At 47.6% G+C, this 57,671-nt stretch carries 53 protein-coding genes and 1 riboswitch (2 of these 54 only partly in view); of the genes, 12 read left to right on the top strand and 41 right to left on the bottom strand.

Features of this window, described 5'->3' with window-relative positions:
* From MKY66_RS02690 to MKY66_RS02680, 3 genes are all read right to left on the bottom strand, one after another.
* Positions 1-790, bottom strand: the 5' portion of a protein-coding gene (locus MKY66_RS02690) for an NAD(P)H-hydrate dehydratase (protein WP_076216066.1). The gene continues 890 nt to the left of window position 1, outside the view; only the first 790 of its 1,680 coding nucleotides appear in the window; it begins with the start codon at positions 788-790; its stop codon lies off the left edge, out of view.
* A 203-nt stretch (positions 791-993) separates the two neighbouring features.
* A complete protein-coding gene (locus tag MKY66_RS02685) occupies positions 994-1,626 on the bottom strand; it encodes an NAD(P)H-binding protein (RefSeq protein WP_047840318.1) in 633 nt (210 codons plus the stop codon).
* Between the two features lie 319 nt (positions 1,627-1,945).
* A complete protein-coding gene (locus MKY66_RS02680) occupies positions 1,946-2,374 on the bottom strand; it encodes a GNAT family N-acetyltransferase (protein WP_076215899.1) in 429 nt (142 codons plus the stop codon).
* A 111-nt stretch (positions 2,375-2,485) separates the two neighbouring features.
* On the opposite strand from MKY66_RS02680, the gene MKY66_RS02675 reads away from it, so the two are divergent.
* Positions 2,486-3,373: a hypothetical protein gene (locus MKY66_RS02675; RefSeq protein ID WP_076215902.1), complete on the top strand. Its 888-nt coding sequence runs from the start codon at positions 2,486-2,488 to the stop codon at positions 3,371-3,373.
* A gap of 595 nt (positions 3,374-3,968) precedes the next feature.
* Here the strand turns inward: MKY66_RS02675 and MKY66_RS02670 are convergent.
* Positions 3,969-6,680 (bottom strand): S-layer homology domain-containing protein, encoded by a 2,712-nt coding sequence (locus MKY66_RS02670; protein ID WP_076215905.1) that lies wholly within the window; start codon positions 6,678-6,680, stop codon positions 3,969-3,971.
* Between the two features lie 364 nt (positions 6,681-7,044).
* On the opposite strand from MKY66_RS02670, the gene MKY66_RS02665 reads away from it, so the two are divergent.
* The gene (locus tag MKY66_RS02665) at positions 7,045-9,366 is read left to right on the top strand and encodes a helix-turn-helix domain-containing protein (protein WP_076215907.1); all 2,322 of its coding nucleotides are present in this window, start codon (positions 7,045-7,047) and stop codon (positions 9,364-9,366) included.
* Positions 9,367-9,640: 274 nt separating this feature from the next.
* Positions 9,641-11,218, top strand: coding sequence for an extracellular solute-binding protein (locus tag MKY66_RS02660; RefSeq protein ID WP_143760389.1), 1,578 nt, complete (start codon positions 9,641-9,643; stop codon positions 11,216-11,218).
* 98 nt (positions 11,219-11,316) lie between these two features.
* On the opposite strand, the gene MKY66_RS02655 is transcribed toward MKY66_RS02660, so the two are convergent.
* From MKY66_RS02655 to MKY66_RS02620, 8 genes are all read right to left on the bottom strand, one after another.
* Complete coding sequence (locus MKY66_RS02655) at positions 11,317-11,556, bottom strand: YezD family protein (RefSeq protein ID WP_036607453.1); 240 nt, start codon at positions 11,554-11,556, stop codon at positions 11,317-11,319.
* A gap of 156 nt (positions 11,557-11,712) precedes the next feature.
* Positions 11,713-12,534, bottom strand: a complete 822-nt coding sequence (gene cysW, locus MKY66_RS02650) for a sulfate ABC transporter permease subunit CysW (protein ID WP_076215912.1) — start codon at positions 12,532-12,534, stop codon at positions 11,713-11,715.
* A gap of 67 nt (positions 12,535-12,601) precedes the next feature.
* The gene (gene cysT / locus MKY66_RS02645; RefSeq protein ID WP_017690928.1) at positions 12,602-13,438 is read right to left on the bottom strand and encodes a sulfate ABC transporter permease subunit CysT; all 837 of its coding nucleotides are present in this window, start codon (positions 13,436-13,438) and stop codon (positions 12,602-12,604) included.
* Positions 13,439-13,525: 87 nt separating this feature from the next.
* Positions 13,526-14,605 (bottom strand): sulfate ABC transporter substrate-binding protein, encoded by a 1,080-nt coding sequence (locus tag MKY66_RS02640; RefSeq protein ID WP_076216069.1) that lies wholly within the window; start codon positions 14,603-14,605, stop codon positions 13,526-13,528.
* 432 nt (positions 14,606-15,037) lie between these two features.
* The gene (locus tag MKY66_RS02635; RefSeq protein ID WP_218639210.1) at positions 15,038-16,783 is read right to left on the bottom strand and encodes a rhamnogalacturonan lyase; all 1,746 of its coding nucleotides are present in this window, start codon (positions 16,781-16,783) and stop codon (positions 15,038-15,040) included.
* Positions 16,784-17,158: 375 nt separating this feature from the next.
* A complete protein-coding gene (locus tag MKY66_RS02630; RefSeq protein ID WP_339806806.1) occupies positions 17,159-18,355 on the bottom strand; it encodes a transcriptional regulator in 1,197 nt (398 codons plus the stop codon).
* Positions 18,356-18,762: 407 nt separating this feature from the next.
* Positions 18,763-19,818, bottom strand: coding sequence for a lactonase family protein (locus MKY66_RS02625; RefSeq protein ID WP_076215915.1), 1,056 nt, complete (start codon positions 19,816-19,818; stop codon positions 18,763-18,765).
* A 28-nt stretch (positions 19,819-19,846) separates the two neighbouring features.
* Entirely contained in the window at positions 19,847-19,972 is a 126-nt protein-coding gene (locus tag MKY66_RS02620) for a hypothetical protein (RefSeq protein ID WP_256704328.1), read from the bottom strand.
* Positions 19,973-20,058: 86 nt separating this feature from the next.
* Between MKY66_RS02620 and MKY66_RS02615 the strand changes: the two genes are divergently transcribed.
* Positions 20,059-20,919, top strand: coding sequence for an AraC family transcriptional regulator (locus MKY66_RS02615; RefSeq protein WP_179088576.1), 861 nt, complete (start codon positions 20,059-20,061; stop codon positions 20,917-20,919).
* 144 nt (positions 20,920-21,063) lie between these two features.
* Positions 21,064-21,747 carry an S-layer homology domain-containing protein gene (locus MKY66_RS02610; protein ID WP_076215920.1) on the top strand — a complete coding sequence of 228 codons (684 nt, stop codon included), beginning with the start codon at positions 21,064-21,066 and terminating at the stop codon, positions 21,745-21,747.
* 126 nt (positions 21,748-21,873) lie between these two features.
* Here MKY66_RS02610 and MKY66_RS02605 read toward each other — a convergent pair whose 3' ends face one another.
* The 3 genes from MKY66_RS02605 to MKY66_RS02595 form a co-directional block, all read right to left on the bottom strand.
* Positions 21,874-22,500, bottom strand: coding sequence for a nitroreductase family protein (locus MKY66_RS02605; protein WP_076215923.1), 627 nt, complete (start codon positions 22,498-22,500; stop codon positions 21,874-21,876).
* A gap of 67 nt (positions 22,501-22,567) precedes the next feature.
* Complete coding sequence (locus MKY66_RS02600; protein ID WP_256704329.1) at positions 22,568-22,699, bottom strand: hypothetical protein; 132 nt, start codon at positions 22,697-22,699, stop codon at positions 22,568-22,570.
* A 65-nt stretch (positions 22,700-22,764) separates the two neighbouring features.
* The gene (locus MKY66_RS02595; protein ID WP_076215926.1) at positions 22,765-23,229 is read right to left on the bottom strand and encodes an Rrf2 family transcriptional regulator; all 465 of its coding nucleotides are present in this window, start codon (positions 23,227-23,229) and stop codon (positions 22,765-22,767) included.
* A gap of 430 nt (positions 23,230-23,659) precedes the next feature.
* On the opposite strand from MKY66_RS02595, the gene MKY66_RS02590 reads away from it, so the two are divergent.
* On the top strand, positions 23,660-24,391 hold the full coding sequence (locus MKY66_RS02590; protein WP_076215928.1) for an MBL fold metallo-hydrolase: 732 nt from the start codon (positions 23,660-23,662) through the stop codon (positions 24,389-24,391).
* Positions 24,388-24,960, top strand: coding sequence for a TetR-like C-terminal domain-containing protein (locus MKY66_RS02585; RefSeq protein WP_076215931.1), 573 nt, complete (start codon positions 24,388-24,390; stop codon positions 24,958-24,960). Before MKY66_RS02590 ends, MKY66_RS02585 begins: the two co-directional genes overlap by 4 nt.
* 502 nt (positions 24,961-25,462) lie before the next feature.
* Here the strand turns inward: MKY66_RS02585 and MKY66_RS02580 are convergent.
* Genes MKY66_RS02580 through MKY66_RS02570 form a run of 3 tightly spaced genes read right to left on the bottom strand, consistent with a single transcriptional unit; the run spans position 25,463 to position 27,336 of the window.
* The gene (locus MKY66_RS02580; protein WP_076215933.1) at positions 25,463-26,593 is read right to left on the bottom strand and encodes a hypothetical protein; all 1,131 of its coding nucleotides are present in this window, start codon (positions 26,591-26,593) and stop codon (positions 25,463-25,465) included.
* Positions 26,594-26,647: 54 nt separating this feature from the next.
* Positions 26,648-27,124, bottom strand: a complete 477-nt coding sequence (locus MKY66_RS02575; RefSeq protein WP_076215936.1) for a hypothetical protein — start codon at positions 27,122-27,124, stop codon at positions 26,648-26,650.
* 59 nt (positions 27,125-27,183) lie between these two features.
* The gene (locus MKY66_RS02570; RefSeq protein ID WP_179088577.1) at positions 27,184-27,336 is read right to left on the bottom strand and encodes a hypothetical protein; all 153 of its coding nucleotides are present in this window, start codon (positions 27,334-27,336) and stop codon (positions 27,184-27,186) included.
* Positions 27,337-27,553: 217 nt separating this feature from the next.
* On the opposite strand from MKY66_RS02570, the gene MKY66_RS02565 reads away from it, so the two are divergent.
* Positions 27,554-28,039 (top strand): cytochrome c biogenesis protein CcdC, encoded by a 486-nt coding sequence (locus MKY66_RS02565; RefSeq protein ID WP_179088578.1) that lies wholly within the window; start codon positions 27,554-27,556, stop codon positions 28,037-28,039.
* A 121-nt stretch (positions 28,040-28,160) separates the two neighbouring features.
* Here the strand turns inward: MKY66_RS02565 and MKY66_RS02560 are convergent, their stop codons facing one another.
* Positions 28,161-29,174, bottom strand: coding sequence for an NADP-dependent oxidoreductase (locus tag MKY66_RS02560; RefSeq protein ID WP_076215938.1), 1,014 nt, complete (start codon positions 29,172-29,174; stop codon positions 28,161-28,163).
* A gap of 174 nt (positions 29,175-29,348) precedes the next feature.
* Complete coding sequence (gene map, locus MKY66_RS02555; RefSeq protein ID WP_076215941.1) at positions 29,349-30,095, bottom strand: type I methionyl aminopeptidase; 747 nt, start codon at positions 30,093-30,095, stop codon at positions 29,349-29,351.
* Between the two features lie 207 nt (positions 30,096-30,302).
* On the opposite strand from map, the gene MKY66_RS02550 reads away from it, so the two are divergent.
* The gene (locus MKY66_RS02550; protein ID WP_076215943.1) at positions 30,303-30,512 is read left to right on the top strand and encodes a hypothetical protein; all 210 of its coding nucleotides are present in this window, start codon (positions 30,303-30,305) and stop codon (positions 30,510-30,512) included.
* 215 nt (positions 30,513-30,727) lie between these two features.
* Here the strand turns inward: MKY66_RS02550 and MKY66_RS02545 are convergent, their stop codons facing one another.
* Both MKY66_RS02545 and MKY66_RS02540 read right to left on the bottom strand, forming a co-directional pair.
* A complete protein-coding gene (locus MKY66_RS02545; RefSeq protein ID WP_339806797.1) occupies positions 30,728-31,579 on the bottom strand; it encodes a protein kinase in 852 nt (283 codons plus the stop codon).
* Between the two features lie 105 nt (positions 31,580-31,684).
* Positions 31,685-32,368: a hypothetical protein gene (locus MKY66_RS02540; RefSeq protein WP_083657350.1), complete on the bottom strand. Its 684-nt coding sequence runs from the start codon at positions 32,366-32,368 to the stop codon at positions 31,685-31,687.
* 548 nt (positions 32,369-32,916) lie between these two features.
* Here MKY66_RS02540 and MKY66_RS02535 point away from each other — a divergent pair.
* A complete protein-coding gene (locus MKY66_RS02535) occupies positions 32,917-33,870 on the top strand; it encodes an L-lactate dehydrogenase (protein ID WP_076215946.1) in 954 nt (317 codons plus the stop codon).
* A 137-nt stretch (positions 33,871-34,007) separates the two neighbouring features.
* Here MKY66_RS02535 and MKY66_RS02530 read toward each other — a convergent pair whose 3' ends face one another.
* The gene (locus MKY66_RS02530) at positions 34,008-36,716 is read right to left on the bottom strand and encodes a PAS domain S-box protein (RefSeq protein WP_076215947.1); all 2,709 of its coding nucleotides are present in this window, start codon (positions 36,714-36,716) and stop codon (positions 34,008-34,010) included.
* Between the two features lie 541 nt (positions 36,717-37,257).
* Here MKY66_RS02530 and MKY66_RS02525 point away from each other — a divergent pair.
* Positions 37,258-37,818 (top strand): DapH/DapD/GlmU-related protein, encoded by a 561-nt coding sequence (locus tag MKY66_RS02525; RefSeq protein WP_076215950.1) that lies wholly within the window; start codon positions 37,258-37,260, stop codon positions 37,816-37,818.
* A 93-nt stretch (positions 37,819-37,911) separates the two neighbouring features.
* On the opposite strand, the gene MKY66_RS02520 is transcribed toward MKY66_RS02525, so the two are convergent.
* The 5 genes from MKY66_RS02520 to MKY66_RS02500 all read right to left on the bottom strand — a co-directional run bounded on the left by MKY66_RS02520 (position 37,912) and on the right by MKY66_RS02500 (position 42,600).
* Positions 37,912-38,646, bottom strand: coding sequence for an ABC transporter permease (locus tag MKY66_RS02520; RefSeq protein ID WP_076215953.1), 735 nt, complete (start codon positions 38,644-38,646; stop codon positions 37,912-37,914).
* 1 nt (position 38,647) lies between these two features.
* Positions 38,648-39,364 carry an ABC transporter permease gene (locus MKY66_RS02515; protein WP_036672187.1) on the bottom strand — a complete coding sequence of 239 codons (717 nt, stop codon included), beginning with the start codon at positions 39,362-39,364 and terminating at the stop codon, positions 38,648-38,650.
* Positions 39,361-40,275: an ABC transporter ATP-binding protein gene (locus MKY66_RS02510; protein WP_036672188.1), complete on the bottom strand. Its 915-nt coding sequence runs from the start codon at positions 40,273-40,275 to the stop codon at positions 39,361-39,363. Before MKY66_RS02510 ends, MKY66_RS02515 begins: the two co-directional genes overlap by 4 nt.
* A gap of 85 nt (positions 40,276-40,360) precedes the next feature.
* Positions 40,361-41,872 (bottom strand): HAMP domain-containing sensor histidine kinase, encoded by a 1,512-nt coding sequence (locus MKY66_RS02505; protein ID WP_237177645.1) that lies wholly within the window; start codon positions 41,870-41,872, stop codon positions 40,361-40,363.
* 44 nt (positions 41,873-41,916) lie between these two features.
* Positions 41,917-42,600, bottom strand: coding sequence for a response regulator transcription factor (locus tag MKY66_RS02500; protein ID WP_076215958.1), 684 nt, complete (start codon positions 42,598-42,600; stop codon positions 41,917-41,919).
* 228 nt (positions 42,601-42,828) lie between these two features.
* On the opposite strand from MKY66_RS02500, the gene MKY66_RS02495 reads away from it, so the two are divergent.
* Complete coding sequence (locus tag MKY66_RS02495; RefSeq protein ID WP_076215960.1) at positions 42,829-44,589, top strand: alpha-glycosidase; 1,761 nt, start codon at positions 42,829-42,831, stop codon at positions 44,587-44,589.
* A gap of 182 nt (positions 44,590-44,771) precedes the next feature.
* On the opposite strand, the gene sdaAA is transcribed toward MKY66_RS02495, so the two are convergent.
* The 13 genes from sdaAA to MKY66_RS02430 all read right to left on the bottom strand — a co-directional run.
* Positions 44,772-45,749 carry an L-serine ammonia-lyase, iron-sulfur-dependent, subunit alpha gene (gene sdaAA, locus MKY66_RS02490; RefSeq protein WP_076215963.1) on the bottom strand — a complete coding sequence of 326 codons (978 nt, stop codon included), beginning with the start codon at positions 45,747-45,749 and terminating at the stop codon, positions 44,772-44,774.
* On the bottom strand, positions 45,739-46,428 hold the full coding sequence (gene sdaAB, locus MKY66_RS02485) for an L-serine ammonia-lyase, iron-sulfur-dependent subunit beta (RefSeq protein ID WP_076215966.1): 690 nt from the start codon (positions 46,426-46,428) through the stop codon (positions 45,739-45,741). Before sdaAB ends, sdaAA begins: the two co-directional genes overlap by 11 nt.
* Before the next feature lie 278 nt (positions 46,429-46,706).
* A riboswitch (glycine riboswitch) is annotated at positions 46,707-46,831 on the bottom strand.
* 134 nt (positions 46,832-46,965) lie between these two features.
* On the bottom strand, positions 46,966-47,310 hold the full coding sequence (locus tag MKY66_RS02480; protein ID WP_339806792.1) for a hypothetical protein: 345 nt from the start codon (positions 47,308-47,310) through the stop codon (positions 46,966-46,968).
* 203 nt (positions 47,311-47,513) lie between these two features.
* Complete coding sequence (locus MKY66_RS02475) at positions 47,514-47,888, bottom strand: hypothetical protein (protein WP_076215969.1); 375 nt, start codon at positions 47,886-47,888, stop codon at positions 47,514-47,516.
* Positions 47,889-48,067: 179 nt separating this feature from the next.
* A complete protein-coding gene (locus tag MKY66_RS02470; RefSeq protein WP_339806790.1) occupies positions 48,068-49,231 on the bottom strand; it encodes a hypothetical protein in 1,164 nt (387 codons plus the stop codon).
* Positions 49,167-50,657 carry a HAMP domain-containing sensor histidine kinase gene (locus tag MKY66_RS02465; RefSeq protein ID WP_076215974.1) on the bottom strand — a complete coding sequence of 497 codons (1,491 nt, stop codon included), beginning with the start codon at positions 50,655-50,657 and terminating at the stop codon, positions 49,167-49,169. Before MKY66_RS02465 ends, MKY66_RS02470 begins: the two co-directional genes overlap by 65 nt.
* The gene (locus MKY66_RS02460; protein ID WP_076215977.1) at positions 50,654-51,364 is read right to left on the bottom strand and encodes a response regulator transcription factor; all 711 of its coding nucleotides are present in this window, start codon (positions 51,362-51,364) and stop codon (positions 50,654-50,656) included. The genes MKY66_RS02465 and MKY66_RS02460 overlap by 4 nt, the downstream gene beginning before the upstream one ends.
* 192 nt (positions 51,365-51,556) lie before the next feature.
* Positions 51,557-52,549 (bottom strand): phosphotransferase, encoded by a 993-nt coding sequence (locus MKY66_RS02455; RefSeq protein WP_076216085.1) that lies wholly within the window; start codon positions 52,547-52,549, stop codon positions 51,557-51,559.
* A 219-nt stretch (positions 52,550-52,768) separates the two neighbouring features.
* Positions 52,769-53,524 (bottom strand): phosphate ABC transporter ATP-binding protein PstB, encoded by a 756-nt coding sequence (gene pstB / locus MKY66_RS02450; protein WP_036616781.1) that lies wholly within the window; start codon positions 53,522-53,524, stop codon positions 52,769-52,771.
* A 12-nt stretch (positions 53,525-53,536) separates the two neighbouring features.
* A complete protein-coding gene (gene pstA, locus MKY66_RS02445) occupies positions 53,537-54,424 on the bottom strand; it encodes a phosphate ABC transporter permease PstA (RefSeq protein WP_026081329.1) in 888 nt (295 codons plus the stop codon).
* 2 nt (positions 54,425-54,426) lie between these two features.
* Positions 54,427-55,335: a phosphate ABC transporter permease subunit PstC gene (pstC, locus tag MKY66_RS02440; RefSeq protein WP_100528178.1), complete on the bottom strand. Its 909-nt coding sequence runs from the start codon at positions 55,333-55,335 to the stop codon at positions 54,427-54,429.
* Between the two features lie 142 nt (positions 55,336-55,477).
* Positions 55,478-56,404: a phosphate ABC transporter substrate-binding protein PstS family protein gene (locus MKY66_RS02435; protein ID WP_036673206.1), complete on the bottom strand. Its 927-nt coding sequence runs from the start codon at positions 56,402-56,404 to the stop codon at positions 55,478-55,480.
* Between the two features lie 566 nt (positions 56,405-56,970).
* Positions 56,971-57,671, bottom strand: partial view of an arsenic transporter gene (locus MKY66_RS02430; RefSeq protein WP_076215979.1) — the 3' portion only. It continues 592 nt past the right edge of the window; 701 of the gene's 1,293 nt are visible here — the last part of the coding sequence; its start codon lies beyond the right edge, outside the window; the stop codon is at positions 56,971-56,973.

Here is a 57,671-nt window from a genome sequence, read left to right as displayed (position 1 = left end):
CTGGCGCAAGCCGCGCGGGAATGCCGATGGCGCGCACCACAATGCGCCCCGCGGCAGAAGCGCCCGGGTACTGCACCAGCCCGCGCTTAAGCAGCGCGAGGCATACGGTCACCCGGGCTTGAATGCAGGGCTCGTACACCTCTCCGGTGTCGGCGTCCAGCCCGCTCGGCACATCGGCGGACACGACCGGCTTGCCGCTGTCGTTCGCCGCCTCGATCAGCGCCGCGTAAGCTCCACGCGGCGCCCCCCGCGAGCCGGTGCCCAGCAGCGCATCCACGATGCCTGTGCACCGTCTGAAGTCCACGGCTTCGCGCCCGTGGACAAGAGCAGGGATGCCAAGCTTCGCGGCGGCATCCCGTTGCACTGCGGCTTCGCCCCGCAGTGCATCAGGGGCATCGGCGTAGACCAATGTCACGCCAAGCCCAGCTTCAACCAAATGGCGCGCGGCCACCAGCCCATCGCCGCCATTATTGCCCTTGCCGATCAGCATGTACCACTGCTGATCTCCCGGGCGCTCCATCACCAGCGCCGGATCGGCGATGATGTCGCCACCATAACCTTGCCGATCGCCGGGCCCGGTGTGTGCCCGCCTCGCATCGGTCTTGCTGCTATAGCCAAGCTGCCCTGAATCCTCAAGCCGACCTTCTGCCTGCCCTTCCCGGCACAGCTTGATCACTTCCTCGGCTATGGCGCGGCCTGCATTCTCCATTAGACTTGCTGCCGGAATACCGAGCTGATGAATGGTATACTCGTCCACAGCTCTCATCTGTTCAGCGGTTACGACAAACAACATTCATCCCTCCCCGTGACAAGCTCATCTCATACTTAAAAGTAGCAACTTTGCACCTAAACTCTGCATCTTATAAGTGTATCGCTATCTTTCCTCTTACCTCATCCAGTTACCACGATCCACTCGATACATCATCGAAAACTCTATCGATCCCGTGTACGAGACCTTCAGATTAAATCATCCATTCCAAAGCCTGTTTACACTTAATAACCTACCGTAAACCGTGCTTGGATAAACTGCGGATCGTCCAGTTCGTCCACCAAAGCCGCTGCAAAATCGCCAACGGAAATCGAGCTTTCCCCGATATCATCCGTAATCACACGGTTCATGCCAACCCGGAACTGGCCTGTCCGACGTCCTGTTGTGATTGTCGCAGCAGGGCTCATGTAGGTCCAGTGAATACCTGATGCTTCAATCAGGTCATAGGCTTCTGCATGTGCTTTTGCCAGTGGTTTGACTTCTTCCGGGAATCCCGGCGTATCCATCAGCATATCACCGGATTCGGTTAGCAAACTTCCCGCTCCACCAACTACAACCAGACGTCCTGCTTTTGCCCGGCGCACACCCTCGATCAACGAACGTGTCACTTCCAGCATCTCTTCTTCTCCACCAAACTTCGGTCCATATGCACTCACAACCACTTCTTGACCCGCTGCAAAATCAGCCACCTGATCCGGGTTAAGCAGATCTCCCTGTTCTACACGCAAACGCTCATGAACCATCTCAACCTTCGAAGGGTCACGCACCACCGCTGTCACTTCATGCCCACGATCCATCAGCTCCCACAGTATTGTCTTGCCAATCGCTCCGGTTGCTCCAAAAATGGCAACTTTCATATTCAATCCCTCTTTTCTGTAGATATCATCTCATCAACTTACCGTTATTTTAATACTTAATCCTATTGTTATATACCTTAAACGGCTCACGCCATCTTAAACCGGATGTGAACAACTTGTAAACCTATCTCTTACAGCTTATATGTAGAAAAATAATCTTTACTTCAACTAGCGGAAGAAGCACCGACACTCTTAAGTATCCCCTCTCTCCGCCAGCACTCAACATGAATCATGAAAAAAGCCGCTAAATGCGGCTATACTAAGATAATTTCATACGACATAAGTCTATTCTTATCTTAAAATTTCAGTTTTCGTTCCGCTAGGTAGTCGGCCCTTCTTCTCCCTGCCTCCACCACATACCCTCCGATTTTGGGCTGGTGTATTCAAATCCAAATTGAGCATACAGCCGATCAGCAGGAACATCCGCCAGCAGACTGACCAAACCACGGGCAGGTACTGCTTCACGCAGATAATTCATAATCTCGCTCATGATCAGTCTTCCATACCCCATTCCCTGAACATCCGGATGTACAGCAATATCGACGACCTGAAAGAAACAACCCCCATCTCCAATCACTCGCCCCATTCCTACCAGCACATCTTCTTCACGCACACATACGGCAAACAGGCTATTCGGTAGTCCAATCTCCGCCCCTTCCCTGCTCATCGGGCTAAGGCCGGCAATCTGCCGTAAGGCAAGATACTCCACTGCTGCGGGTGGTGTGTGTTCAATACTCACATGATCCATGAATTGTGCCCCTTTCTGCTTGAATTCATCTACTTCCTGTGTAATAGTGAGAGAAAGCTTACGTGAAGCGTGTTGCATGATACGTGAAGTTGGTGCAAAGGAGGAACAAGTGTGTTTCAACGTTGGATTGAAGATCTAACATCGCGCCCAGGCGCTGTGGCTGTGCTGTTTGGAGTCATGGCTTTGCTTCTGGGGATATACATATGGTCTGCCACTGAAGTTCGCCGCAGCCACGAAAGGCGAATGCAAAGGATACGAGATACATTATACATAAGTACAGCCCTCTTGGGACAACTTACCATCCAGGAAAATCGGAATTATGAACGATCGGAACACGAACATAACGATCTGATAACAGCCATGTTAGCCTGCAAAGCTGCATCTTACCTGTCCCCTCAGCTACAGGACCAGATCCGTGACTGTATTAAGGATCATGACCCTGCCAGACTCGGACTGATGCACAGAGCACTGGAACGGGAATGCACCGTATTATCGGATGAACTCAGCCAGGATACACATGCAGATCATTGGGGCACAGCGGTCTGGACCATCCTTCGGCCCATAGCCGAACCAGCCGCACTGGCGGCCACAGGGTTTCTGGTTACAGATCTGGTATTTCGTCAGCGGATGTTGGACGTCCATGTAGACTCATGGGACAGCATCTTGCCATGGATTCGCGCGATTTCCCTAATGATCACCATAATATATGGTTATCTGCTCTGGGCCAGCCCACGCCGGGATAGGCCACGTACATTAACCAAAATGCTCTCCTTGCTGATCGCGTTATGTTCCTTGCTCCATCTGATTGGACCTGTTGCTGCTCCCTATGCACTGGGATTACAGCTGATTATATTCACTTCGGGTTTCGGGTTGACTGGAACGCGCTCTCGCAGTGACCGCCCCTACGCAGGACATACGGATCTGGAACCAACGAAGCAAGTCTCTACGGAGATGGAAGGAAATACACGTCGTACATCTGGTACCAGCACCGACGAATAACCTACGATTCAGCCGCTTCCGCATGATTAAACTTAGATACCCACCTCGATGATACAAGACTCGGCCTTCTCACGACTGCATTTTCACCGATCAGGTCGTGTCTCCTTACTCGGCATGTTATACGATGATGGATGTCAGTGTCCCAAAATCGCTCGATAAAACGTTCCAACACGCCGTACTTTTCGATATAACGTGTCTCAGATTCGTTAACGCTCAATCCCTGCTCATGCTCTGTTCCAAGCGCGACTGAGAGGACACCCCCGTGTCCCTCTCGTACAAAGCGAAAATTTTCATTGGTAGAGGAAAATAGGAGAATCGCCTTTGCGACATCCTGATCGCTAGCTCGTACATTCAGTATTTAGTGCTTGCCTACTCCGGACACGTTCAGATACACTTCGGCTTTCAGGACGTGTTGAACATATCCCCTATATCCAACGTATCTGTACGCAAAAAGGGCTGAAACTACATTGTAGCTTCAGTCCTTTTCTATAGTACTAATTTTGTCTTGCGAAGAATGATCGGAAAGTTATTCTGTCATCGAAGTGGTATGTGTAACATTTATTAGTTCACTTTGTATCATGCATCATTACTTCAGTTATTTGGCTACAACATGTGCAATGACGCGGCCCTTTTCGTACGTGACAGTCACGTCATAACCATCTGCCGTTACACTGTCGAATTCACCTGTAATTCCATTAGCCGTGATTAACGTAATATCTTTGGAACCTTCAATCTTATGCTTGGACAAGTCGAGTTTGAGACTTCCTCCATCAATATAGAGCTTTCTGCCGACATTCAGCTGACTGTTGTTATCAGTCACTACCAATTCCAACGTACCGTTATCCATGGTAAAGTTTCTATTTAAGTTGAGTGCGCCGTCGACATCAACGACAACTGTTCCATTTTCTACATACAGATCACCTGTACCAAAAGCAGTTGCAGATTCAGCTACCAGCGTTCCTGCTTGCAGCAATGTTCCGCCTGTGTAGCTATTTTTCCCTGTCAATGTAAGGGTTCCTGTTCCTTTTTTCGTAAGCATTCCACTACCGGTAATATCATTTCTCCACCAATCTTCTGCATTGAAGCGCCCTTTGGAAGCGTCCATATCCACAGTTACATTGTTCAAGAATGCACCGTATCCATCCGCAGCCGTGACCAGATCAATTCTACCCCAGCCCTTGGATTCATCCAGTACAGGATATCCAGAGTCAATGGATGTTGTATACAACACTTGTCTGCGTTGCTCATCTGTTAAATACGGTTGACGTGTTTCCAACAGGACTTCAGCTCCTTGCGGTACAACTGGAGCCAAACCTTTGGTTCCGGTTTGTGGTAGACCGTAAGTCATCTTTTCTCTATAGAAGGCTTTATTGGCATCATGATCTTCCCATTTGTGTTCATCATAAGCACTCTTGAACGTGTAATCCTCAGTTACGGTGTGTGCATACTCATACAGACTCATATTTTTTTCCTTGGCTGCAGCTCCAAATACTTCTCCGGCATTCTCATAACCTTTCTCTAACACATCTTTGTTCTCAGTCTTATTAAGTGCATATGCAGCCATGGCTGTGGATTGTATTCTTCCTCCTATAACATCAAGCGGTGAGTGCATCCCCGTTACGACTCGATTCTCTCCCAACTGAGCTGCTCTCGTTAACAATTCAGCGAATCGTTCCGGTGTAGCGTATGCCAAAGGAAATACGGATAAATAAGCTGCACTGGTATGTCCGCTCGGAAATCCGCCATCTTTTCCTCTTCCATCCTCAGCGATTCGTTTGACATAACTTAAGGCAGGAATAAGCTTAACGTTTGTTTCGTATTGCTGGTAGTGTTTTTCTCCTGTTGATTTGGTGCCACCTGAAGCCAAAGGTACTTCTTTTTTCTCACCTTCGCCCATGGTTTCCCATACAGGCAGTCCTTTGCTGTCAACAACTTCTTTCACTTCTCCATTGGAATTCATTCTCCACGGTCTTGGGGAAGAGTAGAAATATTTAGAGGGATTAGATGAGGCAGGAATTTTGAATCGAACCAGATCAACCAAATTAACCAAGTCTGAAAGCTCCGTTTTTTCATCCCAATCTCCAATACCTTGGCTTTCATCTTCCACTGTTTCTTCGGTCAATACCACATTCATCTCGTCCACCGTTCGTTCAACGTTTGTCTTTGGCTTGATGATATCTACATACGTGTTAGCTAACGGACCAAAGCCCTCCATCACGCTATAGATCTTATCTCTTTGGTCATCATAGTAGGCTGCCAAAGCCTCTTCACCCGTGCGGTTTTGCGTGACCTTTTCGACATATTTGATATTGGCTTCCCAAGTCGCTTTGTTTCGGATCTCTTCATTTGCATATGTTTTCTGATCAGCGACGGCTACGGTTGGGTCATTTTTAAATCCGTCATAATAAGGGGACGGTCCATCTCCATACTTTGCATTTTTTCCGTCAGCTCCAATTTTGGTTGCCGCTGTTCCATCTCTCCAATCCGCTTGGTTCATGGACCATACTTGATCAAAACCGTCCAAAATATCAATAAACGGATTGGTTTCCGCAATATTTTTCAAGGTGTCGTCTCCAGCATTGGCTCCGTGCTTCACAGCGGACAACCGAGCTTCATCTGCTGGGGGATTAACATTCAGTACGGTTGCCGTTCCTTTTGGCTTAGCTGGTTTGGCAGCTGTAGTAGCATCTGTTTCCACAGCCTTAACGAGCGCAGACACGGCTTCGGCACGAGTAATGGAATTAAGCGGTTTGAAGCTTCCATCTGCATAACCAGCAATAATTTTCGCTGCTGCCGCTCCACCTACAGCTCCCTTGCTCCAAGCTGCAATAGACGATGAATCGCTAAATACATTCGCTGCTGTTTCATTCAATTCCAAATTCAAAATGCCAGCGATCACTTTAGCTGCTTCTTGACGGGTGATCGGATCTTGCGGCTTCATGGTTCCATCGGTGTATCCATCTATATATCCATTCGCATTTGCAATAGAAATGGCTTCATAATACCATGCACTCTCAGACACATCGTTAAAGGTAATTTTAGCTTGTCCGGAATATCCAAAAGCACCGTTTACCAAATTCATAAATTCTGCTCTGGTAATATACGTGTTCGGTTTGAATGAATGATCCAGGTAACCTCGAATTAATCCTTCATCACCCCATGCTTGAATATTCGCTTCCGCCCAGTGTCCCTTAATATCAGAGAACTGAATCTTCTGATCGGCTGCAAAACTCTTCTCTGCAAATGTCGGACCTACCATAGACAACATTAGAAGTAGTGCCAGTGACTTTTTAAGTGGTTTTCTCATGGCTTACTAATACACGCTCCCCTAATCGTAAAATCATTTTTTACTTCTGCGTCAGCATATGAGGAAGAAAGTCTCTATCCAGATGTCTGATCTGCCGTTACTGTAGCATTAGGGAGCGTTTCGCATCTATAGAACAAATTCCGTTTTATATCAAAATCGTACGTTCCGATGATTTCTGCCCTCAAAAAATAGAGGAGATACTACTTCCGTTAATTATGATATCCTTTTATGTAAACGCTTTATTAAATTAGTGTAAAATGTGGAGATGGAGTTTGTTAAATTTCGATCAACATGATTTCTAGTCCTCAGCCTGCTATATAATGATGAAGTTGTTTAGACACGAGAAAACGAAGGGGGAAAAAGAATGCATAAGCCATTTCAGTCTGTGAGATCCAAGATGGTTCTTTCCTACCTTGCTGTCGTTCTTGTCATTGCGCTTCTTTTCGGCTCCATTCTATACCTCTTTTTCTCCCATCAATACAGCAAAGAGATTCGAATCAATAATCAACTTTCGCTGAAAAGTACTGTCAATTATATTGAAAGCTCTGTGATCCAGAAGGTGAATCAGGTCTATCTGTCTCTGGCACTCGGTAACGCTGCTAGTATCGATTTAGATAGCTTAAAAGGAAACCATAGCAAAATCCTGGACATCGAACAGTCCCTTAAAAATATGGTGCAAAATTATTCCGATCTCATTGAAGCTATTCATGTGTACGATACGAAGAACCACTTCATCGTCTCATCTGTATATGGGCTATTGCTCTATGAGGACACGCCTTCGAGTGTGGATCATACGACGGATTGGATTGCTGCGATGAAAGAGACTCCAGAAAGCTCCTTATGGATGAAAACTCGCATGGTGCCTCAGGATGCTTATATCGAATCACGGGAACAGGGAAACATGAGTCCTCTAATTTCCTATGTCCATAGTTACCCGTTTCAATCAACAGGACAAGACAGTAAGGCCATGATTGCGATTGATATCAAAGAATCAGCGATCAGTCAGATCATTAAAAATATGCTCCCTGCTGACTATGCGAATACATTAATCATCGATCAGGACGGAACCGTCATATCTGCCGCGGACAAAACGTTGATAGGCAGCTCCACGGAGGAGAATCTAACGCAGTCGCTCCTCACCTTTCATTCTTCAGATGAGAGCTTCACGCCTGTATTTAACTATGACTCTCATGTCGTTACCCAAGATCAATTTAAAGGAAATGCATGGCGGATTTACACAACCACACCTAATGAAAGCTTCTATTATAAACTGGATAGCTTGAAGGAGATTTCGGTTCTTCTTGGCTTGTTGGCTGTCGCCGTTGGGATCGTGATGTCGTCCATCTTTACCAGGGCCAACTATAGTCCTCTTAAGCGAATCATGAATAACATCAAGAGCCGGATGGATAGCCCAACCAGCTTAAAGCAGGACGAATATCGGTTTATCGATACAACGTTTAACAGTCTGTCCAATAAAGTTGATAGTCTTGAAGAAACCTTACAGGCCAATCACAGAATGATTAAGCATAGTATCATGCTTAATATGTTAAATAATCGATTTACACCCGAGGAACTTACGGAACAGCTCCAGTCTGTTCACATTTCAATGGCTTACTCTCGCTTCCGTTGCATCGTCATTGACCCCGTCAATGAGAAGTGGAAGGATCTGCAGCCACGTCAGTTGCAGCATACGTTGTATACGATGATCCAGCAACTGGAGATCGCAGAAATGGATGGAACTCAACTGCTGGCAGAGGAATTGCAGGATCACAAAATAGCAGTAATCATCTGTACCAACCAACCCGAAGAACCGCTCTCTGAACACATTGTTGACTTTATTCACGCTGAGGCGAGCAGCAGATTCGGTCTGGAATTTGTACTATCATTAGGCGGATGGGTAGAGCACTTCACAAAGATTCACACAAGCTATCATCAGGCGAATACCCTGATTCGATACAGTTACTTCTTCCCCGAGCAATCTGCCATTCAGGATCTTGATCTCCTGAACAGGGAAGCCAGCAGCTTGGAAATTCCGGAGTCATACCTCGTCAACTTTGAAAAGAAATTGCAGACTCGGGATGTGCAAGGTACGGTTGAGGCCATTCAGGAATTGGTCGCGCTAATAAAGAAAGGCCCCTATTCAGCCGAATACAGTCGGATCATTTTATTAAAAACGGTATCTATTTACGCTGAGTGTATTAATCAGGTGCGCCTGCAACCCACCGAAGCGAGTTCATTGAATATGTACAAGCAATTTTCATTGTTCTACAATATCAACCGATATTCGGAATGGATGATTCATCTCGTGACCGAATTTGTGATACAGATGGAGAAGCGAAGCGAGGTACGAAGTGTGGATACCATCTCGGCTGTCAAAGCTTATATTCACGAGCACTTATCAGGCGATCTCACGCTGGATCATGTCTCAGAGCAAGTATTCATCAGCCCTAAATATCTGAGTAAACTTTTCAAGGAAGAAACCGGGATTGTTTATTCCGAATATGTTACGAATCAGAGAATGGAACGCGCACGGGAACTCATGACACAACGCGAAATTACGGTTGAGCAGGTTGCAAGTACGGTTGGTTACCGTACCCCTGCTTATTTCATTAAGAAGTTCAAAGAAATTCACGGCTGTACACCAAAAAACTTCATGCGCAGTCTAATGGAGCAGGGATCTATATAGGGCCAATTAGGAATATTTACACGGACACTCCGATGACAGAACAACCTTCCGATCGCTGTTATTCCCAGATTTCTTCGATCCCTTTTCTAAAAGGGGAAATCCGGGAATAAAGGCGAACGCTTCGCTTCTTCAGGTTCTTTCTGTCCTCTCCGTTTTTGTGTAAATGTTAAATTGAACCTATATAGAATTTAAAATTAGTAAAGGAGCTGCTATGAACCTTAACCTTTCAAGAAAGCTATGTCTATTGATTGCTACATCTATTCTTATAGGATTGATGAGCGGTTGTACCGTTCTAAACAGAGAAACAGCACAAGTACAACAGCAAGACCATCTAGCAAGCGCTGAGAAGGAGACAGCACCACAATACACGATATCCTGGACCATGCATCAAAATATTGCTGTTCCTGAGGACGCGGAGATGATTGCATATATTGAGGATCAGTTTGATGTCGATCTGGAGGTGTGGAACCTTGAGAACAAGCGGTACGAGGAACTGCTGGACCTGGAGCTTGCTCAAGGTAAAATACCCGATCTGTTCCGAATCAGACAACCGCATGATCTGCTTAAGTATCAAATGCAAGGGGTCTTAGCGGAAATCTCCCCGGAAGTCCTTGAACAATATGCGCCAAATATCGTGCAGCGAATTCGCGATTATGATTCACGTTACCTAGAGTATGGAAAAATAAACGGCTCCTTATATGGAATTCCGGCCATTAATCAGACCAACATCTATCGAACCCCTGTTGTATACCGAGAGGACTGGCTTAAGCAGCTTGGTCTGGAGATTCCGAAGACATTAGATGAATTTGAAACGGTTATGTATGCTTTTGCCAAAGATGATCCGGACGGAAATGGTATACAAGATACGTATGGCCTATCCAGAGAGGGCTTAAATGTCGTGTTTGGCGCTTTTGGACAATCCGTTTTTACCGAGCAGCTATATTTTAATAAAAAAAACAACCAACTCGTGATCGGCGCTTTGCAGCCTGAGATGAAAAAAGCCCTGACTTATATGCAAAAGTGGTATCGGGACGGGATTATCGATCCTGAGTTCATAACCGGCGAAAACAAAGGCGGCTATAAACATCTATCCCATACTTTTATTAATGGAAAAATTGGGATGACCTCAATGGGCAACTATTATCATTGGAATCAAGAGGGAGACTACAGTGTCCTTAATGAAAATGGCCAAGAAACTCCAGTGGGAGCCTCGTTCAATGTTAATGAGCTGTTACAGAAGAACACAACTGCAGAAGTTGTATTTGGTTCTCCTGTTATTGGTCCTGATGGACATAGCGGTTCAAAAGGGAACAATCTGCTGATGAATTTTATGGCTATAGGTGCTGAGGCTGCGAAGGAGCCAGGAAAACTGGAGAAAATTCTGGAGATACTCGATTATGTAAGTGCCAACCCCGATCCGGAGGAGCAGATCAAAATGGAGTATGGCCTTCCAGGAAAACACTGGAATTGGAGCGCTGAAGATTCAAGCTCGTTCCATTTACTTTACCCATACAACAGAATGGAGAATTATATTAATAGGATCGGCTCAAGTATCGGCATGACGGTTCCAGGTACACCCTTGGATAAACGTGAACAGTGGGCTGCATCTGCAGGGTTGACGGAGAATGGTATCTATAATCGCCTGGAAGTTGCAACCCCTGCCCTGATTCAATATTCATCTGAATTGATTCGCATGAGAGACAGAGCGTACATCTCCATCATCACTGGCGATCAGCCTGTGGGGTATTTCGATACCTTTGTGGAAGAATTCATGGATGCAGGTGGACAACAGTTGCTGCTTGAAGCGAATCATTGGTATAAGGAGCATATGGAGACAAGTCGCGCACAATAAATAGGATGATTTGGAACATGCATTTCCCATGAGTTTCTGAAAAGTATACATTTGTGTTCCTATGCACCCATTCTCGTTTCCTGACGCCGTGTCACTCGCTATCCCTTTGCACTCGCATTGGACCCGCGTAGTGAACGGGCTGAACTGCTTCGTGCCGTGCTTCCGGATTTGGAGGCGCTGCCTGAGGGCGTGTTCTCAAAACGCTTGCGTTCGGTCCGCTCCATCTGCACAATCTGACCTTCGTGCACTACGATGTGCAATGAACCAAACTCCATGTCATTCAGCTGTCCGGCAATTCGGTCCAACCATACCTCATCCACTTTTAACGGCTTAGCCATAGAGCTGCCTCCTCTTCTCGGGCTATTGCCCGCCATATTCCTAAGTACGCTGTCATCCAACGGATTTATAAATCATTCTTATCCAACCTATATACTTGGTTTATACATTATCAGGGCTTCCAGTAGCTGTCAATCTGTATTTTCTTCTTCTCAAAATCACTTTTCTGAGACGGCTTTGTGTCCAAGCCAGCTCTTGAGCAGCAACGTGGCGAGAGCCAGAATCAGGAGCAGGGAAGCTACGGCAAACGAAGCCGAGAATTGATATTCGTTATACAAAATCTCGACATGAAGTGGTAACGTATTGGTCTCCCCGCGGATATGCCCGGACACCACAGATACGGCTCCGAACTCGCCCATAGCACGGGCATTACACAGAATAATGCCGTACAGCAGCCCCCATTTAATGTTGGGCAAGGTTACACTCCAGAAGATTCGCCACCCGGAAGCCCCTAGCGTAACCGCCGCTTCCTCTTCCCGGGTTCCCTGGTCCTCCATGAGTGGAATGAGCTCCCTCGCTACGAAGGGGAAGGTAATAAACAACGTTGCAATCACAATGCCTGGCAGCGCAAAAATGATTTTGATATCATGTTCGGACAGCCACGGCCCTAACCACCCATTCGAACCAAAGACCAATACAAAGATCAACCCGCCCACCACAGGCGAAATGGAAAAGGGAAGATCAATCAGGGTAATCATGAGTCCTTTGCCCTTGAACTGGAACTTGGTAATGACCCATGCGGCGGCCACACCAAATATCGTATTCAGCGGCTCGGTAAGAGCCGCGATGTACACACCCCAACCCTGCTTCAACGCCTCCATGAGCACAATGGCCAGTGGCAAAATAAGCAGCCAGATGAGTACCAGGCTTGCCAGTCCAATCAACAACCATTTGACCCATGGAGCTTCCGTTGTTGCACGGTTAGTTCCACGCCCGGTCTTTACGGGTGGAACAGGGCTCAGTGGGACGGAACCCGCCATATGCTGCACCTCCTTTGGTTTGGGTGAGTGACATCTGATTGTATCCATACTCCATCATGTTTCATCGTCATGCTCTGCCCGCCTTCCGGCTCCAGCGCTGCAAAGAATTAATGATCAACAGCAGGATAAAAGAAACAAGAAGCAGCAGCAAAGCTACAGCTGTAGCCCCTGCATAATCGAACTGCTCCAGCTTGGCCATGATCAGCAAGGGGGCAATCTCCGTTTTCATCGGCATATTGCCTGAGATAAATACAACCGAGCCATATTCGCCAATGCCCCGGGCAAAAGCCAGAGCAAAACCCGTCAGCAGCGGTGGAATCAGATCCGGCAGCAGAATCGTGCGGAATATCCGCCATCTTCCTGCCCCCAGTGTGGCAGCCGCCTCTTCAACCTCAGCCTCCAGCTCCTCCAACACCGGTTGCACCGTGCGAACTACGAACGGAATTCCGATAAACATCAGCGCAAGCGTAATCCCGGCCTGTGAATAGGCGAGCTTGATGCCCAAAGGCTCTACAAACTGCCCAATCCAGCCATTGCCGGCATAGATCGCCGTAAGAGCAACCCCTGCTACTGCCGTTGGCAAGGCAAAGGGCAGATCAATGACCGCATCAAACAGCCTTTTGCCCGGGAATTCATACCGAACAAGCACCCATGCCAGGAGTAACCCCAGCACGAGATCAATCAGCGCCGCTGCACCTGCGGTCAGGAAGCTGACCTGGAATGAAGCCAGCACCCTGGGATTGGTCGCAACCTCAATCATGGTTGCCCACGTCAGCCCTGTTGAGTTAAATAACAGCGCAGCCAGTGGAATAAGTACAACCAGGCTCAGGTAGAACACACTGTAACCCATCGTTAATCCGAATCCCGGCAATGTGCGTCTCCGCGCCACCATCACCTTGCTCATGCACGTTCATCCTCTCTGCCTTCAGCCGGTAAGGCTGGTTGGCCGCTCACAGCGCGATTGATCGGGTGTTCATTGAACAGGGCAACCTTAGCTGCCTGGAACATAGATCTGGTCGAAGATACCACCGTCATTGAAATGTTTGGCCTGAGTATCCCGCCATGTACCGAATACATCTTTCAACGTGAACAGCTCAAGTGCTGGGAACTGATCTTTGAATTTTTCCTCCACGCTGTCCAGCGTTGGGCGGTAATAATTTTCAGCGGCAATCGTCTGTCCTTCTTCACTGTACAAATATTTCAGATAGGCATCCGCCACGTCGCGGCTTCCTTTTTTGTCTGCATTTTTGTCCACAATCGCTACCGGTGGTTCGGCCAAGATGCTAACTGAAGGCACGACAATATCAAATTTGTCCGGGCCCAACTCTTTTACCGATAGGAAAGCTTCATTTTCCCAAGCAAGTAGCACATCACCGATGCCACGTTCAACAAACGTTGTCGTAGATCCGCGAGCCCCCGAATCCAGTACAGGCGCATGTTTGAACAATTCTCCAACGAAAGCCTTCGCTTTCTCTTCATCATTGTTATTATGCTTAAGGGCATATCCCCATGCCGCCAAATAGTTCCAACGTGCCCCGCCGGACGTTTTGGGATTCGGGGTGATGACTTGGGTATCCCCTTTGATCAGATCATCCCAGTCCTTGATGCCTTTTGGATTGCCTTTACGTACAAGGAATACAATCGTAGAGGTATACGGAGCGCTGTTATGCTCGTATTTGTCCTGCCAACCTTCGTTAATCAGACCTTTATCTTCAATTGCATCAATATCGTATCCCAATGCCAGCGTCACCACGTCTGCATCCAGTCCGTCAATAACAGAACGACTCTGTTTGCCCGAGCCCCCATGGGACTGCTTGATGGTCACCTCCTGGCCCTTCTCTTTCAACCAATGCGCCGCAAACGCTTTGTTATATTGCTCATAGAGTTCCCGCGTTGGATCGTAGGAAACATTCAGCAGTTCGATGGCCTTGGCCCCTTCTGTGCCGCCTTCCGCTCCCCCCGATGTTCCTGCCGCACTGGACCCGCCGCTATCCGATCCGCATGCTGCCAGAACTCCTGTTAATACCAGTGCCAGACCAACCAAAATACCCTTGTGAATTCTCTTTTTCATAAATAACACTCCCCCGATATAGATCTGCATGACTACCTCAGGCCGGCTGAACAGGATCAAACGCCCCGTAAAAAAACAAGAAGACGGAGGAACCCCCTCGCACTTCTCCCCATAAAGTCATGCCGGCTTAAGGCCGTGCATGCTCCATCTGGAAAGGATGCGCTGCGGTGTTCCTCCGTCTATACGGTGAGAACGTTATTCTGTTCAGGTCATCATTTTTATTATTCCTACCTGTTTAGTAAGTTATATACGTATAATAAAGGCAGTCTATATACCTGTCAAACGTTTTTTCCGATTTTTACCGTATTTCTGGCCTATTGGCAAAAAAAGAAGAACAACGAACCATTGTCCGTTGTTCCCTTCAGCGAATCCCATGCTTCGCTGGCTATTGTAAACATAAACGGAATTGGACGGCCACACCTTGTCCATTCCTCATCTGCCCGCATACCGGATATTGGGTACCGGTGGTGTGCTCATGCCTTCTCCCAGATAAAAACCGGTGTGCGGCGGTTGATTGTAGGCTACATTTTGCCAAGCGACGCCAAGACGGTACACCGGATCATGCATCAGCGTGTAGATGCGTTTGTCCGTAACTGCTGTTGTGGTATAGATCCGCAGTGCTGAGCTGTCATTCGTCCGCCACACAACTTCCTCTCTCCAGTCCCCGAACAGATCGGCTTGCAGATTCGGCGTAGACTTGGTTCCGTTATTGGAAGTTACGCCGGAAGCGGTGAGCAGGTTCATCGTTGTGCTGTTGGCATAATTCCACTTATCGATTCGGTTGCTGTCCAACAGTTCGCGGAGCAGATCCCCATCCCACCAGATGCCAAAATTCGTGGAGGACGGCAGGGTTGTCCCGAGTTTCTGCCCTTTGGCTGTATACAGACTGCCGTCTGCCCATACTTCAGCGCCTTTATATCTTGGATCAATATCTGCCGCCATGCCACGTCCAATATCCTTTGTTGTTTTGACTCCCCAGATTAACTGGCCTGTACCTGCATCCCGGAACTCCACTCCGGCATTGGATGGCGTCTCATGGACCTGAAATACCTCAAGTCCAGGGCGGTCCGGGTCGAGGTCACTCAAATGCATGGCATCGCCATGATGAAGCCCTGTTGTGTAGAATCCTTTGCCGTTATCATCCACCGCCATGGCACCATAAACGATCTCGTCTTTCCCATCTCCGTCTACGTCCGCCACACTCAGATTATGATTGCCCTGCCCGGCATAACCCGAGTTACCGGAGGTATTGGAATCAAATGTCCATTGTTTGGTCAGCTGTCCGTTACGCCAGTTATAAGCCACGAGCACTGTGCGGGTGTAGTACCCACGCGCCATGACCAGACTTGGGCGCTCTCCATCCAGATAAGCAATTGCAGCAAGGAATCGGTCCACCCGGTTGCCATAGTTATCTCCCCAACTGGATACATTGCCACGCGCCGGTTCGTAGTTCACTGTGGAGAGCGCTTTGCCAGTCTGTCCATTGAAGACCGTGAGGAATTCGGGACCAGACAACACATAACCGCTAGAATTGCGGTAATCCTTGCTTGCATCCCCGAGGACCACGCCAGTGCCATCCTTGGTGCCATCGGCTGTTTTCATCGCAACTTCGGCTTTGCCATCACCGTCGAGATCATAGACCATGAACTGGGTGTAGTGAGCGCCGGCACGGATATTTTTGCCCAGACTAATACGCCAGAGGCGTGTTCCGTTTAATTTGTAGGCATCGATAAACACTTCCCCGGTATAACCACTCTGGGAGTTATCCTTGGCGTTGGAAGGGTCCCACTTCACAATCAATTCATACTCACCATCACCATCCAGGTCACCTGCACTGGCATCGTTGGCACTGTAGGTGTAGGCTACTCCATCGGGCGTTGTCCCGCCTGCGGGCACACTGAGCGGTACAGATAGATAGTTATTGCCCCATACGCTTGCTGCCGCTGAAGCTGCCTGCTCCGTTCCACTGACGACAGCGCGAACCGTATATTTGGAACTGCTTGTCCCGCTTGCATCCTGAAGGTTGGTGCTGTTTGTTATGGGCGAAGCGTTCACCTTGGTTCCATCCCGATAGACGTTAAACGATACATTCGATCCTTCCGTTCCCAGAAGCCGCCAGCTGACAAACACACCTGTCCCAGTCTTCACAGCTACCACACCGCGATCCAGATATTCCATCTGCCTCGGACTCGCTGCATGTGTTATCGGCGTGTTGCCAAGGCTAAGCGAAGTAACCAGTAACGCGGAACTTAGCAGTGATACTCCTACTGTACGTAATGTGCGCTTCCACAATGATGATCGATTTCCCATAAACAATTGCCTCCCCAATTGGTTTGGTAAGCCCGATGCCCTTGTAGCGCTATCTTTTTATGTAAGCGCTTTTAATATATTCATTTTAAATTAAACATATAATTCCATCTATAGGTCTAATTTAGTAATTGGATGGTGGTACATGAAAAAGCCAAAGGATTTCTCCTTCGACTGCGTTAAGCATATTACAGTTTAATCATAATGCTAAATATGCTAAATAGATTCAGAACTGAAGTACTTCTATTAAGCATTAATTCGCTGCATTTCATTAATTAGTAATTTAAGTTTTTCCTTGTCTTCAAAATTTTCACTACTAAAGCTTTTTTCAAGAAAAGCCATTACATATTTAATGAAATTGAGATCATTATTTTTTTGGATAGAGAAGTTCAATCCTTCTAAAATTCGACTTATTGCAACATCGCGATTGTGGTTTAAATAGTATATCGCCAATTCCCCTAGAAGTTTTGCATAATTTTGATCCATCATTGAAGAATTGTATTGTCCAAATTCTGTCTTGTATGTACGTAAAGGAATGTAATCCGAGAAACGCTCTAAAATATCATCAATATTCCAGTTAAACTTATTCGCTGCCTGGATGATGTAACGTAATGCCAAAAATATCTCATCCGGGTATTGTGTGATGTAATTTGCATATTTTTTAACAACATTTATATCCCCAGATAACATCTGATAGAGATACTTATTAGCCGTTGCCCATTCTTCGAATTGCTTCAGCACACGTCGAGACTCATCATCGTCCTCCCGCACCCAGCTCTGTCCACTTGCATAAAGCCCCACAAGTTCTAATGCTTTGTCATAGTCTCCCTGCTCCTCAAATACCGTAGACTGAATCAACCAAGCATATAGTATATAAAAGTAAAGTGGCCGTACTGTTAGTTTCCACTCCTGATTTTGTCGTTCCGAAATGTTAATTGTATTATATTGAATTTTGGCTAACTGTAACATCTTGTCAGCGAAATTTTTAACTTCGCTCCATTTATTTACCGAGCCAAAAGCATGGATTAGATCTTTGAAGGCTTCAAGTTGGTACCCCTCATCCAACCGGTCAACATAGGGCTCGAACAAGATAGCCAACCTTAGATTTTCCTCCAGGTTCTCTCCTTGTCCAATTAGAAACAATCGATACTGACACATCGCAAGCCGTTCGGAATGCTGATATTTCTCAACTTCACTCACACTCTTATATAACAATGCCGCCGCAGACCGCTGATTTTGTTCAAATAATTGTTCAGCCATCTCAAATAGTTCTGTCGCATAATCCAGGTCGTCCAGTAGCCGATAAAGAATCTGTTCAATGCAGTCCAGCCGATTCAACTCCGCACTTCGGAGAATAAACGGTCTGATCCGCCGCATGGATACGGAATAAGCAAAACATTCTTCCACATAGTCGGCAAAAAAATGATCCGCTGCCACGCCCATTCCTGATGATATCGCAATCAACTGACTCACGGATATGGGACGATTCCCATGTAGAATACGACTAATTGTGCCTGTATTAATGCCAGAGACTTCCGAGAATCGGGAGAGCGTCATGCTGTTCTTATCGATAAACTGGGTTAATTGCTCCCGAATTGAATTTGCAGGTTCCAAGGAAAGCACCACCCTTCGTGCAACATCCAGATTTTAGGTTTTATCCCTATATATTCTGATCATAATGAACGTTCGAACGATGGTCAATAAAAAAATGTGATAATTGCCACTATTTTCAAGTTAATCGCATTAAAAGACTAAAAAAAGCTGTAAAACCATGTGTTTCTCCATGATTTCACAGCTTATAGACCACTTTTCAGATGTAATATTCCACGTTTACTTCACCGTATTACACCTTATACCACAGGCGCAATACATACCGGACGAGGCAGTTCCAGCTTGAACCCGTTATGCGTCAGACGGCCGTCTTCTTCACTGATCTGGAAACCTACGAGGTTATTGCTGTCCTGATTGGCCACGACCAGAATCCCACCAGGCAAAATATTAAAGTTACGTGGTGTCTGCCCAATCGTGGACGTCCACTCTACGGCTTCCAACTCACCGCTCTCCTGGTCAATATGATAGAGTACTATGCTGTCATCTCCCCGATTGGATGCATACAGGAAACGTCCACATGGAGATACGCGGATGTCTGCAGCCGTCCCCTCTCCTTTATGCCCTTCTGGAAGTGTCGAGATGTGCTGCACTGTAGTGAACTCCCCTCTACGCTCATCGTACAGGAATGCCGTTACCGTGTTGTTCAATTCGTTGATTACATATGCCCACTTCGAGTTGGGATGGAACACAAGATGCCTTGGCCCTGCGCCTGGTGGTTGATCCATCTCACGATGGGTAACCAGACGTCCCTCTTCCAACCGGTACACAATGATTTGATCCAGACCGAGGTCACATACGACAGCATACTGCCCGGACGGATCTGGTTGAATGGAGTGTGCATGCGGCCCTTCCTGGCGTTCTTCGTTGATTCCACTTCCCGTGTGCTCCACCCATGCACTCATCTCACCAAGCGTCCCCTGATCGCCAACCGGGAATACATTGACACTGCCGCTGCTATAGTTGGATGAAAACACCCACTGACCATCCGTGGAGACAGACACATAACATGGAGAAGCCCCTCTGGTCTGTTTTCGATCCATCAGGTGCAGCTCACTCGTTGCCGCATCTCTCCGATAGACCAGTACCTCTCCCTCGTCCTTCTCACTCGCCACATACAGACAGTTTCCATCCGGGCATAGCGCCAGATAAGACGGATTATCCACACCATCCATGTGATTGACGATTCGCATCTCTCCTGTATCCGCATTCAACGCACATAGGAATATTCCGGGTTCATCCGCTGAAGCATACGTACCTGTATAGAAAAACGTTTCCTGTGTTTTGACTGGTTCCATATCTAAATCTCTCCCTTATCCTATATATTCACTGTTCTGATTCTTCCCACTGGTATGTACTTACCCAATTCACGGGCAACTGCTTCACTTCCTGTCCTATAACGTGGCTTTCTAAATCGATAACAACCCCGGTGTGCGCTCTCATATCTGTCATTGACTCCCTTATCCCCTCTCACCATAATACAAAGTATGAGACCTAACAACAGACCACCCCTACAGCGTAAATCTGATGGATTTCGTATGCAAAAACTCATTGTGCTTCCGGACGCCCTGCTGCAAGAAACCGCAGCTTATCCGGTCACGTGCGGATTATACGTAACCGATATCGGTTACTTTCACGAAGCGGAGCATCATTACCGTGATCGTCCCGATGGTTGTGAATCACACATTCTGATGTACTGTGTCCAAGGCACAGGCTGGTATACGTTGGATGGCAGCAAGACATATGATGTCAGCCCGGGAAACCTAGTTATATTACCTGCACATGTCCCTCATGTGTACGGAGCAAACGCAGCTGAACCATGGAGCATCTTCTGGATTCATCTGCGCGGGGAACACGCTTTATCCTACATAGAACCCTTGTTAACTCATCATATTACTACCATGCCCCCGGCCAAGGCTCAAAAATGGCTTGAGCTGTTCCATGAATGTTACGGCGCGTTAGAGACGGGTTACTCCATGCAGACGATGACGTATGCCTCCCAGATTATCGGTTATATGCTTGGTATGCTCGCTTATGGACCAGAGACGACAGGAACAGATGGCGGGGTCATTAGTAGCAAACGGGCGGCTGAACAATCCGTTCAATATATGTTGGAGCACCTGGAGAATGGAATCACGCTTAAGGAACTGGCGGTACACGCGCGGCTGTCTGTCCCTCATTACTCTCAGTTATTCAAGCAAGCTACAGGGCATTCGCCCATCGATTATTTCCTGCGGCTTAAGATTCAGCATTCCTGCCGCTATCTGGATTTTACCGATTGGACCGTGAAGCAGATCAGTTCCGAGCTTGGATTCAAGGACCCGTACTACTTCTCCCGTCTGTTCAGCAAAATGATGGGGCGTTCACCCACGGATTATCGAAATAAATCCAAAGGTTAAGGTAGTGTCTTCACTTAGCCCCTTCTGAATGATTATGAATTCAGTTGGAAAATTCCAGCAACCTTTTGAACAGAAGGGTCGTCTATAGGGGCAAATAACTTTTATATAAAGGGATCATCCCTGGAAAAGTGAGGCGCACCTATCATGAAAAAAAATATAATTGCTACATTAACTGCGGGAGCTCTGCTCACGCTGTCTCTAAGTGCAGGACCGATCAAGGCGGCGCAGGTCCAATTCACGGATATTCAAGGTATCGCAGGAGCAGACAAAATCGAATCTCTCCATCAGGATGGATTCATCAAAGGTGTGAGCGACAGCTTGTTCAAACCTGAACTGGAGTTAAATACTGCTCAGGGCATTCAACTGATTGCGGACGGCCTGAATCTGAATCTGGACACGATTCGTTTTATCAAAATGCCGGTACCAAGTGACTACTTCTCTACTGTAAAAGATGGCGTATGGTACAGTGATGCATTTATCCGTGCCCAATATAATGGCATTCAGATGTCACAGGATATCGATCCGTCCAAACCGCTTACTCGTGAACAATTCACACTGTTCCTGATGCAAGGCATCGAGGCCAAAGGCGGTCTGCCGATGATTAATATCAAACCTGTGGACATTACCGACGAACAGGAACTTACGCCAGAGTATCAAGGTGCCATTCAGCGTTCACTCGTTCTCAAAATCAATGAGCTGGATGCCGACGGCAACTTCAATCCCAAACAAACGATTACTCGTGCCGAAGCAGCAGTGATGATGTATAACGCAATCGAGTACATGGAATCGTTCCATGCACCACAAATCCCTGAAACACCTGAGAAGTAATCATTTCATGATGGAAGCAGTATGCCAAACAGCCGCACTTTCCCTTAACAGGAAAGTGCGGCTTTTGTATTATACCGTTATTTATACCTATATCACTGATGCAATCATCAGATTTAACTTTCTAACTTAGAAAGAACCTTTAACAACAACCTCAGACAACGGTAAACGTCCTGACGGGCGAGCTGGCTGTGCAGCTTTACCTACAGTAATCAACAACGTTGGCACAAATCGTGCAGGAATGTTGAATGTTTCGATCAGTTTTTGTGGATTATATCCACCGATTGGACATGTATCGTAACCCAGGGAGCGTGCAGCAAGCATAATATTTTGGGAAGCAAAAGATGCATTGCGGATCGCTTCATCGCGAGCGATTTGCGGGCTTTGGTAAGCACCGTTGATCTGTCCAACCAATGCGTCACGAACCTCAGCAGTCAGTGCGCCTGCTTCAACAGCTTGGTCGTAGATTACTGTGTTACGGTTTGCTTCCAAGTCTCCGAGAACAGCAATCGTAACCGAACTTTCCACGATCTGACTTTGACCGTAAGCAACTGGCAGCAATTTCGCTTTGTCTGCTTCGGATTCAATCACGAGGAATCTCCAGTGTTGCAGGTTCCATGAAGATGGTGCTTCCGCTGCTGCTGTCAGAATCGCATTGAGATCAGCTTCAGGCAATTCAAAACCTTTTTCGTACTTTTTGACAGCATGGCGTTCGCTAATAACGCGAAGTGTTTCATTTTTTTCAATGCCTGACATGTGTTCCACTCCCCAGAATCTAGTTTGTTTATACTTCTTTACTTTCGCAAGGTGATCTTGAAGAATACTACTCTACCAAGGATTTGCCTTCCGAAAATAACATCAGCGCAGATAATCTCTCCCCATCTGTGTTCACGTTATGCCCGGAATCGCCTGAGAACATCAATGGATCTTTCACCGGAGCACACGCCAATGCCATAACTTGTCCACCATGCCTGACTAAACCAAGGCCATGTCAGGAAGGACCATTCGTTGTGGACTCCGTCAGGACTTCTCCTTTGCAGGCAATCCATTCAGCGACAGGGTTATCGCTTCCCCATGACCTATGCGCTCTTTCACATCCTGAATGGATATACGGTCAAAATAAGCGCTGAGCGCCTCTTCGCCTCCGTTATATATGTTCCCCATCACATCCTGCATATTGGAAGATACTACGCAAGATGAACCAGACTCCCCTGAGCACCAGTTGGGACCAAGTGAACCACCAGCTACCAGTCTGTACAATTCTCCCAGCTTGATCTCTTCACTTGGACGGCTAAGCAAGTACCCACCATGAGCACCTTCCTTTGTCGTCAGGTAACCATGTTTGCGCAGAACACTAAGTACCTTACGGACTCTGGCCGGGTGTGTACCCACACTCTGGGACAAATCTTCACTATTGGCCATACACTCATTTCTCATCGACAGAAAAACAAGACAATGCACCGCTATGGTAAATTCGCTGTTCATAACTTACTCCTTCCCGGCTTACAACACCGATGAACTCCAACCCAAGGTAAGTATAACTGTCATTATATGAATAACAGTTATGTTTGTCAACTTTCATCTAGCATGGAGATCAAACGTGATTTTTCCTGTTATACCAATACTTACAGCTCATCAACACAATTAAGCTAGGATGAACATCCTGTCTTCATTTTAATCTAAAAAAGACAAAAAAGTGAGCCTTTCGCTACGCGAAGGGCTCCAATAAGATAGACATATGAAAGGGCTTACGTGACTATTATAATCGGTAATCCTCAATTTGAAAACGCTTTTTTTGTAAAGTGCATCATTATTTAAAATTTTTTTTATTTGAATAGAATGAACAACAGGTATTGCTAAAACTAATCCCATTAGTTATTATACTAATACCATTAGTTTTAAGGAGGGGTTAACGATGCGTATTACCCGAGAATTTGATGTCGTTCAAGTTACGTTTTTCCCAAGACTCTTCCCTGTGAACGTATACTTGGTTGAAGAGGAAGATGGATTAACCCTGATTGATGCCGGAATACCGTTCAGTCTTAAGGGGATTTTGGCAACTGCCCAGTCCCTTGGAAAACCCATGACCAAGATCATTCTGACTCACGCGCATAGCGACCATATTGGTGCATTGGATCGTCTCAAAGAGACACTGCCCCAAGCCGAGATCTTCATCTCCAGACGGGATGCTCGTCTATTGGCGGGTGATACTTCCCTTCTTCCCGGTGAGCCACAAACCCCGGTACGCGGCGGCGTGCCTAAGCCCAAAGCGGTGCGCACCCAGCCAAACCAATTGCTGGATGACGGTGACCAGATTGGGTCACTGGTCGCCATTGCCTCACCAGGACATACGCCGGGGCATATGTCCTTCATCGATACGCGCAGCCGCGTGCTCATCGCTGGCGACGCGTACCAGCTGCAAGGCGGCCTTGCCGTATCCGGCCGCATGCGCCCGCTCTTCCCGTTCCCCGCGCTGGCGACGTGGAACCGCGAAGCGGCTCTGGCCAGCGCGAAGCGCCTGGCGGAGCTGGAACCGTCCGTGCTGGCGGTAGGCCACGGACGGATGCTGCACCAGCCCGCGGCCGCCATGCGCGCGGCAACCGCTGATGCACAGCAGCGGTTTGATCTTGCCGGGGGGCAACTATGAGCCCCCGGCAAGGGCTGGATCGCGGCGCTCTGCTCAGCGCCGCCGCCCAGCTTGCTGACAGCGACGGCTTTCAGGCGCTGACACTCGCCGCGTTGGCACAGCGGCTGGATGTGCGCTCGCCGTCGCTCTACAACCACATCAGCGGACTTCCCGGGCTTCGCCAGGAAATGGCGCTGATGTCCGTACAACAGCTTAGCCGCGCATTAACCGCGGCTATCGCTGACCGCACTGGCGATGATGCCATTCAGGCCATCGCTGCGGCATACATTGGCTTCGTCCGCGAGCACCCCGGGCTCTACGAAGCCTCATTCCATGCCCCGGACCGCGAGGAGCCACAGCTCGCCGCGGCCAGCACAGCCACGCTGGAGTTGCTGCTGCACAGCTTGCAGCCCTACCCGCTAACCGAAGCGGAAGCATTGCACACCGTTCGTGGTTTGCGCAGCCTCTGCCATGGATTTGCCTCCATTGAGGCACAGGGCGGCTTCGGCATGGACTTTGATCCAGACGAAAGTCTGCGTATGACCGTATCCGCCTTCCTGCACGGACTCCGGCATCTTCACCAGGACTAGTTAAGCCACGCATTGCATCATGAAAAAGGACTGCAAAAAATCTGCAGTCCTTTTTGCATTGCGGTGTACTGGTACATCCCATAGATTTGACAGTAATAATGTTATAGTTACGCCGATGACTTTTAGCAAATTAACATCCACTTTGAATTCATCTTTCATCGGCTTGTGTTCATTTAACGCGTATGTGATTCGTTACATTTACCAACGTACCAAATTAGGACATATAAGATGTGCTGAGTTCGTTAAAACGCGCTACGTACGGTGCTTCAGATCTAGCTACATACCCCATTGTTCAGGGTGGTAAGAGTCTGAAACGTATTCAATCTACCCAGTCCCATTTCACCTGGCAATCTGATCCTTACTTGATCCGCCCTGTCTCTCAACCACACTTTTGCCACTCACAACGACGCACTTCTCTATTATGTACATCTCCCGTTCCTCTCGAAAGGTGGAATGGACTTTGGTTTCCCTCTTTCCATCGAAACGGTTCTCGATAGCCTATCTATGGCCATTGCTGCCGTCCATCCTGCACTTCATTCAAAATATGCTTCATCACGGGCACGTACACCTTCCAGTAGAACATGTCCGGAATATCTTTCTGATCTGGCGTAAGCTTGGACCGGACGACCTCCCATCCCCGGATTCGGCGCCAGAAGGAATAATGCTTCATCTCACCGAATGACCCTGCCATGTAATACGACCGATTATAGTCGTCGTAGCGGACAAGTGCAGCAAATTCCGCGGGAATTCCTGCATCCACCAGCTTCTGCTCGCCTGTCTCCGTAAGATCCGTCTTATACCAGGCCAGTATGGAATTATTCTGTTGCGGCACAATGATATCGAACCAGCCATTGTAATGTATATCCTGGGTTATACCGCTCCAATCGCTACCTTCCGGTGTAAATGCAATCTGTATATTGCCTGTCTTCACATCCGGACCTTTCTCCAGTACCATGACCTGTCCATCCATATGTATCAGCAGCATACCTGCTCCGCGATAATGCCATTTCTTCTTCTCCTGCTGCTCATAGTGCGCCCTAACCCAGCGGGGTACTTCTTCTATACTTTGCAGATTAGATACCGATTTCCCCTGCCATCCACTGCTGTCCACACCCAAGATGGGGTATAGCTGCTCTCTTGTCATCTTGGAAGCCGTATTCGCCAATGCACTGTATTCGGCAACAATCGTCACGCCTTTATACGCAGCCTCGCGAATCTTCTGCACATCATATATTGTTAATCCTTCATAAATTTCGTCTTGCTTCCGTTCATTCTTGTGTGCAGACAGACTACTCCGATTCGCCGTCAGATAGATCAGATCCGTGTCCGTCACCTCATCAGGCAACAATTGCTTCATCCGAGGAAGCCCGTCCTGAAGATCATAGCCGTAATAATCCTCTTCATACGAGTAGTGTTCCCCTGTTTGCTGTACGATCTTCTGCTGATTCAGCAGCCAGACCAATCCCTTGTGCCCCTGATAGGACAAGTCCGGCCTGCTCTTGTCAATAATCATGATGTTCAGTGGAACAGGGGCCTGAGATTGCCACATAATCCAGGGGACAACCAGCACCACCGATACCACTGTAAAACAAGCCAGGGTCCACATCGTGGCTGGCCTGTAACTTTTTTTCATGAAGCGTATTCCTCCTTGCTCTGTTCCAAGGTATTGTCAGGATCGGTCGTTAGATTACTCTAATCCATGTCTGCTGTCCTTTTCCTCTGCCTTCCGCAAGCCCATAGCCTGCAATATGCCATATATACGGGATATGTTATTCAGCGGTCTGAACCAGAACGTCTCCGTACATGCATACAACAGCAGACGTGTCACCTCTCGGGACGTATATGCCTTGCGTGAACACCATATTTCGAACATCACCACACTTGCGGACAACAAGGAACCATAGAGGGTCAGTAGCAGAACGAGAATGATGCATAGGTTAATATCCACCAACTGTAGCCCTATGCCTGAGATGAACAGCAAAATCACTCCCAGTTCCATCACAGGCCCCAACAATTCGATCAAAATAAAATACGGGATGGATACCATTCCCATCCAGCCATAGGCCGGATTGAAGATCATGCTCCGCTGAGTCCATAGACTGCTTGCAAGCTGCATGTGCCAACCGATACGCTGTCTGCACAGCTGACGCCATGTACCGGGCACTTCTACCCTGCAGATCGGATCGGGAATGTATATAATACGACCACGTTCCCGAGTACGCTTTATGCGTTAAAACCGTAGATAACCAACAAAAAAGCTAGTACACTTGCACATACAAGGCTGACCACATGTACCAACCAATCTGTATTACCTGCAAGCCACCCACTATGATGTGAGCCGATAAGCTTGATATACATCCATTGTTGTCCAATCATTGCATGATTTCCCCTTAATCGAATAAACGGCCTTACAACGGGCACAATAATACAAAATTTTCAAATACACCCTGTGAATACATATCGGGTATATGATACACTAAGCTTTCTATCGGCTTTCTGCGTTTGTGATATAATAGGAACTGAAAATTCCGGCAATTCGTACTGGGTTCCGGATCACCGGATAACATATTATTCCAGAAAGAGGGAGTTCTACGTGGCTCAAATCAGTCCGTACTACCTGCAAATCGGAGCAACCGTGGGCATGCTCGTCATGGCACTGCTTGCCATCTTCATCCGCATGAAAGCCAGTCACAGACCGGTGACCATTCGCAAAATCCTTATTCCTCCGCTCGGCATGAGCACAGGATTTCTCATGTTTGTTGTACCGGCAACTCATGTTCCTCTACTCTGGGCATTCATTGCGTTTCTGGTGGGCTGGTTCCTTTTCTCCTATCCCCTCATTCGCAGTACACGGTTTGAACGAGTAGGTGAAGAAATTTTTGCCACACGTTCTCGCAGCTTTGCTTTTATCTTGCTTGGACTGTTGGCCGTACGCTTGATCCTGCATGAAGTCATCCAGCGATATGTAAGTATTCCGCAAACGGGCGGATTGTTCTTCCTGCTGGCTTTTGGCATGATTGTACGCTGGCGTGTATATATGTACAAACACTACAAAGAAGTGCTGGTCGCCGAACACTAGTCATCATACGCAGACCACGCACAGATTTACAGATAAAAAAGACACGTTCTGCTGCACCCTCGGTGTGCAGAACGTGTCTTTTCGTTTTCAACCTAATTTGTACATGTAAACCATTCGATATCTATTCAGGATCTGCAACCTTAACCAGTTGCTTGCCCAGATTATCTCCCGAGAAGAGGCCCATGAATGCTTCCGGCGTCTGTTCGAACCCGTCCACAATGTTTTCTTCATACTGGATATGACCTTCCTTGATCCATTTCGCCAACTTGGCACGGCCTTCTTTGAAGGATTTCGTATAGTCACCCAGCAGGAAACCTTTCATTAATGCTGTATTTGTTAACAGCAACGTCTGTGGCCGCATCCCGATATCCGGTTTCTCCAGATTATAGGACGAGATCTGACCGCATAACGGAATACGTGCATTCCGATTGATGTGGCGCAAGACTGCATCCGAGATGTCACCGCCCACATTGTCAAAGTAGACATCTACGCCATCCGGGCAAGCCCGTTCAATGGCCGCTGACATATCCTGTTCCTTCTTGTAATTCAACACCACGTCGAAGCCCAGCTTTTCTTTCAAATAAGCGCATTTCTCATCAGAGCCTGCAATACCAACCACGCGTGCTCCTACAATTTTACCAATCTGACCTGCAATCATGCCTACCGCTCCGGCTGCTCCCGATACAACGACTGTTTCGCCGTCCTTCGGTTTGCCGATGTCCTCCATACCAAAATAAGCCGTCAGACCCGTCAGGCCCAGCGCACCCAGGTAAGCCGTGATTGGTGCTTCTTCCGTATCAATCAGCGACAGATCAGCCGTATTCACTGCGGCATATTGCTGCCAGCCCCACATACCGGATACGAGATCTCCTTTGCGCAGATTGGGTTCCGAAGATTCCACAACCTGTCCAATGGCTCCACCCTTGATCACTTCATTTAACGCGTACGGTGCAGCATAGGATTTTGTATCTTTCATGCGGCCCCGCATATACGGATCGACCGACAAATATAGTGTACGTACCAGAACTTGCCCAGCTTCCGGTTCAGGAAGAGGTGCATCAATGAAGTTAAAATTCTCTCTGGAAGGGGCACCTTCGGGACGAGACGCAAGTACGATTTGTTTATTTAAAGACACCAAAATTACCTCCTTGTTGCCAAGTGGACGCAAGGTTAACCCTTGTCAGCTGAGATCACTTACCACTGGCTCTGTGTTATCACTTCTTAATAGTTTAAACCGAAACAGGCGGATCACAAACGTGCGCCGCCTTGAAATATGCAAATATCGTCACATTGTAGCTGCTTTTGGCTATTATTGTGCTGTCAAAATCACTGGACCATCCGCCGTAATCGCAATCGTATGTTCATACTGGGCAGACAGACTTCCATCCATAGTACGAGCAGTCCATCCATCTGAATCCAGCTTACTTCGGAACGTACCAATATTCAGCATCGGTTCGATCGTAATAACCATACCTTCCTTGAGACGCGGACCCCGATGAGGCGGACCGTAGTGAGGGACTTGTGGTTCCTCATGCATCTTCTCACCAATGCCGTGTCCGATAAACTCACGCACCACCGATAGGCCCTCACCTTCTGCATACACTTGAATCGCATTGGAGATATCTCCGATCCGGTTGCCCACCACGGCAAGTTCAATGCCTTTGTACAGAGAGTTTTTGGTTACATCCAGCAGATGTTGTGCTTCCGGAGTCACTTCACCTACGGCATATGACCAAGCCGAATCCGCCAGCCAGCCATTTAGATTAACCACCATGTCGATTGTAACGATATCGCCGTCTTTCAGTGCATATTTTCCCGGAAACCCGTGACAGATCACATCATTAACCGACGCACATGTCGCATATTGGTATCCGTTATATCCCTTTTGTTCCGGCGTAGCGCCATTTTTCTTCATAAAAGCTTCAGCAAACTGGTCGATCTCCTGTGTCGTAATGCCTGGACGAATCATCTTTGCAATTTCTCTATGGCATGCGGCGAGAATTTCTCCGGCTTTTTTCATATATTCAATCTGTTCTTTGGTCTTCAATGTAATCATAATAACTACTCCTGTCCGTTAAAATCTTATCCTGTCCTCTATTGTAACGCTAAACACTCAAAATAAAAAATTCCGTGCAATCAGCAACATCCTATTATACGCCAAGCTCCTGTCCAATGAATACAATTATCCATGAAAAAATCGAAACTCCTTCCGATCTAGCCACGTATATGCTTAAAACAGTTGAAGTCGAAAGGGTGAAAGCTCATGTTCAAAAAGATTATCGGCAAACTTCTCGATTCCAAATCTTCATCTCACCGCAAACGTTACAGCTCCTCGGACAGGCGCTCATATAAACGTCACAGCAGTTCCTCAGGCAAGCGTTCCTACAAGCGCTATTCTTCTTCAGATGTGAAATACCGGGACAGCCGCAGTGGCTCCGGGTATTACAAAAGCAGAAAATACAGCTCCAGCTAAACTGCTAACACGACTGCTTTTAAAGAGCAATGATCACACCAGCTTATTAGACGCTACAATAAATGAATATGTAATAAAGGGGTGTTCGCCAGCCGTACTTACGGCCAGCAGAACACCCCTTTATTGTTTCTATATAGCAAAAAAGAAAAAGACCCCTACAGGTATCATACGAAGAGGTCACGGATAACTAGTATAGGTCCGCCTACAGAGCTATTTCATTGTAATCTCAGCAACACTTTCTCAATCTCAGCCTGTAACTCTGTCGCCCCACCCTCATAACCTGGACGGAGTCCAAGGAGTCGCTCCAACATCTGGTGCAATTCCGGCGTAAGCTTAAGTTCCTCCTGCCAGCTGGCGGGTTCACGGCCCTTCTCCGGCTCATAAGCCGAATACAGCATAAAGAGAAGAAAGTGGCCGATATCCTGCAAATCATGATCCGGTGTAGCCGGTTCATCTTCAGGCTCAGGGACTTCACGCATACGTCGCTTTAGCTCCGGCAACAACGGCTCCCCCAAGCGTCTCGCCAGGCCAAAGTCAATCAGATGCACCGTCCCTTCACGTAAAATAACATTGGGAATCCGCACATCTCCATGAATATATCCCTGCTCATGCACATGAGCCACCGGAGCCAGCAGTTGACCTGCCAATTCCAGACATTCCCGCTCCGTATATTGAAGACCTTGCTCAAATATGCAATCTTCCAGCGTCTGTCCACGAATATACTCGGTAACGATATAACTTCGTCTCCCGGATGTGAACACATCCAATAGATCAGGGATCGCCGGATGATGCAGACGTCTCATCACGTCCGCCTCCCGCTCCAACAGGTGCGCAGAGAGTCTCCCCTTGCTAGGCTTGGACTCCTTCAGCGCCACTTCCCTGCCGTTCTGGTCATCTGTACACAGGTATGTCAGCCCATAGCTCCCCATACCCAGCAATTCCTGTATTGTATAACGCTCAGCAATGGTCATGCCTTCCCGCCGAGGACGATCCATCCATAATCCGAGCAATCTTTGCCAACTTCGTCGCAGCTCCACAGATCCTCCCACGCCAGCTTCCTGACCCACTCAGTCTTTATCTATACTGAGCAGTCCGTTGCCAGTCTTCATGTTGTATGGAGCTTATTATATCAGGCCCATAATGCAAAATCACGATGAGCAAGAGCCTGTCATTCAAGCTTCCTTATGCTTCTTGGGCAGGAACCCGAACAACATACGCAGGGATACTCCTTTTGGTTTGCGTTTTCTTCCCTGGAAACTGCGTAGATTGGTTACGAGTTCACGATCCCGCTCCTCTTCCAGCTTCTCATTCATCCACAGGCGCTGTTTCTCCATCTGTTCCTGGAGCGCCATATGTGTCTCCGCCAGATGCTGAAGGGTCAGTTCCAGTTCATCGACCCGCTGTTGCAGCAGCTGTACCCGATCATCCTGCTGTTGTTCCACAGCACCGTAAGTCACCTCACTTACAAGTTGCCCCAGACCTTCATAGGATCTCAGATTACCCATTATTTCAGGTTCTTCAGGGAGTACAGATGACATGACTGTCGCTGCACATTCCGTCTCTGACAGACCTTCAATTCCCACCACCGGGACATCTACTTCTACTACAGCTACAGGTACTTCTGGAGCCAATACAGTCACCACAGCATCAGCCAGGGGTAGATTATGCTCTCTGAGTTCAGTCATCAGGCGTTCAATGCACTCGATGTCGTCGGACTTGAATAGTCTGGATTTGTTGGCGGACCGTTCGAACCGGTATCCCTGTTCTTCCAGTGCCGCCGCATATTTACGAAGAGTACTGGCACCTATGCCCAGGCTCTTGGCCGTTTCCGTCGTTGCTCCTGCTTCTTCAATCATGATTAATTCCCTCCCGGAATGAAGTCTTTTGGGAATCCATTTCATAATACCTTTAGTGAGTTATGAAATGGATTCTTGGATAAAAACATTATGGCTTCAGCGTTCCTTTTTGGAACCGTCATCGGATCGGGGCAACCTGTCTCATGGATCAAGTATGCTTATCTTTTGCTTGTCCGTATGTATTCGTCAGCTCCTCAGCGGATCCCTTTGGCGGTTTTGTTCTGTTTCTGCGGATTCCTAAGAAGTTTTGTCAGGTATATGATCCGCACAAATAACCCCCAATCCGACAACAAGCATGAATGCTGTCATGTCGAATGACACAGGTGCAAACGCCGTCAAATCTTATGATTATGAATTATTCATGTCAATTTTGTTAACTCCGTTACTCCAATACGCTCCCGCGATAGCGGATATCATTGCTGCACAGCTTTTCCATGTGTTATCTTATGTAACGTAGAAGTGGATTCCAGCATAAAATGAAGGACTATACTTAACATAGAACGCATTAGTAACGGATAAATATCAATCTAAATGGGGGCTGAACGGCAGTGTTAGGCAAATCAGGCAAAGTAGCGGTGATCGGGGCGGGTCTTGTCGGTTCGAGTTGTGCGTATTCCATGATTAATCAATCGATATGCAGGGAAATTATGATGGTGGACCGGACGTATGACCGTGCTGTAGCACAGGCACTGGATTTTTCCCATTGTATGGACTTCACACATAACCGCACCAAGGTATATGCAGGCACGTATGCCGATTGTGGCAATATGGATGTTATTGTCTTAACTGCCGGGGCGAATCCCAAGCCAGGACAGACACGGCTGGATATTCTGGAGGAAGCGGAATCGATTACCAAAGACATCGTGGTCCCGATCATGAACAGTGGATTTAACGGGATTTTTGTCGTCGCTGCCAATCCGGTTGACATAGTAACTTATATGGTATGGAAATTATCTGGTCTTCCGAGGGAGCATGTCATCGGCACAGGAACGTCCATTGACTCTTCAAGGCTCAAAACACTACTGTCTGAAGTCTTCTCCATCGATCCACGCAGTGTGCACGGTTATGCTCTCGGGGAGCATGGAGAATCCCAGTTCGTGGCCTGGTCGCATGTGACCATCGGTGGCAAACCAATTATGCACATCATGGATCAGCACAAGGAGCGCTTCAAACATCTGGATCTGGACGATATCGCACGCAAAACGAAAGATGCCGGCTGGGAGATCTTTACCCGTAAAGGTTCTACCCAATTCGGAATCGGAAATGCCCTCGCGCACATCACTCGTTCCATCCTCAATGACGAACACAAGATCATCGCCGTATCGGCTATTCTGGACGGAGAGTACGAGCAACACAACGTTTGCGTCGGTGTTCCTGCAATCATCGGTGGCAATGGTATTCAAGAGATTATCGAATTGAATCTGGATGCAACAGAACGTGAGAAATTCAACAATTCCTGTGAAATCTTATCTGGTAACATTAATCGCCTGACATTGGTATAAGCCATTCGTGTACAACTCCACGCTGTATGCTTAGGCTCAACTTCAAAAGCCTGCCAACGCAAACATGCCAATAACACTCCATGCGAGGAGTCTTATTGGCATGTTTGCGTTTATTATTTTCACAATCGAGTAGTTGTTCAATTCGGTGCAAGTTGAGGTTCGTCCCTTGGCCCCCATTGCTGTAACACCCGCTTCAACTCACTCAGCATAACCGGTTTGCTAATAAAATCACGCATACCAATCTCCAGACAAGCTTCCTTATCTTCCCGTTTGGCATTGCCTGTAACTGCGATGATTGGAGGTATGCGATCTTGTGGAATTAAGCGGTGTAACAGGTCTGTCGCCTTTAGTCCATCCATCACAGGCATATGAATATCCATCAAGACAATATCATAAGCATTCTGAGAGATGGCATCAATTGCCTCCACACCATTAGTACACACATCTGCCTGGTATCCGAGCTTCTCCAGATATTCTCGCAAAATCTTCCGGTTCACCGGATGATCCTCCGCCACCAGAATACGCATGGCGACCTTATCACTCTGACGTGTACGATCATGATGGAACTGACTTGCTGTCTGTTCTGCTGAAGCATCTACACTCGCCGCAGGAACAGCAAACCGGAAGGTTGAGCCTTCCCCTTCTATACTTTCGACACTGATACTGCCTCCCATGATCTCCACGAGCCGCTTGGAGATGACCAGTCCCAATCCGGTACCACCATACTTCCGGTTAATCACCGGATGTAGTTGAGAGAAGGACTGAAACAACTGATCCAGCTTGTCAGCGGGGATACCAATTCCCGTGTCTTGCACCGCAAAATCAAGAACGCTGTCTTCAGGCTTTCTGCCCTTGATAATATCCACGTTAACATCAATGCTTCCCTGATCTGTGAACTTGAGCGCATTGCCAACCAAGTTCACCAGAATCTGCCGGATACGTATGGCGTCACCGACCATGAACTCAGGGATGCTCGGATTGAGGCGATATCTGATCTCCAGATGTTTCTCATCTGCACGCGGTTTAAACAGTTCGGCGACCTGTTCCAGCATCTTGCGTAATGCAAATGGTTCATAAGCCAGTGCCATTTTTCCGGACTCCAGCTTACTGAAGTCCAAAATATCATTAAGGATGTTCAGCAAAGCATCACCGCTGTCTCGAATAATCTCGGCATATTCACGCTGTTCTTCCGATAAATCGGTACCGATCAACAATTCTGTCATCCCCACGATCCCGTTCATCGGTGTACGGATCTCATGGCTAACCATCGACAGAAATTCTGACTTGGCCTGAGCTGCCAGCTCAGCTGTTTCTTTAGCACGTACAATTTCACGTTCGCCAGTCACATCATTAAACACAACCACCGCGCCCTGAATCTGTCCCTGTTCAATAATCGGCGTTACCTGATACTGCACCAGAAAGCTGCTGCCATCTTTACGCCAGAATATATCTTCCTTGATTGAACGTCTCTGTCCATCCAACACAGTCATGTGGATCGGACACTCTTCTTGTGGCAAATGACTTCCGTCTGCACGGGTGTGATGGATGATGGGATGTGAGTTTTTGCCAATGAATTCTTTCGCCTCATAACCGAACATCGAAGCTGCTGCAGGATTCATAAACATGGTGATGCCATCCGCATCCAAACCATATATTCCTTCCGTAACCGTGTTGAGGATCAGCTCATGTTGCTTGCTAAGCTCCTGAATCCGTTCCGTATATTCCTTGCGCTCGGTAATATCGGACACGATTCCATAGACACCTACCACTTCTTTATCCACAATAATGGGCACATTTGTAACCGACACTTCAATCTTCCGACCCCTTGAATTGACGATTCGGGTCTCATAATATTGCGGATCGCCTTGCTTAACCTTGTCAAAGTTCGTTTGACCGTGTTGAACTTCACATTTATCCAGATTGGACAAAAACGATTTGCCAATAAGCTTATTGCGTGGAACATCCAGCATTTGGACCAGCTTGCTGTTCACCGCACTATATTCGCCTTCCAGATTCAATGAGTACACAGCTGCCGGGTTATGTTCGAACAACGATCTGTATCGCTGACGGCTTTCCCGAAGACGTCGGTCCGCATCCTTATGCTGGGTAATATCCCTGCTGATGCTTACAATCTGGACACTCTTTCCAGGCTGTCCAGCGACAGGTTTCGCCAATGTCTCCATCCAGATATAATGTCCCTTCTTGTGCAATACACGCATCTTGCAGCCATTGCCGATCTTGGAAAGATCCATAGGGTCCGGATAATCTCCTGGATAACAATAATCCTTGAAGGACTTTCCTATGACTTCCTCCGGCTTATAACCCAGTAAGGTGTACACGGAAGGGGAGACATATAACAACTCGCCATCCTTAGCACAAGTTGTAATCAGATCTTGCGCATGGTCAGCCAGCACCTGATATTTCTCCTGTGCCTCCTTAAGCTCACGTTGCACTTTCAGGATATCGGTAACATCTTTGGCAATGCCGTATATGCCAACAATTTCATCACTCTCTGTGATAGGCACATACGTTATCTCTGCCTGTTTCAGGGAACCATCTTTATGATAAAAAGTAATGGGATTACTGACTGAACGTCCAGCCAGTACCTCTTTAATATATTCTTTGCGTGAATTTTCACTGTCCGGAGGACAGATCTCACTCTGATTCATACGAATCAAGTCATCCAGTGTATACCCCGATATCCGCTCTACCGAGGGATTAGCATCAATATAGTTTCCATGGATGTCCATTACATAAATGGCATCCGGATGATTAAAAAACAGTGATTGGTAAGAACTTCCCTCAGAAATAATGCGCTTCAGGGTTTCCGTTTTATTAACATCCAAGGCTTACCCCTCTTTTCTCAGCCAATATCTTCATCTAACAGCAGGGATTAATTACCCCTTACTAAAATGGCCCTACCCTCGAATAACCATGTAAGCCTGCCTAGAAACAGCTTTTTTTATTTTACCAGATTCTCGTCTCATTTTAATTACAATCTATGATTCAATTCACATGATGTGTGAGGTAATACTTGGAATTTTGATATTACTCAGGAGGTGTCTTCAAGGAAAGACAAGTTATACAAGTCAGCTGATTATGGCAAATGGCTATACGATTTTCTCAAGAACTCAGGACATCTTATTTGGCGTCCATGCGCCCTTTGTAAATTTTAAAGAACATCAGACACCTTAATCCCCATAATCTCCTGTCATAAACGCTGCAAACGGTTGTTTCATTGGATATCCCGCCTGAATCAAAGCTTCCCAAAGAAAGAGAGATCATCCCTCTTACGATGCCTTGATATAAAATTAACGATACAATTTGTATCAAAAAGGCTATAATCGTTAAAAAACGTTTTTTGACTACGGAGAGGACGGATGAATCATGCTGCCCAACAGATTTAAAATTGCTTACGGTAAACTAAGAGGCCTGGCCATCTTTGGTAAAATTCAGCCCTCTATGGGCCTGCTGCCACGAATCAGGGGTAAGGTTTATCTGAATAGATTGGGTGACTTGCAGGTGGGAAAGCGGCTTAACATTATAGGCAAACCTTGGGGAACCCAGTTAACGGTGGTCAAAGGCGCGCGATTAACGATTGGCGATGACGTCATGATTAATGCAGGAGTCGGGATTGCCGCTAACGTTGAAGTGACCATCGGCAATAACGTCATGATTGGTCCTCGAACAAGCATATTCGACAGTGCCTACCACCGGATTGACTCGCTGGATGACGGGAGCCAGACTGCCAAGCGGATTGTGATTCAGGATAATGCCTGGATTGGTACAGGCGCGCTTATTTTGCCCGGAGTGACCATTGGCAGAAATGCAGTTGTAGCTGCAGGAAGTACGGTAACCAAAGATGTACCCGAGAATACACTTGTAGCCGGCGCACCAGCCAAAATCATTCGGGAGCTGACCATTCATGATGGGTGGGTCAGACATTAGAAAAAATCCTCCTGAAGCATACATACAATAGAGCTTGCATGTTTTGCTTAAAGAGGATTTGGATCTACGATAACCAAGTGTGTATGGGATTATTCAGATTTCTTTTTTTGCAAAATACATCATGCCGATTCCAATAAAAATAACAGCACTGCCTCCAACAACCTCCAGCATCGTCATCAGTGGCACGTTGTAGGCTCCGAAACCTGCGCCGTCCACGGGTGTCATCAGAATCATCGGTTGTGCCCATGGATAATACGGCCCATATGTCGCCGAGTTTACAATGAGAAGATTTGGTATGGTCAATGCAAAATTCAGTGCGAGCGGTGCGGCAAAGCTGCTCCATACCAATGAAACGAACATCTGCAGGGCAGCCAGGGGTACGCAGGCCAGCAACCCAAGCAGCAGTTTTCCTACCAAGAATCCCCAAGGTACTGGCATCGTAATGCCGTGAATCATACCTGCCAGCAGAATGGACATCAGCAATAATACTTGCGTACCCGCCAGAAGCATGAGTACAATCGTCAATTTGCCTGCATATACACCTGAACGTGTGAGCGGTAAAACCAACATCTGCTTCCACCCTCCACCCGCATGTTCAAAACGGCAGACAAAGGATGTAAACACGCCAGTCAGCATCGGTAACAATAACAATCCGTGCAGGAAAACCATCGTGGTCATCAATACCTGCCAATTTCCCGATGGCGTGGACAACAGTCCGATGAGCAGCGCAATGAGTGGACTCAGCAGAATCAGGAGCCATATGGGCGATTTACTCATTTTCAATCGTTCAGCGGACAAGATTCGGAAGTACGTTGTCGCAAAGCTCATATCAGGCCACATCCTTCCGGCTAAAATGCATCATACCCAGCAACAGGATTAATAACCCTAGACCTGCCCCCATGCCTGCATACAGGTATGGATTAGGCCCATTCCAGGCCATCTGTGCCCATGCGAGCGGAAAGATCGGTGAGATACTGAGTGAGAACATACCCGTTATCGCGAGAACGATGCCCAAGGTGACGGGAAGCGCCTGATTCTTGTTAACCATTGTGAGCCACAACTCCAGTGACAACACCGGAAGTGCACCAGCCAAAGGCAATAGCCCCAGCTTGATCGCATGTGTCCAAGGTATTTCGCTGGCATGGAATCCGAGGATCAGACCCAGACCAACAATGCCTGCGGTTAACAGCAGGCAGGAGATCACCAGCAGCACACAAGCAAGCAGGAACTTGGCTAAATACACGGCTGGTCTGGGAATCGGCATCGCGAGCAACTGTTTCCACGATCCCTGTTCATGCTCAACATTGGCGATCATGGAGCTGAGAATGGTTGCTCCCAGCATCAGAGACAAGGGCACAAAGACAACCACATTGCCGAGCAATCCGCCCCACAGGTTATCTGCATACTGCTCTTTCAGATAGTCCAGCCGTAAGCCAAAATTAAGCGCCTGCATCGCTGTCAATCCAAGAGGGGCCAGAAAAACAAGAAACCAGATCCCTTTCCCCCGAATCTTGAGCCAGTCTGACGATAATGCACGCCCGGTCATATGGAAGCCCCCTCGCCAATGACCCGCATGAACAGATCTTCCAGCGACTGACGCTGTTCCTCCACACGATACACATCATGATCCTGCTCAATTAATCGGCGCACAAGCAGTGCCACTGAACTGTTATCCATATAAGGGAACGTTAACGCAGAACCTTGCTGCTGACCAAATTGTCCCTGTTCTCTCGCCAGCTTCATAGCCTCTTCCGGCTCGGAAACCGTTAACCGGATAGAGCTGCCCGTCTGACTATGCAGACTTGCGATAGTATCCTGAAGCACCATCTTGCCTTCACGGATGATACCAACACGACTTGCCATCTGTTCAACTTCACTCAGCAAGTGGCTGGAAACCAGAACGGTAATGCCATGTTCCAGAGGCATGCGTTTGATCAGTTCCCGAATCTCCTGAATACCGGCAGGATCAAGTCCATTCGTTGGTTCGTCCAGAATCAGTAACTCCGGTTCACCCAGCAAAGCGCTGGCAATACCCAGACGTTGCTTCATCCCAAGGGAATACCCCTTCACTGAACGTTTGGCATCCTTGGTCAGATCTACAATGGACAGCACTTCAGCAATTCTTGATTTGGGTACATTGATGATGCGGCGCAAAGTTTCCAGATTCTCTACTGCGTTCAGATGTCCGTAATAGGATGGGTATTCGACCAAGGAACCCACACGGCGCAAAATATCCATGCGATCCTTGCGGATATCCTTGTCGAAGACACGGATCACGCCTTTGGTTGGTTTAATCAAGCCGAGAAGCATGCGAATCGTTGTTGTTTTGCCGGCGCCGTTGGGACCGAGGAAGCCGTAGATATCTCCCTTTTTAATATGCAGATCAAGTTCACGGACCGCTGCACGGTCCCGGTATGTTTTCCATAAATTCGCCGTTTGAATAATATTTTCACTCACTGTATGATCACCTCGGAACTATCATAACCTTCCAAGGTTAAAGCCAAAGTAGTCTCCAGTTTAAGTTTAGTTTAAAAAAGCAATTTCAGCGGTTTGTTGTTTCCCGGTTTCCCTTACCACTGTAGATATATGTCTGGACACCCGTATCGGAACTGTCTACCCGCTTGCGCAGACCCATCTCACGAATCAACAGGTCTACAATGGATAAACCCAGACCTGTGCCTTTGGTGTCGGAATTCGGTTGCATTCCCGGACCCCGATCCTGAATAACGATGGCCGTCTCACCCTGAATCTCCTGAGTTGATATACCAATATATTTCCCGCTGGCGGCATGACGGATCACGTTTTGGAACAAATTATCAAGAATACGGCGCATGCCCTGTTCATCCATTTGCCAGATCAGCGGTTCCTCTGGCAGGTCAATATCAATCTCAAATTGTTCTTTCTCCCAGACCGGGTACCAGGCAGCCGCCGTTTCCCTGACGATCCGCAGTATATCTTTCTCTTCCAGCTTCAGTGTATATTTCCCACTTGTGAGCAAATTGTAGGATAACATGTTGTCAATGAGCCCGCCGAGGTCCTCCATCTTTGCTTCCATGCGATGTAGTGAACGGTCCCCTTGCTCGCTCAGCTCTTCCTTGTGCAAAGCATGCATATGTCCACGAATCACCGTTAACGGGGTACGCAGATCGTGGGAAAGCCCCGCAATGAGACGTTTGCGCAATTGTTCTTCCTCGCGTTCACGGTGGCGGCTGTCGGATAGCTGATGAACCATCTGATTGAAGGATTCCTCCAGTTGACCGATCTCGTCCGACCGTCGGATATCTACCGGAAGCGGGAGGCCTTCCTTGCCTGTGGTCATCATGGCCGTCTGCAAACGAATAAGTCGTTTGCGAATACGTGCGAAGAAGAGAATCGACATAATGATGAAGATCAGAAAGATGAGGGTCATTACGATACCAAGATACAAAAGTTCCATCGGCCAGTTACTCTGATTCATTTGCAGAAGTGACCGCGGCACTTCAATGATGATGAATCCCTGTCCTTTGTCCTGCTCATCTCCGCCAATATATGCAACTACGGTCAGTGGATCGCGAAAGGAAGCTTCTTTCATGAATTGCACTGTATTGTTTACATTCCATAAGGCTGGAATATGAGTCTCTGTCGTTTGCCCGGAATCCAGTGACCATCTCAATGTCGTGTCTGTCCTGCCATCCGGCGACGTGGATTTCAGAAGCGTTACATCTTCACCCCCAAGAATAAAGAGGGTCTCACCACTCACATTCACACGATACATGGAAGATTTGGGATAGGAGCCATGTAATTGCTCCAACCGGGCCTTAATCTCTTCATCCGAAGCACCATCCAGGTTCTTCGCTTCACGTGACCAGAGGTTACTGATCCGGGTAACATCACCGTAAGGTGCAGCTCGGTTCTTATTCGTGTCCGTGTTATTCACTACAACAATATATATAACGGATATGATCGGAAGCACAACGGGCACAAATAATACAGCCGCCAAGATCAGGAGGATGTATCTGGACATCAAGGAGCGCCCAAAGCGAAGCTTGCGCCCCCCAGATTGCTTTTGATCCATGCTTCGTTCTCCCTTCATGATCTTCCGTTTGCTGAACCAGCGGATCATGGCTTCTTCACACGATATCCCACACCGCGGACCGTCTGAATAACTACAGGATTGGCCGGATCAAGCTCCAGCTTTTCGCGTAGATGTCGAATATGTACCATTAAAGTTTTGTCCCCATCCAGATAGGGCTCATTCCAGACGGCTTCATAGATCTGCTCTTTCGTTCGAATCATGCCCATATGTCGTAGCAGGTAGGCGAAGATGTGGAACTGTTTTCCCGATAAAATAATCTCATTTCCCGTCTCCTCATTAACGATCCGGTGGTCTTTCTCATAGATGGAGAGATGATCCAGCTTCAGGGCTGTATCCGATGAGACCGCAGTTCCCGCCTTCCGCAGTTGTACTTCAATACGGGCAGCCAGTTCATCGGGGTGAAATGGTTTGGTCACATAGTCATCGGCAAAATCAAGACCGTGCAACTTGTCGTCAATGGACGTTCTGGCCGAGAGCATGACAATCGGCACCGCAGGATGCTCTTTTTTCAGTCGCTGACCCACCGTAAATCCATCCAGCCCGGGCAGCATGACATCCAGAATAATGAGTGAGCAACCGATAGCAGCCTCCGCTGCACCTTCACCACTGCCGAGCCATACCACCTCATAACCGCGCTCCTCCAGATCGGCTCTGACCCAAGTCGCAATTTCCGTATCATCTTCAATATATAACAGTTTGGTTTTCATCCGAATATTCGTTTCCTTTCTGCCCTCATTGGGTTAATGATATATCTGAGCATCATCATGATAAAAGTTGTCTATAACATATGGATTCATGTCTTGTTGAAACAATGTTGAAGTCCTTTACGTTACCACACATTCTAATTATAGCGTATTCATTAACGTGGGGAATGTCATATTAATCAAGTCTACCAAGTACATACTATATCCACACCTGACGGGAGGAAATTCATTATGCTGCTGGAAGCCATCTATCATCAACCGAAACGAAACTGGGCCTATGCCTATGACCAAGATACAATCCATCTGCGCCTGCGTGCCAAAAAGAATGATCTGACCGAGGTACATGCCCTGACCGGGGATAAATATTCGTGGGATGCAACCAAAGCGCTGGTTCCTTTAACAAAGTTCACCTCTGACTCCATGTTCGATTATTACGAGGGTGAGGTGAAACCTCCCTACCACCGACTGAAATACTCTTTTCTGCTCAGAAACGGAGACGAACAGATCTGGATGACCGAGACGGGCTTCCAGGAAGAAGAACCGGACGATCCGGGTCGTATGTTCCAGTTCCCTTATATTCATGCCGGAGCTGTATTCACAACCCCTGCGTGGGTTAAGGATGCGGTGTTCTATCAGATTTTTCCCGAACGATTCGCCAACGGCAACCCGGATATTAGTCCGGAAAAGGTAGAGCCGTGGGGCGGTGAGCCAACACCTTTCAATTTCTTCGGCGGTGACCTTCAGGGCGTGATCGACCATCTGGATTACCTCAGCGATCTTGGCATTAATGCGATCTACTTCACACCCATCTTCGAAGCCACCACCAATCACAAATACGATACCGAGGACTACCTGCGGGTAGACCGGCACTTTGGTGACGCAGATACCGTGAAACGACTGGTCGAGCTGTGCCATGCACGTGGAATTCGCGTACTTCTGGATGCTGTGTTCAACCATTCCGGGAAGACATTTGCGCCGTTTGTGGATGTGCAGAAGAACGGAGAACAATCCAAATACAAGGACTGGTTCCATGTACATGAATACCCGCTGGACGTGAAGGATGGCATGCCTACATATGAGACCTTCGGATTCGAAGCGCACATGCCAAAGCTGAATACGGAGAATGCCGAGGTTAAGGCCTATCTGCTGGAGGTTGCCGAGTATTGGATCAAGGAAGTGGGTGCGGACGGATGGCGGCTGGATGTGGCAGACGAAGTGGACGATGCATTCTGGCGTGACTTCCGCCGTGTAGTAAAAGCCGCTAATCCGGATGCCTACATTCTGGGCGAAGTATGGAACGAGTCTTCTTCCTGGCTGCAAGGTGACCAGTTCGATGCGTCCATGAACTATCCGTTTACCGATGCCGTGAATGCTTTTTTTGTAAAAAATACAATGCACGCCGAACAGTTCGCAAACTCCATCGGGCGACAGTTATCCCGTTATCCCCTTCAGGCCAGCGAAGTGGCGTTTAACTTGCTGGACAGCCACGATACCCCGCGGCTGCTCACGCTGTGTGAAGGCGACCAGCGCAAGATGAAGCTGGCTGCGTTATTCCAGTTCAGTTACATGGGTGCGCCATGCATCTATTACGGAGACGAGATTGGCATGGACGGTGAGCATGATCCGGGCTGCCGTAAATGCATGGAATGGGATGAAGCGAAGCAGGACCGAGAGTTGTTCGAGTTTTATCAGAAACTGATCTCCCTGCGTCATGCTCATCCTGCCCTGCGTGCAGAAGGCACCGTTCGTTTCTTGCAGGCTCGTCCCGATGGTAGCCAACTGGTATTGGAGCGACAAAATGAGGAGGAACGCATTCTGGTTCTGTTCAATCGATCAGAAGAGACAGCTATTGTCGAGCTGGAGGCTGGTGACGAGGAATGGACCGAGTTATTCGGCGGAAACCATCGTACCGCCAAGGAAGATGGCGTACTCGCCATTGAACTGCCCGCGTATGGATATGCCGTACTGAGTACGGCTGTGAGTCAGAACTAGAGTCATAATACACATTCATCTGAAGTCACATCTAAGTAGCCTGTCTTCGCTTCATCTGGCAGCATAAAACAAGCGTCCTGCATAACCCGGATTCGGGTTCGCGGACGCTTGTTTTGTAATTTTGTATTCGCCGTTATACACCATAATGTCACTGATTTATATATCGGTGGTCCCGGTTCAGCTTAAACCTGTGTATCCTTGTCCACTTGAGCATTGTCCGCCCCACTTGTAGTTGTGTCAGAATCCGCTGGCTTCGACTCCTGCTCAGGCTCGGCACGCTTTGCCTTTGGTTTAGCCAACTTCTGCATCATTTTGCGGCCGGTTGGTGTCTGGGCCAGTCCACCTTGGGCTGTCTCCCGATGTCGGCTCGGCATCGCACTGCCAACTTCCAGCATGACATCGATGACTTCGTCTGATGGAATGGCACTACGCACTCCGGCCAAGGCCATGTCAGCTGCAGCCAGCGCCGTAACTGCACCCAGTCCATTACGGACGATGCACGGGATTTCAACGAGGCCTGCGACCGGATCGCAGATAAGGCCCAGTGTATTTTTTAACGCCAAACCAACGGCATGAACGACCTGTTCCGGTGTACCTCCACGCAGTTCAACCATGGCACCCGCAGCCATGCCAATAGCGGAACCCACTTCCGCCTGACAGCCACCTTCGGCACCGGAGATAAATGAATTGTTGGCAATAACATAACCAATCGCTCCCGCACAGAACAACCCGTTCACCAAATGTTCGTCCGTCCAGCCAAATCGCTCCTGTGAGCTGATAAACACACCCGGGATGATGCCGCAGGAACCGGCTGTTGGTGTTGCCACAATCCGGCCCATGGAGGCATTCACTTCAGATACACACAGGGCATACGCCATGGCAAGTGCGGAAGCATCTCCTGAGCAAGTCTCACCCTTGCGAATGTACTCGGCCATTTTTTTACCGTCTCCACCTGTTAACCCACTGCGTGATGTTGTATCTTCCGTTAACCCTTTGCGTACCGCTTCCTTCATCACCTGATAATATTCAGACATCTGCTTCACAACATCCGCTTCCGGTGTATTGGTCTCCTGAACCTGCTCCTCGATCATCAGCTGAGCAATGGTTTTGGATTCCGCTGTACAGATCGTATTCAGTTCGTGTAAATGTTTAAATCGCATCCGAATCAACTCCTCTCTTCAAATCGATAACACGAATGTCCAGCACATGGTCGAGCTCCTTTAGACGCTTGAGCATATCAGGATTAGGCACACCATCCATTTCCATTGCGGTAAGCGCTTCGCCATCACGGGCTTTCCGGTCCACCTGCATATACCCGATGTTAACCCCGGATGAACTGATCGTGGACGTCACTGACGCGAGTACGCCCGCTTTATCCGCATGCCGCAGAACGAGTGTTGGGAACTCACCACTAATCTGAACACGAAAATCATTCATCAAATGAACCGATACACTGCCACCACCAATGGATGCACCGATTAAGGAGCAGGTACGTTCTCCATGCCACAACTCAATTTTGACCGTATTAGGATGAGGAGCAGGCAGACCGCTTGTATAAAACTCAACCTCCATACCCGCTTCCTCTGCGTATTGCTCTGCATCCGGGATACGCGGATCGTCTGTGACATAATCCAGCAGACCGCCGATCAGTGCCAGATCTGTTCCGTGCCCCTGATACGTATCAGCGAATGAACCGTATAACGTCAGCCGTGCACGATCCGGGGTACAACCCAGCCACTGACGAGCAATTCTCCCTAACCTTGCCGCACCAGCTGTATGTGAACTTGAAGGCCCCGTCATCGATGGACCAATAATTGAGAAAACATCTTTAAATCGCACTTGTAACCCTCCATTATTAATCATGATTCATATTTGTAAAATGTATTCGTCATTTTGATCCAAGAGTTTCATCCACAATGTTGCTTTTTTAGGATATGATGACATCAAAAAAGGACAGAAGAAGGCCTTAGGCCCTCTCTCTGTCCTCGATACCTGAGAGTTTCACGATCAGCAGTGTCTCACGACAAGGTGCATTGTCTGCAATTACAGACAAGGTCACCGGACTGACTGATCATATACCCCTTGGGTGGCGCAGTTCGCGCACTCTCCAGAGTTGCGTCCAACGATGGTACATTTACCTGAGAGATTAACGACTGCATCGGGTGCGCAGCAGCTTGCTCCTTCGGTGCCTGAGCACTAGCCATTGTGCTCGGCTAATCCAGGTCTCTCCCGCTCGTTATCATCCGCTGTATTATCTTAATTTGATTCGAATTGGTATATTTCTAAATTTTTGATCAAGTATACCCATAGAGTAATGTACAATATCATTTATGTCAACAAAAGTAACGTGTAATTATCATAAGTTCGATGTCTATTCTAGCTGAAGCGAATAGCATTAATATTTCTCACTTCTGCTGAGGCACTCGTGACGTTGCTAGATGTCGTAAATTGGACACTTACCGTATATGCGTTAGTCGTTGTAACAGGGGCAGTATCCACATAAGTGTTGGAGGAAAGAAATCTGACTGTACCCGCAGGGCTCGCTGATCTGGCAAGCGTTAGCTGGTTAATCAACACTCCGTTTCGCCTCAGGTTAATATTATACACAACACTCCAATTTGCTGTTACAACTACAGCCACTTGCGTAATATTGTCTATTTTCACCCGCTGGCCTGCTACTACAGGTACATTAAGTGTCTGAATGGTCGTTTCACCGGTCAATGGAAGAGGCAATGCCGTTGTCTGACTGTCAGCAAACAGGCTAGAATCCGCAGGAGCAGAAGCTGCTGTCGATCCGGTCGCTCCTGTTGCACCAGTGATTCCAGTCGTTCCCGTTACGCCTGTCGCACCTGTAACGCCTGTAACCCCTGTAGGACCAGTTGTTCCCGCAACCCCTGCTGTCCCCGTAGCTCCAGTCGCACCCGTTACCCGACTAGACCGGGGTCCGCTCCTAACAATTCCTCAGACACCAAACGATGTGCCGTTACCAGTTGACCGTTCTCGTTTTTCCTCCATACGGAAATCTGAACTTCATCCTCCGTATCATCACCTGTGATAAATATAAACTCAAATGCATCTAAACCTGCATAATAGTCTTTTGTTATAACCTGGTTAGGCAAAACATTAAACAATTCCTCAACGTATAATGTGCGTACACCTACCAAATAATATCCTTGAACAAGAACTGTATAAATACTAATCGTATTCCGATTATCCAGCCTTACCGTAATTCTCTGGGTAGGATGCCCATTTCCCGCAACAATGTTATTTTCTATTGGCCCTGTTGAAATAACAGCCATCCTGCGATGCCCCCTTCTCCTGCCTGCATCACCAAATCAAGATTGTGTCTTCTATAAATATGCTTATTGAACTGTAAACGTGAAGTTGCCCTCTTGCCAGATATCCACCACATCAAAAGGAGAATATACAAAAAAGCTGCCGCTTCGTTTCTGCGGCAACCTTATTATTATTCTTTAGCTCATCTAGACGGATTGGGAAGGGTCATCAGTTCTTCCGCCCAAGCTTGCAGCTTTGCCTTTGTCCATCCTTCGTTTTCACCCATGATGGAGTACCGCAAGCCATTCTCACTCCATGATATGTTCCGAATGCTCTTCATATATGAACCCTCGGTGTTACGAACCTTAATCTCGGCTTCATCCGGTATTAGTGTATCGTCCACATTTTCTTCCGGCATCTTGAATACCGTCAGGCTGACTTCTACCTTGTCGTTACTTACATAATACAAGGTTACTTCATCTCTGCTCAGCTCACCGCGCGATGTAGACATTTCGATCCGTGATAGTTCGAATTCTCCACTCATGTCCTGTAGGAACGGCTGTTCCAACGCTTTTTCCGCTTCCTCTAGGGTCACTTCGGAATTCTGCATCATATCGTTCAAATCCTTCACATCGACCTCCTTAGGGATGTCAATTACGAAAGTATCGTTTGTGAATTCAGGGTCATACTGAATCGGATCATAGACCATTTCTGATTTTCCATCCCCATACGCGCTGTTTGCTTTGACAATCATCCACGTTTTGGGATCTACCCAATACTCTGAAGATATGGAGAATGCGCCTTCTTCTTTTGGTGTCAATTCAATATGAATGACGTCCTGTCCGTGAAGTTTCTCCTGTCCCATCATATTCACATCATGCGTAGTACGTAACCGCTCTAGTTGATCGAGCAATATTTGCTTCTGGGTTTGATTAGGTTGTTGTGACACGGATGATGCATCCATGGAATATGCTGCCCCTGTTTCTTTTTCATATATGATGATCTTCTTTCCATCATTAACTGCGTAACTGACATTGCCATTCTCTGATGTTTCCGTGCGCTTTCGTCCGGTTTCACCATCTACCCATTCCTTAATTTGCATCGTGTTAGTCAGCTTGTCATCCGCCCATATCTTCATCACACCTTCCGCATAATACGAGGCGGGTTCTGTTTCTGCTGAGACAACCTTCTCAATCATCTCATCTCCTGACATAGCCAGCATATCCTTCTCCGCGCAACCTCCAAGCAAGGCGCCTGCCAACATAGCAGTACCCAGCATCATCCATCCTTTTTTCATCATCTTATCCACCCTCTCTGCGTTTACATTCTCCATGTTCAGGCAATCGGCATGCTGCCAGCGTTCCATATCCTTCGTATGACCACATGCGCATATCCCCTCCGTGCTTTATTGCAACCCGTTTGGCTATACTCAATCCCAATCCCGAACCACCTGCATACGTCTTCTCCTCCTGATTCTGGTGTTGAACATAGGGTTCGAAGATACGAATGAGCTGTTCCTCAGGAATAGCAGGACCTTCATTTTGTACTATAATCAATGTTGCTCCCGCCCTGTAGTTATCCAATTCAGCTCCAAGCGAAGGAATAATCCATTCAGGAAGCTCCCAATCTGAAGCAATAACCCCTAGTCCCATTACACCGTTCGTCCTTGTGTGGCGTAGTGCATTATTTATCAGATTATCTGTCAGGCGCATCAGTTGTTCGGGATGAACTCGGTACAGTTGATCTGTGCGGACATCCATCTTCACGTCAATCTGACCACGCTCTGCAAGTCCCTCATAGCTCCCAAGCAGCATATCAAAAAACTCTTCACCTTCCACCTTAACCATGGCCATCTCCGATTCACTGGAACCCAGCGCCGTATACATCTCAAGTTCACTAATCATCTGTTTCATCCGCTCCACATTTCCGAGCAGCACATCCTGATATTCCTGCCTTTCAAGTCGTTTCAGTTGACGATCACCGTTAAGTACTTCCGTATAGGCACTAATGGACATCAACGGTGTTTTCAGATCATGGGATAACGAGGCGATCATGAGCTCTTTTTCTTTTTGCTCCCTCTCCACATCGGCCTGAGTATGTCTGATCTTGTCTTGCATTGCATCAAACTGTTGGAGCAAGATGCCCATTTCATCATGACGAACAGGTACCACATCCGTAGCAGCCTCTCCCCGTGCAAAAGCATCCATTCGTTCTATGAGATATTTCATCGGCCGAAAGAGCTTTCGGGATAGCAGCCACAGCACTGTTCCGTATAACAGGATAAAGAAAGTAGCAGCGAGACTCATGACCCAGGTAGTCCGCAAGGATATGCCTTCCAGCCAATCTCCACGCAGCATGACGATTTCGTAAATACCCACCAATTCGCCTTTTTCCCATACGGGTTTCTTCAACGAGAATGTACGATGACGAATCTGTAAGTTGTACAAATTACGATACAGCTCCGCCCCCCCAACGGTGTAAGCTCCAGCAGACCATGTACTCCCCCCTGATGTGTACACCCGAATCCCTGTTGGTAAATACAGATCAAAGTTCACCCGACCATTCTCCAATTCGGCGAGTGCAGCGAAAGCATCAGGCGAGTGCAGCTGGTACAGTCCCGGGTCAGATAAAGCCAGTTCAATAGGAGCCAATTGTCCGGACAACTCTACATATTCCGTTACGGCACGCTGATCATTGTAATAGTTATACAGGGAGTACAGCGCCCACCCAGCGACGACAGGCAGCAGCATTACAATGAGGAAGGCAAGCATTAACCAGTACTTCAACTTCATTCCTCAGGCTCCCCCACAAACCGGTAACCACTGCCCCATACCGTCTGAATCCAGCGTGGATGATGGGGCTCGTCACCAAGCTTGGCCCGAAGGCTCTTCACATGAACTGTGACTGTACTCGAGTTCCCCGCCTCTGGCTGACTCCAGACATGTTCATACAGCTCCGCCTTGGTAAACACCCGGCCTGGATGAGAAGCAAGCAGTATGAGCAAAGCCCATTCCTTGTTGGTTAGTGCCACATGTTCTCCATGAACCTGTGCGCGCTGATTCAAATAATCAATCGATAACCCATCGTTATACTGCCGATCTGTCGAATCCGGCTCTACGCCCTGATATCTGCGGTACCTGTTCAGATGAGATTTAATGCGGGCAGTAAGTTCCGCTAGACTGAAGGGTTTCGTAATATAATCGTCAGCTCCCAGCCCAAGCCCCCTGACTTTGCTCTCTTCCTCGATTCGAGCACTCATCATGAGCAGCGGAACATCGCTGATCAGTCTAATGTTTTTGCATACCGTGAACCCATCCATTTCCGGCAGCATCAGATCCAGCAGGACTAATTGATAAGTCCCTTCCCTGAAGTCTTCCCAGCTCTCCAAACCGCTTGATGCCCAAGTTACCCCATAACCCTCATGACGTAGATGATCTCTCAAAATACGGGCAATCTCCGGATCATCCTCCACCAGCAATATATTCTCGCTGTCTCTCATCGCTGCTTCATCCTCCCATGACTATATTGTAGCTAAGAAAAGTTGACTCTCCTCAGAGTTTATACTTTCTTCATAAATGTCCATTACGATCGTTATCTAATACATGCAAAAAGAGCACCCCGATTGTTCAGGACGCCCAGGTAATATTCACAATCTTAATCCTAAGTTATAGCTCCTAGAAAAGGAAACACCTCATAACTCATAGAAGATGCTCTCGTTCTGTACATAGGGTCTGCAATACTTGCTGCACAGCTTCGGCATGCGGTCTTTCATCCATTCGTGCCTCGACTCATTCGCCATCTGAAAGGCATAATAACCCAGTGTAAAGATCAACATGAACCCTTCCATTAATCGGATATCACGATCCGTCAGTGGCGCGATCTGTTTGGTATAACCGGATAAGAATATGTCACGTTCCTCCCGATTGAACATAAGTGCTGCCCCTCCGGCATCAAAAAGATAATAACCATAACCGTGTAGACAAAAATCAATCATGGATATCCCCTGATCCGTTATCAGCAGATTGTTGCGAGTAATATCCCCATGAATGATCCCCCATGTCCCTGCGTGCTGCGGGTATGTTTCTAACTGTTCATTAATGTTCTCAAACGTCTCACGAAGCAGATCAAAGTCTTCCGTTGTAAAAATCCCCAGTCGGACGCCTTCCTCTAGCTGCCCTAGCATGACCAAGTTCTCATGGATGTTGCCATATGCCGGCCGCACCTTTGTTCGATCTGTCTGATTCTGCTCACGCCCATATTGATGAAGCATCTGCAGTTGTGCCCCAAGATCATAGATCTGCTCCGTTGTCAGGCGTTCTCCCTGCTGGATGTCCCTTCCCTCAATCCACTCCAGTACTGTACAGCAGATTTCTTTACCCACTTCACTTTTCCATACCGTGACCCAGTCTCCCGATACATTCCGTACCGGATGCTGCACGCGCAATGCCGTCGTTGCATTTAACTCATGAAGCAGGTTCATCTCTGCCTCCAGCGCAGGAAGCGTATGCTGAATGCCTGTCATACTTGCATATGCGGCTTGATGGATACGTAGCAGATACTTCTGCCCGCTTGCTTCATCGACGACATGATATGTCAGATTCTCATTATGACGAATATATGAAACGACAGGTTTCTCAATAGTGTAGTTCTGTATAATCTGAGCTGCCATATGGTCGTAATACATCAGATCCGTAGTGATGATCAACATCTCCTTCAAAATAATGTAAACGTTCTCTTCACACTAAATATCGTAGCATGATTGTTTTACATACAGCAAATTCTTCCAAAATGGAATTAAAAAAGCACAACCCCCGAACAACCGTTCAGGCATTGTGCTTTCTTTTGTCTCTATTTATCTCTTAATCTCTCTGTCTGTTGCTCTATGTGACACTCCATGATCCAATTAACCGAAACGACCCATAATGTATTCTTGCGTCAGACGATTGTCCGGGTTCGTGAAAATATGCTCTGTATCCCCGTGCTCAATCATGCTTCCCAGATAGAAATAAGCTGTATAATCCGAGATGCGTGCCGCCTGCTGCATGTTATGGGTAACAATAACAATCCGCAGCTCCTTCTTGAGCTCGGTAATCAACTCTTCAACTTTACCCGTAGATACTGGATCAAGGGCAGATGCTGGCTCGTCGAGCAGCAGAATCTGCGGTTCAACAGACAAAGCGCGAGCGATACACAGGCGCTGCTGTTGTCCGCCAGAGAGAGACAGAGCTGACTCATGCAGTCTGTCTTTCACTTCGTCCCAGAGCGCAGCACGGCGCAAGCTTTTTTCCACAATTTCATCCAGTGCCTTCTTACTCTTCGTACCGCGGTAGCGGGGGCCAAACGCGATATTGTTGTAGATGGACTTATGAAAAGGATTTGGCTTCTGCCACACCATGCCAATCTTCTGGCGAAGCTTGATTACATCGGTTCCAGGCTCATTCAGATCGTTCCCGTCCATCCAGATATGTCCCTCTGTACGGGAACCGGCAATCTCGTCATTCATCCGGTTGAGTGACCGGAGGAACGTGGATTTACCGCAACCAGACGGCCCAATAAGAGCCGTTACGCTTGCTTCAGGAAACGTCAGGCTAATCTGCTTGACCGCCTGAAAATGTCCATAATATATGCTTAACTGTTCCGTACCAAAAGGTATGGCCATGTTGGTTCCTCCTTATTTCGAAGCTGTCATGCGGCGGAATACAACCCGACCGATCCAGCGTGCACTTAGATTGAACGCCAGCACGAGAATGACAAGCACGGCGGATGCCCCTGCTGCCACTTCTTTGGAATCTGGCCCAATACCTTCACTATTCACTTTCCAGATATGGACAGCTAGTGTCTCTGCCGGACGGAAAGGATTAAGCGGTGATCTTGGACTCGTCGGATTCCAATCTGTAAAGTCCAATGGTGGACTACTCATACCTGCGGTGAACATCAGCGCGGCTGCTTCACCGAAGATCCGGCCCGATGCCAGGATCGTACCCGTAATCAAGCTTGGCAATGCCACAGGCAACAGAATCGAAGTGATAATCTTCCACTTGGACAGTCCAAGCGCCAGACCTGCTTCCTTCTGTTCCTTCGGAACGGCCCGGAAGGCCTGCTCCGTTGTCCGTACCATCAGTGGCAAGTTAAAGATCGCCAGAGCCAAGGCACCCGAGATCAGGGAGAAACCAAGACCAAATTGATTTACTAACAGCAAGAGACCAAACAAACCGATAACGATGGACGGGAATGATGACAATACTTCAACGACCAGACGAATGAAGCTGGTAATCTTGCCTGGCTTGGCGTATTCCGCCATGTAAATCCCGCCACCCCATCCGAGTGGAATGGTAACAATCAAGGTCAGGACAAGCAAGAATACGGAGTTGAAGAGCTGTGGACCAATCCCGCCGCCACCCTTAAGCAACTGTGGTGCGCTTGTCAGGAAGTTCCAGCTAATATGCCCAATGCCTCTATACATGATGAAGCCAAGCAGACCGAGCAATAGAATAACAATGAACAGGGCCAGTACAACAATAACGGATGTTGCAATTTTATCTACCGTCTTTGCCTTCATTTTCATACCCGGTTTCTCCTTTCAAGCAGGCGAACCAGAATGACGAAGACAAATGTCATCACCAACAGGACAAGCGCCATACTCCACAGTGCATTGTTATGAACAGAACCCATCGTGGTGTTACCCATGCTGAGTGTAATTACACTTGTTAATGTTGAAGCCGATTCGAGCAAGGATGTTGGAACATGCGGAGCATTACCGATAACCATCTGCACAGCAAGAGCCTCACCAAATGCACGGGCCATACCCAAAACGACACCTGTCAACAAAGCTGGCAAAGTCGTTGGGATAATGACACGGTAGATGGTTTGCCAGCGAGTGGCACCCAGTGCGTAGGAGGATTCACGCAATCCTTTTGGCAACGCGGACAATGCATCTGCCATAATACTTGTTACCGTAGGAAGAATCATTACCGCGAGAACAAGACATCCGGCTGCAATCCCGACGCCTGTTCCACCAAAGATACTGCGAAGCAAAGGTACGATGACACTCAGACCGATAAATCCGTATACAACGGATGGAATTCCGGACAAGAGCTCAATCGCAGGCTGCAAGATCTTTTTGCCTTTACCCGGGACAATCTCTGTCATGAAGAGCGCTGCACACAGGCCAAGCGGACTTGCGATCAATGCTGCAAGCAAGGTTGTAATGAAAGAACCTGTGATGAACGGTAATGCCCCGTAGAACGCGGGTTCTCCGGTCGGATTCCACGTTTTTCCACCAAGGAATTCACTGATGCTTATTCCATTTTGGAAAAATGTGGATAGTCCCTTGGACGCTACAAAATAAACAATGGAAAACATGACAACGATCAGGAAAACGACACAAATCGACGTATAGATCCGTCCCGTCCACTCTTCCCAATAATGTTTCTCTTTTAAGGGCCGGCGCGGTTTCAACTTGTTATTCATTACCGTTCCCCCTTCGGTCTGTTCCATAACAACCATCCTTCTATAGTAGAATTAATGCAAAATATGGGATTATTTTAGAGCAAACCGCGTAAAGAGGCGGGACCTAAGTCCGCCTCTTTCGCTGTATGCGCAAGTTCAAAGATTACTCAACCACATTACCTGCTGCATCGCGTTTTACTTTCATACCTGACATTGGAATGTATCCAAGTTCTGTCACGTCATTTTGTTGAATTTCGTCACTCAAGATGTAGTCCAGGAATGCTTGTGTTGCTGCATCTGGCTTACCTTTTGTGTACATGTGCTCGTAAGCCCACACTGGATAAGTTCCTGCTTCTACGTTCTCAACTGTTGCTTCTACACCTTCGTATTTCAACACTTGCAAGCTGTCATCCAAGTAAGACAAGGCAAGGTAACCAATAGCACCTGGCGTTTCAGATACCAATTTTTTTACGTTACCAGAAGAATCTTCTTGAATCGAACCTTGGATATCACCCATTTTTGCACCCAATGCATACTTCTCAAAAGTTGCACGAGTACCGGAACTGCTCGGACGGTTTACAATAACAATTGCTTTATCCGCGCCGCCAACGTCTTTCCAGTTCGTTACTTTACCGGAGAAGATGTCGATCAATTGTTGCTTCGTCAAATCTTCTACACCTGCATCTTTGTTACTAACTGGTGCCATAGCTACTACTGCTACTTGATGGTCAACCAATTCTTTTACTTTGGCTTCGTCCTCCAGTTTCTCTTCTGCAAATACATCAGAGTTACCGATTGTAGCTTGTCCGTCAGATACTTGTGTCAAACCAGTACCACTACCGCCACCTTGAACTTGAACCGTTACGTTCTTATATTCATCAACTGCCATAAATTTCTGTCCAGCTTGTTCTACCAGAGGTAGCAATGCTGTCGATCCGACTGCCAGAATGTTACCACTAAGCTCAGTAGCAGCTTCTCCTGATCCATTGCTTGCGGCACCCTCTGTACCAGCGTCATTTTTCGATCCGCATGCTGCGAGTACCAGTACGAACGTTAAGGTCATCAAAATAAACGGCAACTTTTTAAACATGTTTTGTTTTCCTCCCCCAATGTAGTGATGGCGTTTTGTGAATTTGTTTGTTCACCATCAACTCTTTACTCATTGTAGTTTCGGTATGTCATCTTAAAATCAGTGTTTTGTAAACGCAATGTTAAAAATATCGGCATCATTTTGAAATTTCTGGGATTCAATCTGGCGCTGAAGTGGCCGCTCCGGTAACGGACGTTGTTTCAATCGCTGTTATCCCCGGATCTATATGATTTACTATTCCCAAGGAATACATCCGTGGATAAAGGCGAACGCTTCGCTTTTCCACAATCGTTCCGTTCCCTTCGCTGTGTCAGCGCTCGTTGAATCTCAGGCATCTCAATCTCCTGCCTGGGAATTAGGCAAAGATGGCCAGCCCTATAATAGGCTGACCTGATGTAAATGCTTAAGTACTTAGTAGAGAAACAGAATTCATTTCTTCTATAGAAGGTACAAAAGCAGGAAATAAAAAAACTGCCTCGCTGCCAGTGCGTAGCACCAGCTGTGAGAGCAGCCTTTTACATTACAACAGATTATCGTATTGATACTTAATGTAAAATCTAATTTTACTAACCTAAAATCCAGAGCCACAACGCCAAACCGGCCAACGTAATTAACAATGTCGGAATCGTCAGGATGATGCCTGCTTTGAAATAATACCCCCATGTGATCTTCACACCTTTACGGGATAACACATGCAGCCACAACAATGTGGCGAGTGATCCAATCGGGGTCATTTTGGGACCCAGGTCGGAACCAATGACATTGGCATAGATCAATGCTTCCTGAATGATACCTTCGGTATGTGCGCCCCGGATGGCTAGCAGGTTAATCAACACGGTCGGCAGGTTGTTCATCACCGATGATAATACAGCAGCGATGATGCCCATCCCAAGCGAAGCAGCCAGCAGACCATGCTCTGCTATGGCATCCAGCCAGCGGCTCAGATGATCCGTTAACCCTGCATTACGCAGTCCATATACGACGATATACATGCCCACCGAGAACACCACAATCGACCATGGCGCTTCCTTGATTACCCGTTTCAGATCAACAGCCTCGCTCTTGCGTGCCAATAAAGCGAACAGCAACGCAACGGAGCCAACGATAACCGACACGGGAATCGGCAGAAACTCACTGGATGCATAGGCAACCAACAACAGCCCAAGCATGAACCAGGCGATTCGGAACATCCGTGGATCACGTATCGCTTCCTTCGGGTCACGTGCAGCGGAGATGTCGTAGCGAAGGGGTATGCTTTTGCGATAGA

Source organism: Paenibacillus sp. FSL R5-0766 (assembly GCF_037971845.1).
Taxonomy (GTDB): Bacteria; Bacillota; Bacilli; order Paenibacillales; family Paenibacillaceae; genus Paenibacillus.
This window is presented reverse-complemented; position numbering and strand designations above follow the sequence as displayed.

Excerpts from the sequence above, each read along its gene's own strand:
- MKY66_RS02685 (WP_047840318.1), bottom strand. The coding sequence starts at position 1,626 with ATGAAAGTTGCCATTTTTGGAGCAACCGGAGCGATTGGCAAGACAATA.
- MKY66_RS02680 (WP_076215899.1), bottom strand. The coding sequence starts at position 2,374 with ATGGATCATGTGAGTATTGAACACACACCACCCGCAGCAGTGGAGTAT.
- MKY66_RS02670 (WP_076215905.1), bottom strand. The coding sequence starts at position 6,680 with ATGAGAAAACCACTTAAAAAGTCACTGGCACTACTTCTAATGTTGTCT.
- MKY66_RS02665 (WP_076215907.1), top strand. The coding sequence starts at position 7,045 with ATGCATAAGCCATTTCAGTCTGTGAGATCCAAGATGGTTCTTTCCTAC.
- MKY66_RS02660 (WP_143760389.1), top strand. The coding sequence starts at position 9,641 with ATGAGCGGTTGTACCGTTCTAAACAGAGAAACAGCACAAGTACAACAG.
- MKY66_RS02655 (WP_036607453.1), bottom strand. The coding sequence starts at position 11,556 with ATGGCTAAGCCGTTAAAAGTGGATGAGGTATGGTTGGACCGAATTGCC.
- cysW (WP_076215912.1), bottom strand. The coding sequence starts at position 12,534 with ATGGCGGGTTCCGTCCCACTGAGCCCTGTTCCACCCGTAAAGACCGGG.
- cysT (WP_017690928.1), bottom strand. The coding sequence starts at position 13,438 with ATGAGCAAGGTGATGGTGGCGCGGAGACGCACATTGCCGGGATTCGGA.
- MKY66_RS02640 (WP_076216069.1), bottom strand. The coding sequence starts at position 14,605 with ATGAAAAAGAGAATTCACAAGGGTATTTTGGTTGGTCTGGCACTGGTA.
- MKY66_RS02635 (WP_218639210.1), bottom strand. The coding sequence starts at position 16,783 with ATGGAATATCTGGATCGCGGTGTGGTAGCTGTGAAGACTGGGACAGGT.
- MKY66_RS02630 (WP_339806806.1), bottom strand. The coding sequence starts at position 18,355 with ATGGGCGTGGCAGCGGATCATTTTTTTGCCGACTATGTGGAAGAATGT.
- MKY66_RS02625 (WP_076215915.1), bottom strand. The coding sequence starts at position 19,818 with ATGGAACCAGTCAAAACACAGGAAACGTTTTTCTATACAGGTACGTAT.
- MKY66_RS02620 (WP_256704328.1), bottom strand. The coding sequence starts at position 19,972 with ATGACAGATATGAGAGCGCACACCGGGGTTGTTATCGATTTAGAAAGC.
- MKY66_RS02615 (WP_179088576.1), top strand. The coding sequence starts at position 20,059 with ATGCAAAAACTCATTGTGCTTCCGGACGCCCTGCTGCAAGAAACCGCA.
- MKY66_RS02610 (WP_076215920.1), top strand. The coding sequence starts at position 21,064 with ATGAAAAAAAATATAATTGCTACATTAACTGCGGGAGCTCTGCTCACG.
- MKY66_RS02605 (WP_076215923.1), bottom strand. The coding sequence starts at position 22,500 with ATGTCAGGCATTGAAAAAAATGAAACACTTCGCGTTATTAGCGAACGC.
- MKY66_RS02600 (WP_256704329.1), bottom strand. The coding sequence starts at position 22,699 with ATGGCATTGGCGTGTGCTCCGGTGAAAGATCCATTGATGTTCTCAGGC.
- MKY66_RS02595 (WP_076215926.1), bottom strand. The coding sequence starts at position 23,229 with ATGAACAGCGAATTTACCATAGCGGTGCATTGTCTTGTTTTTCTGTCG.
- MKY66_RS02590 (WP_076215928.1), top strand. The coding sequence starts at position 23,660 with ATGCGTATTACCCGAGAATTTGATGTCGTTCAAGTTACGTTTTTCCCA.
- MKY66_RS02585 (WP_076215931.1), top strand. The coding sequence starts at position 24,388 with ATGAGCCCCCGGCAAGGGCTGGATCGCGGCGCTCTGCTCAGCGCCGCC.
- MKY66_RS02580 (WP_076215933.1), bottom strand. The coding sequence starts at position 26,593 with ATGAAAAAAAGTTACAGGCCAGCCACGATGTGGACCCTGGCTTGTTTT.
- MKY66_RS02570 (WP_179088577.1), bottom strand. The coding sequence starts at position 27,336 with ATGATTGGACAACAATGGATGTATATCAAGCTTATCGGCTCACATCAT.
- map (WP_076215941.1), bottom strand. The coding sequence starts at position 30,095 with ATGATTACATTGAAGACCAAAGAACAGATTGAATATATGAAAAAAGCC.
- MKY66_RS02550 (WP_076215943.1), top strand. The coding sequence starts at position 30,303 with ATGTTCAAAAAGATTATCGGCAAACTTCTCGATTCCAAATCTTCATCT.
- MKY66_RS02540 (WP_083657350.1), bottom strand. The coding sequence starts at position 32,368 with ATGATTGAAGAAGCAGGAGCAACGACGGAAACGGCCAAGAGCCTGGGC.
- MKY66_RS02525 (WP_076215950.1), top strand. The coding sequence starts at position 37,258 with ATGCTGCCCAACAGATTTAAAATTGCTTACGGTAAACTAAGAGGCCTG.
- MKY66_RS02520 (WP_076215953.1), bottom strand. The coding sequence starts at position 38,646 with ATGAGCTTTGCGACAACGTACTTCCGAATCTTGTCCGCTGAACGATTG.
- MKY66_RS02515 (WP_036672187.1), bottom strand. The coding sequence starts at position 39,364 with ATGACCGGGCGTGCATTATCGTCAGACTGGCTCAAGATTCGGGGGAAA.
- MKY66_RS02505 (WP_237177645.1), bottom strand. The coding sequence starts at position 41,872 with ATGGATCAAAAGCAATCTGGGGGGCGCAAGCTTCGCTTTGGGCGCTCC.
- MKY66_RS02500 (WP_076215958.1), bottom strand. The coding sequence starts at position 42,600 with ATGAAAACCAAACTGTTATATATTGAAGATGATACGGAAATTGCGACT.
- MKY66_RS02495 (WP_076215960.1), top strand. The coding sequence starts at position 42,829 with ATGCTGCTGGAAGCCATCTATCATCAACCGAAACGAAACTGGGCCTAT.
- sdaAA (WP_076215963.1), bottom strand. The coding sequence starts at position 45,749 with ATGCGATTTAAACATTTACACGAACTGAATACGATCTGTACAGCGGAA.
- MKY66_RS02475 (WP_076215969.1), bottom strand. The coding sequence starts at position 47,888 with ATGGCTGTTATTTCAACAGGGCCAATAGAAAATAACATTGTTGCGGGA.
- MKY66_RS02470 (WP_339806790.1), bottom strand. The coding sequence starts at position 49,231 with ATGGAACGCTGGCAGCATGCCGATTGCCTGAACATGGAGAATGTAAAC.
- MKY66_RS02465 (WP_076215974.1), bottom strand. The coding sequence starts at position 50,657 with ATGAAGTTGAAGTACTGGTTAATGCTTGCCTTCCTCATTGTAATGCTG.
- MKY66_RS02460 (WP_076215977.1), bottom strand. The coding sequence starts at position 51,364 with ATGAGAGACAGCGAGAATATATTGCTGGTGGAGGATGATCCGGAGATT.
- MKY66_RS02455 (WP_076216085.1), bottom strand. The coding sequence starts at position 52,549 with ATGTATTACGACCATATGGCAGCTCAGATTATACAGAACTACACTATT.
- pstB (WP_036616781.1), bottom strand. The coding sequence starts at position 53,524 with ATGGCCATACCTTTTGGTACGGAACAGTTAAGCATATATTATGGACAT.
- pstA (WP_026081329.1), bottom strand. The coding sequence starts at position 54,424 with ATGAAGGCAAAGACGGTAGATAAAATTGCAACATCCGTTATTGTTGTA.
- pstC (WP_100528178.1), bottom strand. The coding sequence starts at position 55,335 with ATGAATAACAAGTTGAAACCGCGCCGGCCCTTAAAAGAGAAACATTAT.
- MKY66_RS02435 (WP_036673206.1), bottom strand. The coding sequence starts at position 56,404 with ATGTTTAAAAAGTTGCCGTTTATTTTGATGACCTTAACGTTCGTACTG.